We start from the raw sequence: 57,671 nt of genomic DNA on the forward strand, positions 1-57,671 counted from the left end.
ATGAAAAAAATTTGCTTGATTATTTATTTTGTTTTCGCTATAATCACATGAACTCATTTAAATGAGATACGATATTATTTATAAAGTAGTGTATCTCCCATTGATGAGTTAATCAACCTCACATTTTCTTTTATAAAGGTGCACATTATGGCTATAGATATTTTCTTAAAAATCGATGGCGTGAATGGCGAATCCAAGGATGCAGGACACAAGGATTGGATTGATGTTCATAACTTTACATGGGGTGCCAGTCAGCCTGCCACTCTAACCACAGGTGGTGGTGGTGGTGCGGGCAAGGTTAATTTCCAAGACCTAAAAGTAACAGCCGCTATTGATAAGGCAGCTCCTACCGTTCTCAAACACAGTGCCATTGGTCGGCACATCCCCAAAGTGGAAATCTCAGTTTGCAAGGCAGGTGGCGAACAGATTGAGTACTCTAGAATCACACTAGAAGACGTCATGGTAACTGGCGTTGAGTTCGTCGGTTCCAAGGACAATGAAGTTCTTTATGTGAATTACTCATTCCAAGCCGTCAAAATCAAAAACCAATACTGGGAACAAACCGAGCGTGGCGGTCGTGGTGCCGAAACTCAAATGGGTTACGACATCAAACAAAACAAAGCCATCGGCTAATCAGCCATTTCACCTTTTTAAAACACAACCTTATATTAATATTAGGTTGTGTTTTTATATCAGTATAGGTCACCTTATGATTATTGATAACATCACTCACCATATAGAGACACTCATTAGCCAGCTTAAAAAAGATCCCATGAACCTAAATGCCAGACTGGCACTCATTCAATGTTATTGCCTAGAGGCGGATTGGCAAAAAGCCTTGAACACCACCGATAATTTTCTAAAAATCCATAACGACCCACACGTCAAATCCCTACTTAAACAAAACATTCTTTGCGAGATACAGCGAGATGAAGTGTTTAAAAACACCAAAGCACCGCTTGCTTACCCTGATACAGCTTTTCATGACAATCAGACCCTGTTATTACAAGCCTTCTATGGCGATAACGATAATATAGTGGATATTTTCAGCCAGCTCATTGATGAGTGCGACTTTTGGGCAACCATCGCCACATATGACGAACAGAACTATCAAGATTCATGGATTGACAGTGATTTTAGATTGTCTAGTGTCTTTGAGATATTTGTGGATGCTCATTACTACTGGTTACCCGCCAATAACATCCGATCCATTCATTTTTGGCGACACGAAGTACTCACAGATATTTTGTGGCGACGTGCCAAAATAACCTTACAAAACCAACAGGAAATCTCAGCCTTTATACCTGCCAGATATCCTATTTTAACCGAGGTATCAGAAGACATCAAACAAAACAAGCGCACCCAATGGGAACAAATATCTAAATTATCATGGGCAAACGGTCAGAAGACATTGACATCAGGCGATGTGGATATCCCCCTGCTTGATATTGATGTCATCACAAGAGGGTAACTAATGGCAAACAATACCGCAAGTATCTATGACAGGCTCATGCAGTACACCTCTGGTGCTAGCATCTCTCACAGTCAGTTAAGAGAGTTTGTGATTCGGGATTTGCTCTCTTTATTAAATACCGCAAGTTACTACACAGACAATCACGCCTATTTTAGCCAAAACGAAACCTATCACTGCGTCATGAATTATGGCATACACCCCTTATCAGGTAAAAGAGCCTCAGAGATCAACTGGCTTGATGTAGAGAGCAACATCACCGCATCCATCAGAGCCTTTGAAAGTCGGATACTGCCAGAAAGCTTGGAGGTAAAATGCCTAACAAAGCACGCCGATGACATCCTACACAATCAAGTAAGCATACAAATCACAGGGCTAATACGCTCAAGCCCACATCCCGAGCGATTTGTATTAACCACCAAACTAGACTTAGAAACAGGCAGTTTTAACCCAACATAATATCTAGGAGCATGTCATGAACCGCAACTTTTTGGAAAAATACCATCAAGAACTAAAAAATTTTCGTGAAGCCAGTAAAGAATTTGCCAAAGAGCATCCTGCTGTGGCTGGACATCTTGGATTATTAGCACCAGAGATAGAAGACCCTTATGTTGAAAGATTGATTGAAGCAGTGAGCTTCTTAACTGCTCGCATCAATCTAAAAATCGATGAGCAATACCCCAAATTTCTAGAACACATCTTTCAAGTCATCCAACCAAGTTTTAATAAGGTCATACCCAGCTGTGCCATCGTCTCTTGTTACACCAATGAGAACACCCCCTTTATCATTCCTGCTCAGAGCTCCGTATTCACGCATGCCAAAAAAAAGAATACAGCTACCTGCAACTTTTCCACCTGTCATCCGCTACAAATCACTCCTTTTCACATCCAAAAAGTCAATTACATCAAGACCTTTAAAAACAATTACCTCTCCCAAGAACGCCAAAAAGCCAAATTAGACATCATTTTTAGCTTTCCAAAAACACTGTCCATTAAGGACATTGACTTTTCTTGTATCCATTTTTACATCAAAAATACCGACCATTATACCGCCACAGAGCTATTATATCACCTATCAACCAAAGCCACTTCTCTTAGTGTCGGTCAAAAAGACCATAAAAACATCTACTCCCCCAAAATTAAGCTTACTGGCATGGATTTTAATCTTGACATATCCAACGATAGAAAAATCAGCCATTTAAAAGATGTGGTGGAATACAGCATACTGCCTGAAAAGACCTTGTTCTTTACCATAAACGATTTACAGGCTATCATAATAGATTGCCTAAAACGACATAAAAAAACCTCCTCTGATGACATGGTGGAGTTTACTTTATCGTTTGGCTTAAGTGACTTTTCTGATAATATCGAAAAATATCTCACCCATGATTGTCTAGACCTAAACAGCATGATTATTAGCAATCATTTTATCAAAAAAACACGTTTTGTCATCAACCAAAATACCAACGAACAACACATCGTCATGGACAAAATCAGAGCCAAAGATTTTGAAATTATCTCCATAAAATCCATGGAAGGATTTAATTCAGTCAATACCAAAATAAAATCTTTTGAACCCATCTACAAAGTCGATGGTTATCACACCTTGGAGAGCACCCAAGATGTTGGATTTTATACTGACACCTATCGCTCAAACCAACTAGCCTCTACAAACAACTCCTACAAGGGTAATGAATGCTATGTTACCATCACTAATCAATATCAACACATCACTCAGCACGACCTAAATCAACTATCGGTTGAAGCTTGGTGTAGCAACCGAAGTCTGGTCAGAGACATCAGCTGGACGCTTGATGAAGATTTGCAACTTGATGACCGATTCAAGATTACCAAAATCGTTAGGCAGTGTCGTTTCACCGAACCTTTGGACTCACCCTCTCACACTGTCGCCCAGTGGCGACTGATGAATCTGATCGCCTCTAATTTCATCATTGATGATTTGAATAATGTAGAATCACTAACCAACCATATCAAAGACAGTCTGCTGACCATTCATGAAATGTCAAAAAATCAATCTTTTAAAGCACAGATTGATGCAATCATTAGCATTACAGCCTGCAAAACTCACGAAAGCCACAAACGCAATCGCAAGCTCATCCCCTTAAATGGCTTACATTTTGAAATCATCATAGATGAGGCAGTCATGAGTCATGCCCATCCTTATATTTGGGGCTGTGTTTTGCTCAGTCATCTAAAAGGGTATTCGCCCATCAATCATTTTACCAAACTAACATTACGCAATAAAAAGAATGAGATTATTGCCACATTGAGTTCTTTGGAGTAGTTATGTCATCTGATATCCCAGTTCAAGCAACCCCTTTAAACACCGATGACATGCAACTGTTTGCTCTACTTAGATATTTACATCTGCACGCCAATCTTACTAGAAACATCGGAGACGAGGTACAACTAACAGAGCACAACGTGCGATTTGGACAGCTCGCCAAACTATCATTTCAGGAGCGACAAGTACACCAAATCACCTCACAGGGTAAATTTCTCAAAGTCAAGATAAAAGGCTTTGGCATGCTAGGGGCAAACGGTGCCCTACCCTTGCACCTATCCGAGACGATTTATGAGAAGAATCTACACGAAAAAGATCATACCTTTAACGATTTTTTAGACATCTTTCATCATCGTCTAATCAGCCTATTTTATAAAGCGTGGCTTAGTTCAGAACCTGCGGTCATGCTTGACAATAAGAGCAATCCTCTATTTAGTGAGCACATCGCTGGCTTTGTTGGCAACCAGCCTTTGGCTGATGAAGGCATGGAGGGACTGTTAAAATACAGCCAGTTTTACTATTCTAGCTTATTACTCAATCAAAATATGCCCACACACAATCTCATTGAGATACTCAGTGGCTACTTTGATACACCCATACAGATAGAAGAAAATATTGGCGAATGGATTCCTGCCGAAGCACACACAACCACCCTTTCCTCTCAGCTTTTAGAGCCTTTAGGTTCAGGGCTTTTGATTGGCACACATTATTTTGATGCCACTCAAAAATTTCGAGTCATCATCGGGCCTGTGAGCACTGCTAAATATTTGGATTTTTTAAAAGGAGGACATCTATTTGATAAGCTCATCAGGTGGGTCGTCCGATACACCAAGCACAGCTATCAATTTGACATCAAAATCATTGTCGATAAAGACGACATCCGCCCCAGTCGCCTAGACACTTTGCACCCACTAGGGCGTAACAGTTGGCTTGGGCAACCCAAAGAAAACCCCCATGTCATCATAGATATTGATTAGGGCGTACTATGACTTTTATCATCGCCATACAAGCCAAAGACAGCATCGTGGTCGTCAGTGACACATCAAGTTTCTACATCACTGATGACGGTCGTATAAAGCCACACTCTCACAAGCGACTGCCCAAACATCTTATTAAAACCCAATTTATCAGAAATAGGAAAATTAAAGTTGACACCAAACCAACTAACAGCCAGTTTAGGTATTTTGGGTTGTATTGAAAAACAGGGTGGATTTTCTGAATGCGGGGAATTATTTATTGACAACATTAAAATCCAAGAATTTTGGCTGTCACTTGATAATAAAATTTATTACATACCACCAAAGAATATTGCAAACTCAAAGACAATAACTATAGATGGTATTGATTATAAGATTGAAAATGAGTTAACGATTGTTGGAAGTATGGCTGATACTTCGCATTCGTTATCCCAGCAATTTGAGAATCTAAATCAATTAAAGAAAGACTATGTCACAAGATTTGGTCAGGATAATGCCAATGTGATACTTATGAATGGGTTAAATAGATATTTGATTGTTTTGGAGCATATTCATACCTTAAAATGGAAACAGTCAGAATTTGCAGAATTTTATCAAAAGATTTCTGAGTCTCAATTAAATTTTAAGGATTCTGTCTAATGAGCAAAATTGACTATGTATTTTTTAAAGAGACGGGCGTACATAAAGTGATTTTAAAAGGAAAAAGGTTAGAATGACACCCATTTTGCAATATGGCATATATTTACCCGACCCTTTTAGTAGCACGGTTCACCGAGCATCTTTAGAAAAAATGGGAGATTTTGATGTGTGTATTAATGGGCAATGGTATGGCTATAACATTGGTACAAATGCCAATCAAGGACTGTCCATTCTTGCCAATGATGAGATTTATGGTATGCCCTCACCTGGTCTTTGGAGCATCTCTCAAACCCTTGATTATCAATGGATAGTAAAAGAAGGAGACCCAACAACACAGCATCATACAGGGATAGGGGGACTGTGTCCTTTAATTATTAATAGTCTGCTTTATGGAGAAAAAAATGTGTATACCAAAAGTGATTTAAAAGATATTATATTATATGGAGAGCCTAAACCAGAGCATAAAAAATATCTGTTGCAAAGAAGCTCTAAGAAATTTCATGATTTAAATCTGGCTTCAAGATCGGGACAAGTGGGCTTTGGTATCAAATCCAATGGTAATGTGGTGATATTTTTAGAGGAAGATAAAACCGCAAAAATGAGTTATTATGCATTTAGAGACTTATTTGAAGGTGAGGGCTGTATTCATGCCTTTGCTTGTGATGGCAGTGATTCTGTGTTTTTATATTTAAATAAAAAATGGAAAGTTAGAGCGGCTCTTCATAAAGACAATACCCAAACTTCTGGTATAGGATTTAGAATTGATGATTGATATTAAAATTTTATCACACGCCATTCTTATAGCTGCTTGGATTATTACCAATTTTTATTGGGTTAGTGTACTTCATACTCGTTCTTTATATGAATTTATTTGGGTTTGGTGCTCTAAATCAATATCTAATTTTTTTGAATTTTATTATCTTGGATTTTTATTAAATCTGATGGTTTTAACTCCTGTTGTTTATTTATTGTTGATTTTAAATAAAAAAGTAAAATTATTTTTATTAAAAAGATTTAAAATAATACTTTTTTCTCTTTGTTTTCTTGTGGTTTTATACAATGGAGACTTTATTATTTTTGATGTTAAATTTTATCCATTTAACCCCCATATTAATGAAACTGTCTATTGTGAGTATTTTAATTATTTTTCTGATAACTATTTACAATCTGGCGGTTGTGATGTTCCTGATTAATACTTAAGGTTATTTAACGTACAAGTGATGTTAAACTCTGACGCCATAAATACAAAAACCGTATTTATGAACACAATACAAACCACCACCGCCACCAATGCACAAAATCCCAATCACAATAAACAAACAGCAATCTGTCCTCACAATCAAGATGGAGCGATAGAAGTAGCGAAATATATTGTCGGCGAGATTAAGAGAAACGTAAAATCCTTGGTTGCTCAAAAAATTCGTTATCATAATACCGGAGAGATAGGAGCAGAATTACAAAGAGAGTTTGATAAGTCAAATGAGAGAATTGGCAAAATTAAAGACCCATTTGAATTCGGACAACCCATTCGTAACCCAGAAATCCAAAGAAACCCCATAATATCGCTTAAATTATGGCATGACATGGTTGATACGAATAAGCCTTGGGATCATAAGTGGCAGATAGTAACAGATGAAAAATTACTAAAAGTAACAGTACATAGACTAACTCCTAGAGGGGCATGTTCTCACAGCCATTATCATAAATATAAAAAATTTGATTATTTCTATGATATATGGTCAAATATTCACTATGGCTATGTTGGGCTTAGTGTTGGGTTTTCCGAGCAGGCCTTGCTGTCAGGATCTTGGGTGCAACAAGTTGGGAGTGATATTATATCTGCATTCAAAGAAAGAAGATTGCCAAGAGCAGATACCTTAGATGACAATACTGCAATGAAAATTGGCTTTGAGCTTTATAAAAAACGTGGTAAATTTGCTGACAAATTAACCCCTGAAGACATGTTGTATATTTTCAACACACCACAAAACCAACTACCAAACTCAAAACAAATCCATTGGTGCAACAATCCAAGCAACCCAAATAGGATTAAAAAATGAAAAAATTAAATTTAGTAAAATTAATAAAGAAATATAAAAAAACTTCTTTTTTTGTATTTTTAATATTTTTATTTTCAATATACAGTGAGTTTTCTTTATTTTATTATGATACAACTTTCAAGATATATAATAAAAGCAATCATCTAATTAAATATACAAAAGCAGAGATTCCCAATGTTATAGACCCTATGTTTAGTGACGAAGAATTATCAACCTTGAAATCTTACTATGATTTAACAAAACAGAAATCAATAACACTAGTATCTAATAGCAAATATTGGAGAAAAGAAAAAAGACGTTTGACTCTTAATTTCTACACTACGGATTTCATAGAGATGAATCACGCTAGCTTTATAGATGAACCCACATACCCCAACCAAAAACCTTCTTGCTCTTTTAAAATAGAAGTTGATCCTGATAAAACTGTGGTAACACCAACCTATAAGCGGTTTTGTAAAAAGCCGATGTATAACTATGAGAATTTTAATCCTTACAATCCAAAACACCAATCACAATCTTATTAACCCCATAACAGTCTGTTAGGCATTGTAGATAACATACCACAAAACCAACTACCAAACTCAAAACAAATCCATTGGTGCAACAATCCAAGCAATCCAAATAGGATTAAAAAATGAAAAAATTAAATTTAGTCAAATTGATAAAGAAATATAAAAAAACTTCTTTTTTTATTTTTTGCGTCACAACAATGTATTTATACGTACAATTATCTATATTTTTTTACGATACAGTATTTGAAATACACAATAAAACAGGCAAACAAATTTCTTTCTCAAATTTTCAATACAAACATAAAAATGAAGATAGTTTTGATTTTGAAGATGAGGATGAATATAAAAGTTTTAAATATTATTATGACATAAAAAGGAATGGAAAATCAAAATATTTCTTAAATCCAAAGTATCACCATGAACAAAATCAGGTTTACGTTTCTATTGAAATAAGATATGGCGGAAAATATTTAACTAACAATAATATTTATCAACGTTTTCATGTAAATTTTTCTACAAAACCAATAGAAAATCATCAAAAACCCTCCTGCTCTTTTAAAATAGAAGTCTATTCTGACAGAACTGTGGTAACACCAACCTATAAGCGGTTTTGTAAAAAGCCGATGTATAACTATGAGAATTTTAATCTTTATGATATTTAGGTGTGATATTTAGTATAATAGACCTCTTGCGAGATTAAGATTTTATCGAGCTTGTCAAAATTCTAAATCCAATAAATCAAGGTTTGCAAGCCAAAATTTTTGAATTTCGCAATAACTCTAATACAAAACAGCCATAGCTCATATAGACAAACTGAGCAACTCTGTAATAACCATCTTCAATCAAAATTCACTCCCCTATATTCCTTAAGTCTCAAACAACAAAAAAGCCCAAACCTTTCGATTTGGGCTTTTTAAAATTTGGAGCGGGAAACGAGATTCGAACTCGCGACCCCAACCTTGGCAAGGTTGTGCTCTACCAACTGAGCTATTCCCGCATATCAGCATTCGCTGTATGGGTGCGTATTATATAGCATTTTTGGCAGACGTCAAGCACTTTTTTAAAATTTTTTTTAAAAAGCACCCAAATTAGTAACAACTGATAAACTCACGAAACACCCAACCGATGTATCTATCAGTTCTGGCATTAAATACCAATGCCCATGGACGTCCTTTATCATCATAATCATACTCTGAGACATAGACAGTCGTACCATTTTTGACTTGCCCGATAACTTTACCGTTAGGCGTGGCACGGGCATTAAGCGGAGTGCCTGTCGGGTCGGTAACTTTGCAAGTTTGGGCAAATGCAGTGGTTGGCATGGCAAGTGCCATACTAAGTCCGATGGCGGTTAGGGTGGGAGCTAATAAAGATTTGATTTTCATAACAATGCTCAAAAAATAACTCAAAAAGACGTTTATTAATCTTTAAATTTACAACAAAACAGGGTATTTGTCAGCATAACACAAATACCCTGTCATTAACAACCAATTTAGCAAATAAACAACCGATTAATTATTCGCCATCACTTCCGCCACACGAATGACCTGCGTGCTGTATCCCATTTCGTTGTCATACCACACATACAAGGTTGCACGGTTGTCGGTGGCGATGGTTGCCTTAGCATCAAAAATCGCCACTTTTTCAGAACCAACAAAGTCGGTAGATACCGCCTCTGGGCTGTCTGAGTAGTCAATTTGCTCTTGCCACTGCTCGCTTTGTGATTTTTCTTTGATAAAGGCGTTTAGCTCATCAGCAGAACCGACTGCTTTGTCAAAGTTAAGGTTTAAAATCGCAAGCGAGACGTTTGGCGTTGGCACACGAATGGCGTTGCCTGTGAGTTTGCCTTTTAACTCAGGAATGGCTTTGGATACAGCAGAGGCAGCTCCCGTTGAAGTCATGACCATATTTAAGGGAGCGGCACGACCACGGCGGTCGGATTTGTGGTGGTTGTCTACCAAGTTTTGGTCGTTGGTAAAGGCGTGGACGGTTTCCATATGTCCGTTTACGATACCATAGGTGTCGTGTAGCACTTTTAGCGTTGGCGTGATGGCGTTGGTGGTGCAAGACGCTGCCGATACGATGGTGTCGCCCCCGATGGTGTCATGGTTTACGCCATAGACCACGTTTTTGATGTCGCCTTTGGCAGGGGCGGTGAGTAGTACTTTTTTCACGCCTTTGCTTGCTAGGTGCTTGCCAAGCCCTGCTTCGTCTTTCCATTTACCTGTATTGTCAATCACGATAGCATTATCAATGCCGTGGGCGGTGTAGTCAATCTCGCTGGGGTCAGAGGCGTAGATGAATTTGATAAAGCGACCGTTCACGATGATACCGCTATTGGCGTTGTCAATCTCCACCGAGCCGTCAAACCAGCCATGCACACTATCACGCTCCAATAGCGAACCACGCTTATCAAGGTCGCCGTCTCCTGCGGGGCGTACCACGATGGCTTTTAGTTGTAAGCCCTTATCAGAGGCAGGACGGCTCATAAGTAGACGTGCCAAGATACGCCCGATACGCCCAAAGCCATAGAGTACCACGTCCGTGGCAGGGATTTCGGTGCCATTGGCAAAATCGCTTGCTTTTTTACCTTCTTTGACCGCTTGTCCCAAATCGGCGGTGATATTGGTAGCGGTGATGTCTTTGGCAAGGGCAAGGGTGTCCGCCACGTCAAGTCCTGCCTTGGCGTGCTTGGCCAGAATGTCCGATACCGACAACGCCACGCGCTCACCAAAAAACAGAACATTGACGTTTTGGGTAGACAATTTGGCAAGGGCAACAAGCAGTTCTGTTGCTTGGGTTTCTTGGGTTTGGCGTTTGGTTAGGTGGTCTTGATAAATGCTCATATGCTGTCCTATCATGAATGAATGGAATGGATAATATAACAAAACACCCAAATTTTAAAGGAATTTGGGTGTTTTGACAAGGGTTATTTATTTTAAAAATAGGGGTATTTTTTAATTTACATACTATCCAACCACATCAAAATCTGCTGATTTGCTTGCGGAAACCGTTCATCACTTTGTAATAAAGTCATTTTATCAAGCCATAATAAAGCCTGATTATCCAAGCCAAATTTTTTGTCTTTAAAATCAAGATATTGGCTATCACTCAAAATAATATCATACACATATAGTCTAACTGCTTTATCTTCATAATCGTGATAAACTTGCCCAAGCTCACTCATCGCATTATTACTAATATCCAAGCCAAGCTCTTCACTCACTTCACGGATTAGGGCGGTTTGGGGTGTTTCATCTGGCTCAATCTTACCGCCAACAAATTCCAATTTACCGCCTTGATGTTGATGAGCATGACGGGTCGCCAGTAAAAATTCATCGCCATATCGCAATACCGCTACCGCCACAGGGGTGATTTTTGGAGAATTTTTGCCTTTGGTAGTCATATTTATACCTTTTATCAGAAAAATGGTCAAATTTATCAAATTTTGCAATTTATATTTGCAATCTTAGAAAAATTTGATATTATATCAACAAATGATAACTTTTATTGTTTGTAAAAATTTAGTGTTTAGATAAAATTATCATTTTAAGCTAATAGTTATTATCAGCCAGACGGCTCGGAAAAATATCCGCAACCCGTCCAATCATAAGGAAACTTGTCATGACCATGACCATCGCTCGTTATTTTAGCAACCGTGAATCCACTCGTCTGCCCACCCTGCATTCACAAAACTTATTCGCTTTGACCAAGGAAGTGCGGATTGAACATCAGGGCGAAGAATATCGCTTGCGTCTGACACGCAATAACCGCTTGATTTTAACCAAATAATTTATCAAAATTTTCATAAACTCCAAACCAAAAAGTACGCCCCTAATCGTGGTGTGCTTTTTGGTTTTTAGCAAATAGGTAAGGATAAATTATACCCCATTCCCAACTTTGTATAAGTGATTGACTTTTCAAGGGCGAATGTAATTCGCCCCTACAACTCTAAAAATAATCATTGAAAAATCAACAAGTTACCATTTTAAGTTGAGAATGAAGTAAATTATACTTATCCCATTATCCAACCTAAAACTTCCAACGATAAATCACATCAACCATGTTTTCAGCGGCAGATGTCGCCTGTACATAGACACGGCGGGTCAGCTGATATCGCATGGACAGTTCAGTCTCGGCATTAAATACGCCCACACCATAGCGGATATATAGGTCAGGCGTGATGTAGCCTGTAACATTAACATGCGTGTCGCTTGAATTACCTGACGCGTCCACCGTCAAGCTCTCAAAACCCAACGCACTGCCGATTTGGTTGGTAAGTCCACGTGTGCCTGACAAACCAAGGTTTAACCCTGCCGCCGCTAAGTTATTGGTGACCTGCGAGCGAAAACCTTGTTCGGAGATTTGACTGTCTGCCGATGGTGACAGTCGCCCTGTGATGATGGCGTTCATCGCTTGTTGTTCGGACAGCCCTGCGTTATTAAACACGCTAATATCTGGAGCATTTGCCGTGCCTTTGATGCGTACACCCACCGTTTGTCCTTCTATCTCTTTTTCAGCTTCGATAGATAGACGGGGGTTTAGCATATCGCCATTAAAGCGAATTTGGGCATAGTTGAGTTCGAGATTTTGCCCAATACCATCAATCTTGGTGCGTTCAGACACCTGTATCACGCCCCGGGCTTGGGTTTTTCCCTGTCCGCTTTGGGTCAGGTGCAACGCCCCTGCCAGTGGGAGTTTAGCACCAAAACCACGGAATGTCACATCATCGCCCAAATCCAGTCCGATGTCAGCATTGATACTCCATGGGGCTGACACTGCCAACACCTGTGCGACATTGCCCGACAGGCGACGGTCAAGCACCGACACATCAGGCGACTGAACCACGACATCGCCCTGTGCTTCGGGCGGGCGAATGGTCGCTGATGGTATGACCACCACGCCTTTGATGTCCACATAGCGAGATAAGGGCTTGACCACCACTTCAAGGTCGGGACTGACCTGTGCCACGACCATGGGGGGCGAGCTGATGGTCAAATCATCGGCGGAGAGATTTACTTTGGCTTGGAGTTCCTGTTGCCAATCTACCTGCCCCGTCAGCACGCCCTGCCCCTGCCCACCAACAAAATCACCTGTCAGTGTCGCTTGCGTGCCTGATACCTGAGCTGATAGGTTGATGTTTGTCAAATCCAAAGGCACATCCATGACCGCCAAATGCCCATCCGTCAGCTCAGCATTACCATAGAACAAGGGGCGAGACAGCGTACCGCCCACACCACCTTGGAGCGTAACGTTGCCCGATAGGGCTTTTAGGCTTGGCAAAAATGGACGCACCACCGCCAAATTAATGTCATTAACCACCACCGCCCCCGAGATGGGCTTGTCATCGGCGAATGGATTCATCAGCACATCAGCATAGCCTTCGCCTATCGTCCCTGCCACATCGGTGCGTAGTTTTAGCCCTGTGGGCGTACTTTGGGCGATGACCGAGATACGCTCATAGGGCATTTCCACATAGCCTGTATCATCGCCATACAGTCCCAGTCGTCCATTATCCGAATATAGTACAGCATTAATTTGGGGGTTGGCATTGCCTTTTTTATGACTGATTTTGGCTTTGCCATTTAACTTAGAATGCCAAAAGATATCACTGGGCATGGCAGGCGAGAGTACGGACGTATCAAGGTCTTGGATGACCAAATCCGCTTTGATTTCATTGGGGGTATAGACCAGCGTGTCTTGTAGGCACAGCGACCCTGTACCGCCTGCACGGGTTTTACTTGTCTGCCAGCAGTGCGGGGCGATTTGTAAGCTCTTATCTAGTCCTATCTTAAACTCGGTCGGCTGTCTTTGTGATAACAGCCCAAAGCGGGTCTCCATCCGCCCTTCGCCCAGTACGCCTTGGTAAGTCTTGGTTTGACTGTTAAAACCGCCCACCACTTTGGCACGTGCCTCCACCTGAGCATTTTTGGTCGTCAGTGCCAACTCGTGCTTATCCTGCGTGCCTTTAAAATCAAGCCGTGCCGACTTCACTACCCGTCCCATGGCGATGATGTCTGACACCTCAACTAATAGCTGACTGGGGGCATTGCCCAGATTGACAATCTTACCCACCAAGCTCGCCTTTTGGACAATGACATCCGCTGTACGCACGTCATTGGCATTTAAATCCACATAAATGGTCGGTAACTCGGTGCGATTATCCACCAAAATCACACCGCCTTTTATCGCCCCCCGAGCACTCGGAGTGAGCTGACTTAGGTCGGTAAGATTAAGTGCTGTGGTGAGATTTTGCTCATTGCCATGCATGCTTGCGACATTATCGCCCATGCGAACTTGGACTTTCTCGGCATTTAGCTTACGGATGATTTGGCGGGTTTGTCTGGTGTTTTGTTCCAACTGACGCTGAAAATCGGTAATGCTTTGCAAGTCAAAACTCTCAGGACTGGTTTTTAGACTGCCAATATATCCACCCAAATCATCAGGCAAATCAAACTCCCCCGACAGCGACCCTGTGGCAGTCACATCCTGCCCTCGCATGACACCTGTCAGAGCCAAGCCATCAATGGCGATACGCTGAATGTCCTTACCCCACCGCCCTGTCGTGGTAAAGCCCCCTGTCAGCTCGCTGTCCATGTCACGCACAAAGCGACCGATGTTCAAGGCATTCATTTTCGCCGTCAAATCCCACGCCATCTGCCCGATATCCACCGTCCCTGACGCTGACAGCTCACCTGCCCCCCCTGTATGCTCCAAGCGATGTACCACAAAGCGGTCATTCGCTCCGCTAACATCTACCATCAGCTGACCGTCTGGCACGTCATCATGAGCGACTTGACCGTCAAATTTGGCGGTAAGTTTGCCCAGTTTACCATCTTGATAACTGCCTGTGCTACTCATGTCGCCTGTGATGACAGCAAGCAAGCTCGTATTATCCACCACAGTAGACGTGTCTATCTCATCAAGTCGAGCCTTGATGTCCCAACCAATGCCTTGGGCGAGCGTCAACACCCCCGAACCTGACAGCCCGCCTTTGGGCGTGCGATAGTCTAGGGTGTTGATGTTCATCTTATCTAAGTTGCCATAAACCCCAAGCACAATATCGCCCGTGCCAACCTTGGGCAGTAGACTCTGACCAAATCTGCCCTTAAAATCGGCGGTAAAATGACTAACGTCCGCACCTGCCATCTGCACCAACGCCTTGCCCTCGCCTGATAGAGTCATGGTGCTGTCATCAGCAAGGGTCGCTGTCAAGTCCGAGCGAATGATGTTAATCTCATGCGACTGTCTTGTATGATTTGGCTCTTTGGGCGAGCTTGTGGTATTTGTCTTTGCCTTGGTATTTTGCCCATCTTCACGCATTCGCCCTGTGGCTAGGATGGTGCCTTTGATGAGTGAAAATGGGGTCTTATCAGGGATGTCAAAATACGCATTGGGCATAAAGCCATCGGTCGCCAAATCAAACTGCCAAGCCAACGGCGTGCTGGTTGTAGCAAGGTCAATCCGCCCTGTCCCCGTCAAGCCCCCAAGCTCGCCTTGATAATGAAAGTCCATCAGATGAATCCGCTCGCCCTTTTCGATATTGGCACGAATGTCATAATCCCCCACAGGGGCAACCGATAACGCCTTGACGTTTGCCTTGCCCTCAATGTAGGTTCGCCCCTCTTCTAGGCGAATGCTTGCCGTGCCGTGTGGGCTATTGATGTTATCAATGTTTGGCACGCCTGTTCGCACCAAGTTTTGCCAATCGGCATGAATCCGCCACGGGGCGTTAGGGCTGTCTTGGCTTTGGGCGAGCGTTGCCTGCACTCGCTCGCCATCTTTTTGGGCTAGGTCAAATGCCAAGCGAGTCTCATTGGTCGCCTTGTCCAGATAAAAATATTGAAAACTCAAAGCCCCATCTAGCACCATCGGCAGATACGCCTGATAGTCGGTGTATTCAACAGGCATGAACTCACGCACTCGCACGCCATCGCCACGCACCGTCACATCCATCATGAACTCATCTGACCACTCCATGTTGCCATCAGCATGGAGCTGTCCGCTCGGGGTGTCTGCCGTCAGTGTCTCGATGTCCATGCCACCATCACGCACCACGCCCCGACCATAATACCGACCGGTTGGTATGTCTCTACCTGTCAAGTCGGCATTCATGCGTAGCTCAATGCGTTCAACCACGCCATCAGCGGTAATTATCCCATCTTTTATCGTGATGTTCTGCTCCTCGGCATAGGGCAGAACGGCATGATTGACGTACAGTTTGGCACTAAATGGCGAGCCGTCATCTAGCCCTTGGGCGACGAACTCACCATGAATGTCGTGTTTGTTGTATTTACTGGTGACTTTGCCGTGCGTGCGTTTGAGCGTGCCTTTGGCGGTGGCGTGTAGCGTGTCAAAATACGCCTTATCCAAGGCGGACACCTTAACATCCGCCGTGGCGGAGAGCGGATAGTCGCCTGTCAGACGAATCTCGCCATTGACATTACTCACGCTCACGTCATGATTAAAGTCAAGACTCCCGCCTTTGATATGCACATCCGTCCCTACCCATTTGCCATCTGTCAAAGCAATGTCGTACAGATAAATGGCGTCTTTATAACCGCCCGTGCCATCACTTTGGATATAACTGACTGTGCTTGCGGTCGTGTTTTGTAGGCGTAGGCTAACGGGCAAATCAATGGTCGCATAATCAAACGGCTCGCCTGTGGGCGGTTTGTGGTTGATGATGTCAAGCTTATCAATGCTCGCTTCTGCCAAATGTACTTGACGGGCAAAGACCGCTCGCCAGCCCAATTTAACATAGGCTTGATTGACCTTTATTTCCATGTCTTCGCCTTGGGCGATGATGACATCATTCACCCACACACCCCCACGCAAACTGCCTTTGCCATAGGACAGCTTGGTGCCAGTCTCGGTTGCGATTTTTTCTAAAACAAATTTGGTGCCAGTCTCGGTGCTAATGGCATAAAACAGCAATGCAAAAATCAGCATAAGCACGATGACAATGGCGACAAACAGCCGAATGAGATACACCTGCCATTTGGGTTTTGGCGGTGTGTGTGATGGGTCTGTACCCAACTGATGAGGCAAATCCGTCCCTGCCTTATCATCAGGCGTGGCATTTTTAGGGTCGGTGGGCTTGTGGTCAGTCATGGCAAACAGTGGTCGTTAGGCGATAAAAATTATCATAAAAAATGATGCATTAAACCATAATTTGAGCAATTTTTCAATAAATCTCTTTCCAAACTAAAAATAAACCTTTATAAGTATTGGGGTTGAAGTTTTTAAAAATCCACAAAAATCGGGGTTTGGAAAGAAGTCTAATGTAAAATCAACGTAAAATCAATCATCATAACAAATAAGAATATATGCCAAATTTGAACATACAATAAAAAATTGCTCACTTAAAAATCAATACTTTACAGCTTTATATGGGACAAATTGCAATTTGCCCTTACAAATCCATCCAAAGACATCATCCATTTACAATACTCACGAATATTTCAAATGCAAATTTGAACGGACTTATCATTTAAATTTTTAAAAAGGAGCCCCGATAAAGAAGTGCAATTTCACCGATTTATCTTTTTCTCCCACGCCCGTTGCCACATCCAGTCGCACCTGTCCTACCGGGGAGGCATAACGCACACCCACGCCTGCTCCAACTTTGGTGTCATTTTTAAAATCCTTATCATAGGCATTGCCCACATCGGCAAATACACCCAATCTTAGCCCTTCTAGGACTTCATAGTTATACTCACCGCTTGCTACGGCTAAGGCTTGACCTCCTGTCAGATAACCTTTATCAGATAAAGGTGACAAGCTGTCATAGTTGTAGCCACGAATGCTTTGGTCGCCACCTGCAAAAAAGCGTAATTTATACGGTACAGCATTAAAGTCATCTGCCCACAAATAGCCCAAATTAAGACTGCCAATCAGCTGGTGCTGACGGTCTTTTCCATGGCTGTTATCACCAAAGCTATACACGCCACTTACCCCCGCTCTTAGTATTGCCATATCGGTATCGGTTAATAAGCCCTGTTTGCCAAGCTCTAATGAGTAGTGCTGACGATAACCTTTCATGGGATTTGCCAAATTATCCGCCACCATCTTATTCATGGCATAACCTAGCAGTAGTGCTTGTTGGGTAGGTTTACCATGTTCAAATTGCACTGGCAGATCCTGCCATGTCTCCCGTGGGGCGTTGGTTTTAAGCTCATCTAAACGATATTTTAGCGAATAGGTGCGATTCCAACCATTGTCTTTGACAAGATTACGGCTTAATCCTGTCTCTAAGGTTCTGCTGGACAAATCAAAATTCCCCACACCTTGATTAATTCTCTCCTCGTTATAGCCCAGTGATGCTTTGGCTTTATCATTTAAGGGGTGACCGATGGGGCGAGTAATGTAAGTATCTACACCTTTTTTGTTTTGTGATATCCGTACATCCGCTCCTGCTTGCATGCCATCACGGTTGAGTAAATTATGCTCAATCCTTGTGATAAATCTTGTGCCACTGTCTGACCCCCAACCCACACCGATTTGGGCATCTCGGGGCTTGTCCGACATCACAAAGACATACAGTGGCACTTTTTTGTCTTCATAGACATCCTGCCCACCTTTTCGCCCTGCCAGTACAGGCGATTCTACACCTTCGGGTAGCTCTGGCAGGACATCGCTGGACTCATCGGGCAGTATCATCTTAGCCACGCTACTGACCGCATCCGAGATACGCCCTAGGATACTGCGTGACTGCTTACTGCTGTCGGTGACAAGCAGGCGGTCATCAGGGGCGTTATAGAGTCGCTCGGCTTTTTGTTTGACCAACGCCAGTTTGTCGCTGATAATCTCACTTGTGGTAAAGTCAATCGGGTCGATGGTCGCCGTCACGCCATCACCCAAATCCACCGTCTGGCTACCATCATCCGTCTCGGCTCGGGCAGTGGTATTTTCAAAATTAATCCCCGTCTCTGGGGTCTGACTGGGTAGGACTATCTCGGTATTGACCGCATTAAAATAACCCGTGGCAAGTAAGTTATTGCTTAGGTTGCGTGTGGCGGTGCGATTATAGGCATCACCCATCTCAAAGGTGACCAGTTTGCGTAGCACTTCGGGCTTGACGGGCAGTTTGTCAGGGTCGGTCGTCAGCTGACCTGTGTTCTTATCCACGGTAAAAAACACCACATCATCAAAGCGGTATTGCTCGCCTGTATCATAGACCAAGTTCACGTCCGCCACATTATCAGGCAGTATCACGTCCGCAGAGTTGCTAAGCCATCTACCATCAAAATAACCATGCTCGCCACTGACTTCATCAATGATTGCCTTATTGTCTTCATATTTGCCATGATGAAAGACATCGCCCTGTTTGAGCGGAGCGTTGTCTTGGGCTTGGACATAGGCAGGGTCATCCGCCCCCAGACCACGCACATCCAGTACCGCATTATCCACAACGACAGGCTCGCCCAAATCATGCATGACCAGATTTATCTCGCCTGCCCCTGCCCGCTCTATGCTAAAATTTAAATCATAATAACCCACCGCTTGACCTGCGGTGATGACCGTCTGCCTAAGGCGTGCCACCGACGCCCCAAAGTCTGCCACACTCTCAGCACTAATCTCTTCTAAGGCGGTCACGATGTTGGCAAATGGTTCGGATTTTAGGGTTTTACGGGCGACTTTGTCGGCATTGTCGGTGGCTTTGGCGTTATTCATACGTCTTGCCATCATCTTGGCTCGCAGGGCTTCAAAGTCATCCAAACTCTCCACCGCCGTATTCCAGCCCACACGCTCGCCCCCGTGATAGACATTGACTTTTAGGCGAGTGACCGCTTCTACGCCGTCATTGAACAGGCGGCTGTACAGGCGTTTGATGAGATTTGGCGGTTTAATCTCATCAACGACGGCATCAGGACGTGGGGGCGGTGTGTTCGCTTCGTATTCGTACTCAGGCAAATAAGCGGTCGGGTCAAGCTCGCTTTGTGTCTCATCCTGCCCTGCGGTCACACTCTCATAAGTGGGCAATTTGGTAATGGCACTCTCGTCCAGCCCGATGGACGTCTTATCCGTGCCAAGCGTGGCAATGTCGCCATCTTCAATCTTGGCAAAACCATCTTCATGGCGGGTGTCGGCATGACTGACATCTGCTGTCTCATAAAAGCGGTTGTCCGTACTGGCATCTTGTAATTTTTTCTCAATCTCTGCCGTGGTCAGCATTTGACTGGCGGACATGTCTCCAAAAAACACATCATCAGGCAGACCATTCGCCAACATCTCTGTATCGCTCAGCTTGCCATTATTCATTCCATCATTATCTGTCTTGCTTGGCTCGCTATTGTTGGTCTCGCCTGCCATCTCAGACATGGACGCATCAGGGCTGACTGCGGGCGGTAAGGTCGGCAACTGACCAGCACTCGCAGGCAATGCCCCAACCCCCATCAGGGCATGCAAGCACAAGAGCAGGTGTGTTTTTTTGTGTACAGATACAACTTTTTTCATGATAAATTTTAAAAATTTTAAAAATCTCTGCTATTATAAACAACAACATTTCTATTATCAACACAAAGCATCATGGCATCCCAATTCTCTTTATTTAAAACTCGTCGTTTTAGTTCAATGTTTGCCACTCAGTTTTTAGGGGCATTTAATGACAACATATTCAAACAAGCACTCATCTTGGTGCTTACCTACACCGCCGCCGCCAAAATGGGGGTTGCGGTCAGCTTGCTTAACAACCTTGCCGCCTTGCTATTTATCCTGCCTTACTTTTTGTTTTCGGCATTGGCAGGGCAAATCGCCGATAAATACGAAAAATCACAACTCACCCAAAAACTTAAAGTATTAGAAATCATCATCATGACTTTGGCGGCGGTCGGGTTTGTCTTTGAGTTATATCCCTTGCTGTTTGTGGCGTTATTTTTGATGGGCACGCATTCTACCTTTTTTGGTCCTGTCAAATATGCCTATCTGCCCGAAGTCATGCACAAAGATGAGCTGGTCGGGGCAAATGGGCTGTTTCAGACGGGTACCAGTCTTGCCATCTTAACAGGCATGATGTTGGCAGGGGTCTTAACCCAGCTTGATAACTCGCTTGTGTGGATATCAGCAACCACCTTATTTATCGCCGTTTTGGGTTTTATTGCATCTGGCTTTGTGCCTGCTATTGCACCCCACGAACCCAACTTAGATATTGATTATCATATTTTTCGCACCAGTTTTGGGGTCATCAAATATTTATACAGTTTGCCGTTATTATTTTTTATCATTTTGGGCAATAGCTGGTTTTGGTTTTATGGGGCGACTTTTTTAACCCAAACCCCTGAGTTTAGTAAAGTGATTTTGCATGGTAATGAATCTGTGGTGATTTTATTATTGACCCTATTTTCTGTTGGTACTGCCATTGGGTCGTTATTATGTAAAACACTCACCAAAAACCAAATCAGCCTAAAACTTTTGCCCATTGGCATCATCGGACTTAGCTTATTTGCTGTGGATTTGTATTTGTCACTAAGTGGCATACATATCATCGCACCTGCCCATGGTACTTATACCATCAGTGAGATATTAAATCTAAATGGCACAATTCGGGTGTTTGCTGATTTGTTTTTATTGGGTCTATCAGGGGGTATTTATATCGTGCCATTATATGCCTTTATGCAGGCTTATGCCCCCATCAGTCATCGTTCACGTATTATTGGGGCAAATAATATCTTTAATGCGATATTTATGGTCGGCTCTGCCATCTTCTCTATCATCATTCTAACAGCATTAAAACTCTCCATTGCCCAACTGTTTTTAATCACAGGTATGATTAATGTCGTCTTTGGCATATTTTTATATTTAAAATTAACCCATCATAAAGACAGCATGGCAATGGCAAAAGACGGTGGTAGGATTTAAAACAGCGAAAATCTCATCAGCCCCCACTCATCATCATCGCCATATCAATGGCACGCCTAAGACTACTGCTGCTCGCCTGCCCTGTCCCTGCCAGCGTCAATGCCGTGCCATGATCAACAGAGGTACGCACATAGGGCAGACCCAAAGTAATATTGACCGTATCGCCAAAACCGTGCGATTTTAAGGGAGCAAGCCCTTGGTCATGATACATGGCAATCACCACATCCGCCGCCGCCAAATTCCGCTCGGTAAAGAGTGTATCGGCAGGCATGGCAAGACTGACATCCATGCCTTGTTTGGCAAATGTCTGCAAAACAGGGTTAATCACGGTCAGCTCTTCATCACCCAGATGTCCGTCTTCGCCTGCATGGGGGTTTAGTCCACAAACTAGGATTTTGGGGCGAGTTATGCCAAATTTATACACCATTTCATCGTGCGTGATTTGCACCGTTTGGCGAATCTCTTGGGGTGTGATGGCACTGGGTACGTCTTTTAGGGGGATATGCGTGGTTACTAGGGCAACCTTCATCTTGGCATTGGCAAGCATCATCACGACCTTATCCACGCCTGCTTTGTGCATAAAATACTCGGTATGACCGCTAAATTTATCGCCATTATCTAGGCACACCCCACCATCTATCATCACCGATTTTTGTAGGGGGGCAGTGATGATGGCACGAACTTGGCGAGTGGTGGCGAGCGTGTGGGCGATGTCAAGTTGAACCTTGACCATGCGGGCGTTATCGACATTTAGCACGCCTGCGACCACAGGGGCAGGGCAAGGCACATGGAGCAGATAGATAGAGCGTGGGGCAGATAGGTCAATCTCACCGATGTCATCTATCACTGCCATATCCGCCAGTATGTCCGTCTGTGCCTTGCTGTGTCTTTGTAGCTGTGCCACTCGCTCAGCAAAGGCGTGTTTGTCCGCACAGATAATCAGGGGCGTAGGCAAGGCGTGGGCGTGATGGGTCAGCGTATCGATGACGATGTCCATGCCAATGCCGGCAGGTTCGCCTGTGGTAATGAGTAGGGGTTTGGGGGGCGTGGTCTGCATATTGATGTCGTATGTGGATAAATGAGTCGTCTATTTTACCGATTAATCAATATTTTAAAAAGCACATTTTTGGGCTTTGTGGTAAAATTTACCACCATTTTTAAAAATAATCACCATGACCGAAGTTAGCACCCCAAAAGACACCAAAACCACCAATGATGACCTACTGACCCTGCAACCGCCACACAACATGGACATTGAGCGGGCGTTACTGGCGTCACTCATGAGTATTGATGATTCCTTTGAGAAAATCGATGGCATTGTCAAGGCAGAAGATTTTTATGGCGAGCGTCATCGGCAAATTTTTAATGCCATCAATCATTTATCACGGGTCAATCAACCTTATGATACGCTGATGGTGCATGACTTTTTGAGTCAGCAAAATCTACTTGCCATGGCAGGCGGGGAAGAATATCTTATGCAAATCAACCAAAGCCCTGCCACGCTCTTTAACCTAATCCCCTATGCCGAGCGGGTGCGTGAGTTCTCGGTCTATCGTCAGCTCATCAAATCCGCCAATACCATGCTCAATCTGGCGTATCATCCCAAAAAACAGACCGTGAGCGAGATTTTGGACGTGGTTGAAGCAGATATTTTTCGCATCAATGAAGACTACTCTCGTGGCACGGGCAAGCAAGGGGTTCGGCGAGTCGAAGACATCTTGCAAAGCGTGACTGACCAACTTGTTGAGATTAAAAGCCGTCAAGGCGGACTCATCGGACTGCGTACACCCTTTGAAGAGCTCAATAATAAAACCCAAGGCTTACAGCGGGGCGACCTGATTATTTTGGCGGCACGTCCGTCCATGGGTAAGACCACCTTTGCCATGAATCTCGCCCAAGAAGTGCTGGTGCAGGAGCTACCCGTGGTCATGTTCTCCATGGAAATGCCTGCCGAATCCATTCTCATGCGGATGATGTCAGGGTTTAGTAGCATTAACCAAAGCAACCTACGCTCAGCACAGATGAGCGAAGATGAGTGGGTGCGTCTGTCGCAGGCGATGACCTTTTTTCAAAACACTCATCTGTACATTGACGACCGTAACAACCTACCGCCATCCGAAGTCCGCTCCACCTGCCGACGTATCGCCAAGAACCACCCCGAAGGCTTGGGCATGATTGTCGTGGATTATTTACAGCTTATGAAAGTGCCGGGCATGGAGAACAACCGTGTCCAAGAGATTGGCGAGATTAGCCGAAGCCTAAAAGCCCTAGCCCGTGAGATGAACTGCCCTGTCATCGCCTTATCTCAGCTCAACCGTAGCCTAGAACAGCGTACCGACAAACGCCCGATGATGGCGGATTTGCGTGAATCGGGGGCGATTGAGCAGGATGCTGATCTCATTATGTTCATCTATCGTGATGAAGTGTATTATAAGGACAAGGCGGACAACAAAGGCTTTGCCGAGATTATCATTGGCAAACAGCGTAACGGCCCTATCGGCAAACTACCCCTTAGGTTTGTGGGTGAATACACCCGCTTTGATAATCTCATCGTTGGCGACAGACCCGATGATTATGAAGAAGAATGACAAATAAAATGACAAATAAACAGGACAACCCATGCGACACACCCACATCACCATAAGCCAAACCGCCCTAGCCCATAACTTGGGCGTAATCAAACGCCACACCCCCCATGCACACGTCATGGCAATGGTCAAGGCGAATGCCTATGGGCATGGGGTCGCCCACTGCCTACCTGCTCTCATGCAAGCAGATGCTTTTGGCGTGGCAAGTTTTGATGAAGCCCTGACGATTCATGAGCTTTGTGGGCAGTTACCCAAACGTATCATTCTCATCGAAGGCGTGTTTAGCCAAGATGAGTGGCTTACCGCCCAAACACACGGTTTTGAATGCGTGGTGCATTGTCAAGCCCAACTAGACTGGGCGTTATCGCACACGCCTGCCACAGACAACCCCACACGCACCATTTGGCTCAAATACAACACCGGCATGAATCGCTTAGGCTTTGGGCGTGATGACGTACTAGCCTGTGCCAAACTTTTACACGATAAGGGATATCGGCTGATTCTTACCAGTCATTTTGCCTGTGCTGATGACAAAGACCACCCTGCCAACGCCCTACAAATCCAGCGATTTGATGATGTGCTAACCACCCTAAAATCCTTATATGGCGATGTACAAGGCTCGCTGTGCAACTCAGCAGGAATCATCAACTTCCCCCACGCTCATCATGACTGGGTGCGTGCAGGCATTGCCTTATATGGGGCAAGCCCTGTGGCGGACAGCTCTGCCGATGAGCTCGGCTTATCCCCTGTGATGAATTTTACCGCCCAAATCTTTGCCACGCATGAGCTAAATATAGGTGAGCAGGTCGGCTATGGTGGGCTATGGAGTGCGGACAAACCCACTCGCATTGGCGTGCTAAGTGTCGGCTATGGCGACGGCTACCCCCGTGTGGTTACTGATGCTAAGGTGTCTATCGTCAAAGACACTCAAACCTATCTTGCCGACATTGTCGGGCGGGTCGCCATGGACATGATGATGATAGACATCACAGGCTTGCCTGTGGGCGTGGGCGATACGGTCATGCTGTGGGGCGATGATTTGCCTGCCGATAGTGTGGCACATTGGGCGAATACCATTAGTTATGAGCTGTTTTGTAAAACCACCAACCGCCCATATCGGGGTGTTGTGGCATAAGTTTATTTACCAATAAAATCGGTTAAGGCATTGCATTTTTATAAAAAGATTTGTTATACTCATGCCTTTATTTTTCCATGATTAAAACAAGGAGTTGGCATGAGCGTTCGCCATTTTTTAACATTACTTGACTTATCCAAAGAAGAACTTCGCACCGTTATCAGTCGTGCCAGTGAACTTCGCCAAATGCAACACAAAGGCGAGATTTATCGCCCCTTTGTCGGTCGCACGCTTGCCATGATTTTTGAAAAATCCAGCACTCGCACCCGTGTGTCCTTTGAGACAGGCATGGGGCAGTTTGGCGGTCAAGCTCTGTTTTTATCGCCCAATGATACCCAGCTTGGGCGTGGCGAACCGATAGAAGATTCGGCGCGTGTTATTAGCTCGATGACCGATATCGTGATGATTCGTACATTCGCCCATGAGCGTGTAGAGACCTTTGCCAAACACTCGTCCGTGCCTGTCATCAACGCCTTGAGCGATGATTATCACCCCTGCCAACTACTTGCTGATATGCAGACCTTTTTTGAACACAAAGGCGACATCAAAGGCAAGACGGTAACATGGGTCGGCGACGGCAACAATATGTGCAACTCATACATCTTAGCGTCCGAGCAGTTTGATTTTCATCTGAACATCGCCACGCCAAAAGGCTATGAGCCAAACAGTGAACTGGTCGCCAAATACGCTCACCGCTTGACTTTGACAAATAGCGTTGCCGATGCGGTCAAAGACTCACACCTTGTCGTTACAGACGTATGGGCGAGCATGGGGCAAGAAGCCGAGCAGAAAAAACGTGAAGCTGACTTTGCAGGTTTTCAAATCACGCCCAAGCTACTAGACACCGCTGATAAAGACGTGCTGTTTATGCACTGCTTGCCTGCTCATCGTGGCGAAGAGATCAGCCATGACCTGCTAGATGACCCCCGCTCGGTGGTGTGGGACGAAGCAGAGAATCGTTTGCACGCCCAAAAGGCACTGATGGAGTTTTTGTTAAAAGATAAAATTAAATTGGCTTAATACTGATTGTCCGCCATCAAGGGGTGTGCCTAGCATGCCCCTACATCTATATATCATTGAATTTACCGTAATTTTAAGTTTTTGGGCATATTTATCCTACCCCATGCCCTTTTTAAAACCCATCGTTATATTAGGCATAAATAATTTGGATTATGTTAAATAAAATTTCCCTTAAAAATTTCCCTTAAAAATTTCCCTTAAAAATTTCCCTTAAAAATTTCCCTTAAAAATTTCCCTTAAAAATTTCCCTTAAAAATTTCCCTTAAAAATTTCCCTTAAAAATTTCTCAACTTAAACATCTCAAAAATCAAACAAGCCCTATACTCAGCGAGCTTTTGATGGTAGAATAAGCCATTTTAAAATGCGTTATCTGCCATGAGTATCTTTTCCAAGCTAAAAAATTCCAAACTCAAAAGCCTAGCCTGTGCCATCGATGATGATTTGAGTGCGGTGCTAGAACGTGACCCTGCCGCTCGCACCAAGATTGAGATCGCCCTGACTTATCCGGGCATTCATGCTCGCACCTTGCACCGTGCGTCTCACACCCTATGGCAGGCTGACCACAAATTTTTGGCAAGGGGTTTGTCGCACTTGACACGCATGGCAACAGGCATTGAGATTCATCCTGCCGCCAAGATTGGCAAACGTCTGTTCATTGACCATGGCATGGGGGTCGTCATCGGTGAGACAGCCGAGATTGGCGATGACGTGACTTTATATCATGGTGTCACGCTTGGCGGGGTGTCATGGGAGAAAGGCACAAAACGCCACCCCACACTTGGCGATAATGTCGTGGTCGGCGCAGGGGCGAAAATCTTGGGTGGTTTTAGCGTGGGCGACAACGCCAAAATCGGTTCAAATGCCGTGGTTGTCAAGCCTGTCCCTGCAGGGGCGACCATGGTCGGTTCGGCAGCTCGCATGATTGACAAAAACATCAAAAACACCGAAACAAGCGATGACATCAAAAGCGACACACCCAAGCCTAGCACCCCCGATAAGGGTATCCGCCTAGAATCTACCAATGACGCCAGTTTCAACGCCTATGGGCTAAGCCCAAACAGTGCCGACCCTGTGGCAACGAGTATCGCCAAACTACTCGCTCACATCCAAGCCCAAGATAAGCACATTGAAGCATTGCAAAATGCCATCTGTCGTCTTGACCCTGAGTTCTGCAAATCCAATATTGACAACCTTTGCAAAGACGATTTGGCAATCTTAACCGATGATGACGGCAAATAACCATCAAACCCAAACCCTACTTTTATCCACTTATTATTTACCAATCCAGTCTAATTTGACACACCAACATCACAGGAAACTCTCATGGCATGGCAACAAATTCACCTACAACTGACCAAAGAGCAAGTTGAACTTGCCGAAGCACTGTTCTATGAAGCCGAAGCGGTCTCCATCCTACTAGAAGACGCAGGCGATGAACCGCTGTTTGAGCCCATGCCCGGTGAAGAGCCATTATGGGGCGAGGTGGTGCTGACCGCCATTTTTGACACCAACACCGATGGGCGATTTGACGGCACCAACTTTGAGAGCCTTGCCCATGACATCGCCGCCGAAGTCAGGGCAAGCCGTGTGTGGCTATCAGTGCTTGATGATAAGGACTGGACACGTGAGTGGATGACCCATTACAAGCCCATCCAATGTGTTGGTAATCTGTGGATAGTCCCCGAATGGCTAGACGCTCCCGACCCAGACGCTACCAACCTTATCCTAGACCCCGGTCTTGCCTTTGGTACGGGCTATCACGCCACCACTCGGCTGTGCCTTGACTGGCTGACCACGCAGGATTTGACCGATAAAGTCGTCATTGACTATGGCTGTGGCTCGGGGATTTTGGGCGTGGGAGCGTTACTGCTTGGGGCTAAGCAAGTATTGGCGGTGGATATTGACCCCCAAGCGGCGCTTGCTACCCACCAAAACGCCAAACTAAATGGCGTCGAAGATAAGATGTTGGTATTTTTGCCCGATGAATTTAAGGCTTATCAACAAACGCATGATGTACAAGCGGACACGATTACCGCCAATATCCTAGCCAAGCCACTCATTCACTTTGCTCCATTGTTTGCCACCTTGTTAAAGGATAAAGGCAATATTGTCTTGGCAGGGCTTATTGAAAACCAAGTCAATGATGTTATGATGGCATACCAACCCTATTTTGACCTTGACACGCCCTATCATTATGACAACAGCGAAGACCATCATTGGTATCGTTTATCCGCTATTAAGCACAGCTGAGCGGATTAAAATTGTCAAATTCGTAACAATTTAGTAGCATAAAGAAAAATAGTGTATACGATGTTGATGATATAAAAATCATCATCCAACCTTTGTCTAAATTGGATTTAACAAAAACATGAGCAACCAAACTAAGTGCCCCCATTGCCAAACGACCTACCCCATGCCGACCGCCAAACTTGGCGACCCCAATGCTCGTGCCAAATGCGGTAAGTGTCAGCAAGTGTTTTTTCTAAATGCCAATCTGGTCAGTAGCTCGCCTGCTGCTCAAGCTCAAAGACAGACAAATCCCACCCCACAACCCCAAGCTCAGACAGCCCAAACAGTGGCACGCTCTGCCCCAACCACCTCACAAGAGCCATCCACCCCCAAACGTACCAAGCGTGTCAAACCTGTACCCACCGAAGGCATGATTCATGACGAGATGGATGGCATTGAAGAGAACAAAACCAAAGCTGTCTCTGGCGTGAGTTTTTCTGATGATGAGTTGGACAGCTTTTTAAAAGACAACATCAGCTTTGCTCCGACAGTCGCCAAAAGCACCAAGGATGAGATGGCGGATAACGAAGGGGAAGAATCTTGGGCTGATGATTTACTCAAAGACACCAAGCCTGTCAACATCACCCAAACCACTAATACCAGCTCTGCCATAAACAACGTCGATTTGGATGCCATCATCCCTGTCGCCACACCCAAACCCAAAAAACCAACCAACATCAAAGAAATCCAATCAAACAAGCCCACCGCTCAACAACTTGCTACCAAAAAATCCTTAGGGTCACAGTTACTATGGCTTGTCGGGTGTTTGTTGCTCGTTGGGCTACTGGCAGTACAATATGCCCTGTTTAATGTAGATAAACTTGCCAAAAACCCCGAAACCGCCAGCCTTGCTCATACCGTCTGCGGGGTCGTTCCTTGCAACATTCCATCAGCAGATTTAAATGGCTTGGAAGTCACATCATCCCTAGAAAATCAAAAAGACGTCATCATTGACATCACCAACAAAACCAATTTCGAACAACTGTTTCCTTACTTACTGGTGCAGTTTAAAGACAGTAGTGGTGTGGTCGTGGGGGACTTTGTGGCGGACACCAAAGACTACCTTGGCGAATCTCAGACCACCTTACTTGCCAATCAGCACAAGCGGATCATGCTTTCAGTGAACCCTACCCCCAAAGCAAGCTCGGTAACAGTTACGCCATTTTATCAACAACCCTAAGTCACCTAGCACCAAGCTAACTTGCTCTGTTAGATAAAGATTCATCCCATCATTTTGACGGATAAATGACCACTTTGTAATTATTTATTAACACAAATTAACAACAGGATAATACAGCTTAACATTAAAAACATCTCATGACTTGCCAAATTACGGCAATTATTTTACAATAATTCTAGGAAATACGCCTTCTACTAACAGGTGATTGATAGATATTGACTAGGACGTGTTAAACTTTTGTATTTGTAATGAAAAATAGGGGAAATCGCCCGTTTTTCAAGGAAAAAACTTGAGACTGATAGCCATTCTATCAAGCAAGTTTTTGACGATGAAAAACCAGATTTTAGCCATTTTTCATGCAAAAATGCACCTTTATTTCTAAAATATTTCTATATTTTAAATTGTGTTATAAAGGGCAGGCACGCCCTAGCCTACCACTCGCAAGAACAAGGTTAAGTGAGACACAGGAGCTGTTATGATGACCCCCACGCCCCCCATCCAAGAAACCACCCCGCTACATGATGAAGTTAAAAAAGCGGTGGAGAGTTACTTGATGCACCTAAATGGCGAGAACACCACCAACATGTATGAGATTTTTTTACATGAGCTTGAAAGACCCCTGTTGGTAACGGTCATGAGACACACACGCAACAACCAATCCAAGGCCGCCCAAATGCTTGGGCTAAATCGTGGCACACTCCGCACCAAGCTAAAAACGCATGGCTTATTATAATTTTTCCATGTTTTGTACCCGTCATTTTTGGCGGGTTTTCGTTTTGTTTTAATCCCACTTTTAATCCCATTTTATCCACCCTTGTAACCCAAAAAGGTATTTTTATGAAAAAATTTGCCCTACTCTCCGTCTCTGACAAGGCAGGCATTGTAGAGTTTGCCCAAGAATTATCCGCCTTAGGCTTTGGTATTTTGTCCACTGGTGGCACCTTCAAACTCTTGACCGACAATGGTGTCCATGCCACAGAAGTCTCCGCCCACACCGGTTTTGCCGAAATGATGGACGGACGAGTCAAAACCTTACACCCCAAGATTCATGGCGGTATCTTAGGTCGCCGTGAGATAGATGGCGACATCATGGCAAAGCATGGTATCAATGCCATTGATATCGTGGCGGTGAACCTATACCCCTTTGCCCAGACGGTTGCCAAAGATGACGTTACCATGAGCGATGCCATTGAAAATATTGACATTGGTGGCCCTGCCATGGTACGCTCATCTGCCAAAAACCACAAATATGTGGGCATCATCACAAGCCCTGCCGACTACGCCACCGTCATCAACGAGCTAAAAGCAGACGGCAAATTATCAGACAGCACTCGCTTTGATTTGGCGGTTAAAGCCTTTGAACATACCGCCAGTTATGACGGCATGATAGCGAGCTTTTTGGGGGCAAGACTGCTAGACAAAGGCGAGCCATTAAGCGATGATGCCACCGCCAAAACCCAATTTCCACGCACCTTTAACATTCAGCTTAACAAAGTCCAAGAACTCCGCTATGGCGAAAACCCCCACCAAACTGCCAGTTTTTATGTAGAAAGTGGGACAACAGAAGCATCTATCGCCACCGCCAAACAGTTGCAAGGCAAAGAATTATCCTACAATAACATTGCCGACACCGATGCCGCCTTAGAATGTGTCAAATCCTTTGCCAAGCCTGCCTGCGTAATTGTCAAACACGCCAACCCTTGCGGTGTGGCGGTATCGCTTGACGGCATTTTAGACGCTTATAACCTAGCCTATGCCACCGACCCTGAATCTGCCTTTGGCGGGATTATCGCCTTTAACCGTGAGCTAGATGTGGATACTGCCAAAGCCATCATCGACCGTCAATTTGTCGAAGTCATCATCGCCCCAAGCGTGGCAGACGGTGTGCTTGACATCACGTCCACCAAGAAAAACGTGCGTGTACTGACTTGTGGCGAATTGCCAAACATTGACGAACGCACGCCACAGCTTGATTATAAGCGTGTGAATGGCGGTCTGCTTGTCCAAGAGCAGGATTTGGGTATGATTGACAAATCCGACCTAAAAGTCGTTACCAAGGCACAGCCCACCGAACAAGAGCTTGATGATTTGATTTTTGCATGGAAAGTTGCCAAATACGTCAAATCCAACGCCATCGTCTATGCCAAAAACCGCCAAACCATCGGTATCGGTGCAGGGCAGATGAGCCGTGTGAACTCCGCTCGCATTGCCGTCATTAAAGCCGAACACGCAGGACTGCCTGTTGAAGGAGCGGTTATGGCATCGGACGCCTTTTTCCCATTTAGAGACGGCATTGATAACGCCGCCAACGCTGGCATCAAATGTATTATCCAACCGGGGGGTTCGATGCGTGATGAAGAAGTCATCGCCGCCGCCGATGAGCATGGCATTGCCATGGTGTTTACCGGCATGAGACATTTTAGACACTAAAAATTAGGACATATCCCAACCAACAATAAACCCCTATCTTGGGGTTTATTTTTTGCTTATATAATCACCAAAGGGCGTGTTCAACACACCCCTACAAAGGCATTTTTCAAGATTTGACATTGGTGCAAATTGGGGTTAATTTGTTGTATCTTACACCATACGAATGCTTGGCAAATGCCAATCATACCGCACCGCCAGCATTCGCACACCAAACACCACCATCAGCATGGCAAGCTCGCACAGCCACGCCACCACACCCAGTCGTCCCAGCCCCAGATAGGTCAGCGACCCCAAGATACTGGCGGTAATATAAATCTCCTTTTGCAGTACCATCGGCAACTCTTGGCAAATCATGTCTCGCATGATACCGCCTGCGATACTCGTCATCACCGCCATCATCACGGCAATCAGCGGTGTCGCCCCCATCGATAACGCCACCGTCAGCCCAATCACACTAAATGCCGACAGCCCAATGGCGTCAAACAACTTTAACACGCCGTTCATGCGTGCCGTCGGACGAAAAAACATCTGACATAGGATTGATGTTATCGTAATGGCGAACACATAATTTAAATCTATCGTCCAAAAGAGCGGATGTCGGTCAAGCATGACATCACGAATCGTCCCACCGCCAATGGCATTGACCATAGACACCAAGATACAGCCAAACAAATCAAAACCCTTACTAATGGCAAGCATGGTGCCTGCCACCGCACAGGCAATAACTCCAACAAAATCAAGTACATAAATCAAACTTGCCGTATTAATCGGCTGAGCTAACTCTATCATAATCATTCTATCATCAAAAAATCGGGTAAGATACCCGATTTTTATTTATAATCTTAAAATAGTTTATATAAATCAATGGTTTATTATTACAACCCAATCTCACCGATGAATGGCAAATGGCGGTATTTTTGTTCATAATCCAAGCCATAACCCACGATAAAGCGGTCTTCGACTTCAAAACCCAAAAACTTCACGTCCATGTCTATCTCACGGCGAGACGGCTTACTGACCAGCGTGCATAGCTCAATGGAGTTTGGCTCACGGGTTTTTAAAATATCCACGACCTTAGACAAGGTACGCCCAGAGTCAATAATATCTTCGACAATCAGCACATCTTTACCACGAATGTCGCCGTCCAAATCTTTTAAAATCTTAACATCGCCACTAGATACCGTGCCTTTGGCGTAGCTGGATGCGGTCATAAAATCAAACTCATGCGGTTTGTCAATCGCTCGGCACAAATCCGCCATAAAAATTACCGAACCACGAAGTAGCCCGATTAAAATCAGCTCTTTGTCGCTGTTGGCATAATGGGCGGTGATTTGTTTGCCAAGCTCGCTCACTTTTTGGGCGATTTCTTCGCTACTAATCATCACGTTTAGATTTGGTATGGTCATAAAACTACCTTTTGGTTTTGTTAAAATTGATTTAAATTTGATATTATTTGGTGCGTACACACCCTACCACTCTTGATATTAAAAAGTGGAATTAAATGGAAGCCATCATCGCTGGCGAATATATCGCCCAAACAAAAGCTAGGGCGATTAAAAAAGACAGCACAAGCACCAATAGCCCAATATGCCATTCTTTTTTAATGATTGCCACACTGCCAATGATTAAATTAAGTTTTGGGATTAGCCAAATGGCTTTTGCTTGGGTGATTGACAGCATAAAAGCCGTATAAGGCACAATCTCAACGCCAAAACCCTCCCACATTCTAAGCAATTTATTTAACTCGTGTGGATTATAACCGCCAAGCAGATAGATAAACACACCTTGAACACCTACGCATATCAGCAGTAATAGGATAAAAAGTGCTTTTATTATCATATTTGACTCACAATCAATCCAACACAGGATTTATCGTTGGGATTTTGTTGCTAAATTTTGGGTTAAAGGTCTGCACTTGTGGGGCGGTTGGCAAGCCAATATCGGCAAGTTTTTCACTCACGCCCACTTGGATATTATCGCCTTCAAAGAGCCGTTCATCGTCCGTCCGCTCGGTTTTTAGACTTTCAAAATCAAACAATTCACGGTCGGCAAGCTGACTTGGGGCGACATTTTGCAAGGCTTTAAACATACTGGCTAGGCGTTTTGGGTGAGCGTTATCCCATTCCCGAAGCATATCATTTATCATCGCCCGTTGCAGGTTTTCTTGTGAGCCACACAGCCCACAAGGAATAATGGGAAACTGCTTATAATTGGCATATTTAATAATATCCTTTTCGGCAACATAGGCAAGCGGACGGATGAGCACGTTTTGTTTGTCATCGGATAACAGCTTAGGGGGCATGGCTTTTAGACTTCCGCCATGAAACAAATTCAAAAAGAAAGTCGCCAAAATATCATCACGATGATGACCAAGTGCAATCTTGGTCGCCCCAATCTGCTTGGCAAAGCCGTACAACGAGCCACGTCTTAGGCGAGAGCAAGCCGAGCAGTAAGTTTTGCCTTCTGGCACGACTGATTTTACGATACTATACGTGTCCTTTTCTAGGATATAATGCGGAATGCCTTGTTTGGATAGGTATTCGGGCAGGACGTGTTCGGGGAAATTGGGCTGTTTTTGGTCAAGATTGACCGCCACAACATCAAAGTTAATCGGAGCAATGCGTTTTAAAAACAGCAAAATATCAAGCAAGGTAAAGCTGTCCTTACCGCCTGAGATACACACCATGACGACATCGCCGTCTTCAATCATGTTAAAATCACGAATCGCCCACGACACTTCTTTACGCAGTTTCTTTTGTAGTTTCTTGAAACGGGCGGATTTGATGCCGTCATCAAAGTCATGCTCATCATCGCCGTCCGTGTCCGTCTCTCGCTCGCTGTCGGCAGATAGGGCGTGAATGATTTCAGAATGGCTTTCTACATCGTTTAGAATTTCTTGGTTTGAAATGTCATCGTTCAAGGTTTGGCTGTCGGTCATGGCTGTTTCTCAAATTTATATTTGGTTTAATATTGGGCGAATTGCAATTCGCCCCTACATTCCAATAAAAAACGGTTATTTGGTGTGTGGTACGCACCTACCATTTTTAAATCTATTTTTAAATCATGATTTTGGTTTTACCGTATATTTTTTGGGTTTGCCCGATTGATTGGTTTGGGTGTTGTCAATGGGTATGGCAACCAATTTACCGTCAATCTTTTCATAGCGTACTTTTGGCTTATCTGATTTAGCAGGTTCATTATCATAAAATCTGTCTTTACCTGTTTGTCTTTTATCAAATGGTTTATCAGATTTATCAAATTTTTTATTAAAAGATTTGTCTTTATCAAATGACTTTTTGCCATTATCTCTAAAACCACCTTTAAAATTATCTTTTTTAAAGTTGTCTTTTTTGTCATCTTTTTTAAATCGTGGATTGTCTGATTTATCAAATTTTTTATCAAACGATTTTTCAAAAGATTTATCAAAAGACTTTTTAAATTCTCGCCCTTTTGAATGTTTTATCTCGCCTTTTTTATCATTGTTTTTGTCATGACTATAATTATCATGATAAGCCGTTATTTCATCTTGCCAATCGTCATTCACCGTATCAAATGCACTTTCAAATTCATAAACTTTCATCATTTGATTTTTGTGCGTGATTTTAAAACTTTGATGAATGGGTTTTTTAAGATTAAAATCCACGCCAATGGTTTTATCGGTGATTGGCGTTACGTCATAGCGGGCTTTGACTTCATCGTCCAACACAAATTTGGTAAAGTTATTACTAAAATACAGTACGCCATTTGGGGCAAGGCGGTTCATGGCACGGCTAATCAAGGCAACATGGTCTCTTTGTACGTCAAATGTTCCCTTAAACTTTTTGGAATTGGAAAAAGTGGGTGGGTCAATGAATATCACGTCAAATTGTTCGGTGTTATTTTTTAGCCAGTCAAATACATCGGTGGCGATGAATTGATATTTTGGTGTATCGTCTAAGGTTTTGGCGGTCAAATCAAGCCCATTTAGAGCAAAATTTTGTTTGCCCCAATTTAAATAATTGGCGGATAAATCCACACTCGTTACCGATTTTGCTCCGCCCATTGCCGAATGCACGCTGGCGGTACAAGTATAGGCAAATAGATTTAAGACATTTTTGCCACGACTGGCATTTTTTATCATTTCACGGATATTGCGGTGGTCAATAAATAGCCCCGTATCCAAATAATCAGTAAAATTCACATACAAATACGCCCCATGCTCATGAGCGACATACATTTTTTTAGACTTTTGATTATCGTCTTTGGTGTTTTTGGTATATTGGTCATTGCCCGATTGTCGCATACGGGTTTTTATAAAAATGCTTTCACGGTGAACATTAAAAATATCCCGAATGGCAGACAAAACCAAATTAAAACGGGCTTTGGCAATATCGGTGGGAATTTGTTTTGGCGGGGCGTATTCTTGGACATGAATTTTATCGCCATAAATATCAATCGCCACATTATAATTGGGCAAATCAGCGTCATAAATTCGCATATTGCTGATATTGTTTTTTTGGGCGTGTTTTTTTAGGCTTGTGATATTTTTTTGTAAACGGTTGATAAATTCTTGGCTGTCAGGATTATCAATTTCTTTTTTATTAAAATTGACAATCAATTCATGTGCCAAACGGTCGGTTTTGGCAAATTCTACCGCCCCATGACGAAAATAGACAGTCAATGCCCCGTTGTGGCATTTTAGGGTGTTTGGTTCGCTAATCGGCAAGGTGTCAGCGTGTTCAATGTGGCTTGCCAGCACCGCCATGTCTGCACGCCCCACATGGCGTAAACCGTCCGCCACGATAAGCCCCAAGCCGTGATACAAAGGCTTGATAAAATCGCTCTCGCCCAGCCGTTCGCCATAAGGGGGGTTGGTGATGACAAGCGGATAGGCGGTGGCAAGCTCGCTCAGCACGGCTTTGGCGGTGGCAAGCGATCGCTGTTCTAGGCGGACGTACTCGGCAATGGGGGCAAGGGCGGACGCTATCAGGTTCTTGTGACAGGCACGCACGGCATGAGCGTCAGCGTCTAGGGCAAGGGCGGTAAAGTCGCCTTTGATAATCTCTTTTTCTAGGCTTGCAAGGTTGGCATGAAAGTCGTCCAAGGCTTTACTAGCAAGGGTTTGCCACAGCTCGTCATCGTGGTGTTGCCAATGATAAAAGCCAAAATCGCTTGCTTTTTTGTCAATGCCCACAGGGTAGGCAGTTTTCATGAGTAAGGCTTCGGTAATGAGCGTGCCAGAGCCACACATGGGGTCAATAATGGCGGTATGCTCGCCCTTGTGCCAGTTGCATTCATAAAGCAACGCACTTGCCAAATTTTCTTTTAAAGGAGCGTCCGTGTTCGCCACACGATAGCCACGGCGGTGCAGGCTCGTGCCTGATAGGTCAAGATACAGCTCGGCAAGCTCACCTGTGGCGTGGGCGTAAATATGAAAATCAGGGGATTTGTCCACGTTTGGTCGCTCGCCTAATTTTTTGTTAAAGCAGTCAGCGACAGCGTCTTTGATACGCAAGGTGGCAAATTGTTGGTTTACCGACAGGCGTTTGTCGGTGGATAGGCGTATGGCAAAGGTGTTATCCACGCCAAACACGCCAGTCCAATCATAGCGACTGGCGAACTCATACAAGGCGGTGGGTACGTCTTCGTCAATGACTTTGGTCTCTACCGTGCGGGTGGTTTTTTTACCGCCACTTTCACGCACTTGGTTTATGGTTTGGGTTTTTTGGCGAAAATAATACTCGCCAATGGGTAATAACACACGGCTTGCCACTCGGCTATATAGGCAAATTTTGTAAAAGTCGGCAAGCGACACGCCCACACGCACCCGCCCCGTCCGCACAATCTGCCCTGCCAGCCCAAATAGATCAAGCTCTATCAATAAGGCATTTTCAAGACTGTCCGCACAGGTGATGACAACATCAAAGGCGGTGGGGGTAAAATCGGCAAAGGGTAGTTTTGGCATGGTGTGGGCTTATTTGATAAGAATTTTTGATAAGAATTTTGGTAAGGGGTTTGGGTAAACCAAGTATTATAGCATAATTTGGGACGGGTATGGTAGTGGCAATTGTTGTTTTTGGGGTGATGTTTAGCAGGGTAAATGGGCGGGGCAAAATGATGTTAGTGCCATTGTCAAGATGATTGCTTGTTATTATCAATTTAAATTACAAATAATTGTATAAATAACACCAGTTTATTTAATTAATTGTTACTGCTTTTTATGGCAATCTCTACATCTTCTTCTTTGTCATTGATATTTTTATCCAATGCTTGATGAATCATTGCCAAGCGTTTTTCTTTATCATCTGAGCGGTTAAATAATATCTCTTGATAAGGATAAGGGGTTTCAAATCCTGCTTCGTCTAAGGCTCGTTTAATACGCTCATTGATGTTTTCTTTGATAATCGGAATACGGGCAACCGATAATGGGGCAACCCAAAAACGCACAATAAAATAAATGGCATATTCGCCCACTTCACTGACGGTCGCCATAGGGGCTGGGTGTTTTAAAATCACTTCATCTTTACTTAATGTTTTGATGATGATTTCTTTGGCGTGGGCGACATCATCATATAAACCAATTCTTGCTTTGACATCAAATCTTATCATCTTTTTGGACGTTAGGTTAATCACTTCCGATGATGACATGGTCGAATTAGGAATGATGATAATGATGTTATCACGGTCAAGAATTTGCGTGGCTCGCAGGGAGATTTTGACCACTCGCCCTTCTTTATCACCCAACCGAATCCAGTCGCCCACTTGAAACGACTGTTCTATCAAAATGGTAATGCCCGCAATGAAGTTGGCAAGCGTGCTTTGGGCGGCAAAACCCACTGCCAAACCCACAATACCCAAACCTGCCACTAAGGAGACAATATCAAAACCGAACTGGGCGAGTACGCTTGCCAAAGCAAAAACGATAATCAGCACCAAAATCAAGTTTTTAAGCAGTTGTTCAATGGACGCATTGAGTTCATAGTAACGTAACACTCTGGCGACCATTTGCCCACTGGTCGCCCACAGCACATAATAAAACCCCGCCCAAGTCGCCGCTTTTGCCGTTGCCTTAATGGTCTCTGCCTGCGTGCCAATCTGCGTCATCACCGCAAGCAAGCTCGCCACAAACCATGTATAGCGTAGCACCGCCCGAGCAATCCAAACATGACGCTGTGATAGGTGTAGCGGACGGCGACAATGCTTTAATAAATAGACCAACAGCCAATAAAAAAAGCCAATAATAACCAATAAAATCAATATCTTAATACTGATACTGGCAAAAGCCATGCCCCGCTCTGTCCAGTTTAGGGTCTCATCTTCGAGCGAACCGCCAAGCGACACATACACGCTTTGGTACAAATCATTTAGGATTTTTTCAAAAAAATGGGGTAGGTTCATGAGCTGACGAATGGACGATGATAAAATGGGCGATAGCAACCGACAAATAAACCACATCAGCAAAGATGTGGTAGAATGAATAGGGTTTGTGAATTATAACATAAAGCCTATGATATTAAAAAGAGTTTTAGCCAAATATTGACCGAAAAGCGTTTTATTGGGTATAATCATCATACCAATGATTAACAACACTTTATTAAACGTTTGACATAGGAGCATGCCATGATTTTAGACATTCCCCCAATTATAGAACAAAATATTGCCATTCAAGCTCAAAAACAGGGCATGAGTGCCAATGAATGGGCAATTTCGATTTTACAAAAAGCCAGTAATCCTGATGAAATGCTATTGGCAGATTTTATCAAGAATAAACAATTAAACAGTTTTCAAGGCAATCCTACGGACATTCAAAAGGCAATGCGTGATGAATGGCAATAATTACCTGCTAGATACTTGTTTTATTTTAGGGATTTATAATGGCGATGAACACGCCCTATCTTTAATGCAAAACATTAGCTTAAAGCAATGCTCGGTTAGTGTGATTACTTATATGGAATTACTTGGCTATCATGGCATTAGCCCACAAGATGAAAAAGAACTAACTCAATTTTTAAGCTTAGTTAAATGCATTGATATCAGCCAAGATATTAAACACACCACCATTCAACTTAGAAAACGCCATAAAATAAAACTTCCTGACTGCATTGTATTGGCAACGGCTCTTGTTGATGATTTACAATTATTAACCGTAGATAATGGATTAAAGAATAAATTTTTAAAAGAGACGAATAACTTCTAATAATTTTATTTTTTGATCATGTTAATTAATGATAATATTAAACAGATTTTACAGAGAGTGAATTACATAGCCAATTAACCCCGATTTGCACCAATGCTAAGTTTTAAAAAATTTATTTATCTGATAGCAGGGTGTGTAATACGCATCTCACTGTAATTAGTGTATTTTGAAGTTAAATGATTATAACCCCTTACCCTACCAATTTTACCTACCAAAAATTCAACTAGGATTATGTTAAATAAATTTTGATAAACATAAAAAAGAGCGAATATTTTCGCCCTTTTTATCAAGTCCAATTACCACGCCTGCGACAATGCCGACAATACGCCTTTTAGCATGGCAGAGACGGTACTGCTACACACGCCAAAAACAGACATACCCCAAACCACACAAAAATAAACCCAGCTTATCACTAAGCTGGGTGTGGGTAAGATTAAAATGAATTTTCCTTGCCATTCCTAACGGCGATTTAGTTCCTATTATCCTGGTTTTTTTCTTGATTTTATCATCGATTTTATCACCATATTTTTGTGTATTATAAAAATTCTGCCCATCGCTGACCATTGGTAAAATGCCTAAAATTTTGTAAGCGATTGCCGACATTTGTGTGAAAACTTATCAGTTTTACTGATGTTTACTGGAAAATTTATGAAATTTAACAAAAACACTTGCTTTTTTTGCCCAAAAAAGGCATAGTTATGGGTTACAACTTTTTAATAAATTTAAGGTGTTAATTATGGCAGATAAATTAACTGTCGGTCTTGTGGGCTGGCGTGGCATGGTTGGTTCGGTACTCATGAACCGCATGATTGAAGAAAATGATTTTGAGCATATCACTCCTGTGTTTTTTTCAACCAGTAATGCAGGTGGCAACGCCCCTGATTTTGGTGGCAAAATCAAGAGCGATAGCACATTAAAAGACGCAAACGACATCAATGAGCTTGCCAAATGTGATGCCATCATCACCTGTCAAGGGGGCGACTACACCAAAGCAGTACACCCTGCCTTGCGTGAAAGCGGTTGGAATGGTTACTGGATTGATGCGGCAAGCTCACTGCGTATGGACGACAACGCCATCATCATCTTAGACCCAGTTAACCGCAACGTCATCGATGATGCTCTAGCCAATGGCAAAAAAGACTTTATCGGTGGTAACTGCACCGTAAGCCTTATGCTCATGGCAATCGGCGAGCTGTTCCGTCGTGATTGGGTAGAGTGGGTGTCTGCCATGACTTATCAAGCAGCAAGCGGTGCAGGAGCCAACAACATGCGTGAGCTTATCTCTGGTATGGGTGTACTGCGTGATAGCGTGGCAGACAAACTTGCCGACCCTGCATCTGCCATTTTGGAGATTGACCGCACCATCGCTGACACTCAGCGTTCGGATGAGTTTCCCAAACAGCATTTTGGGGCGGTGCTTGCAGGTAGCCTAATCCCTTATATTGACAGTCAACTTGATAACGGTCAATCCCGTGAAGAGTGGAAAGGTCAAGCCGAAACCAACAAAATCCTAGGTAAAGCCGACAGCGAACTTATCAATATTGACGGTATTTGTGTGCGTATCGGGGCAATGCGTTGCCATAGCCAAGCCTTGACCATCAAACTCAAAAAAGACATTGCCCTTGACGAGATTGAACAAGCTCTGATTGATGCAAAAAGCCCTTGGCTTGACGTTGTCCCCAACAACAAACCCGACAGCATGGCACGCCTAACCCCTGTGGCGGTAACGGGTACGCTAAATGTGGCGGTCGGTCGTCTGCGTAAGATGAACATGGGTGGCGAGTATTTGACTGCCTTTACCGTGGGCGACCAACTACTGTGGGGGGCTGCCGAACCACTTCGCCGTATGCTTGCCATCATTCAAGGGCGTATTTAACCCTTAAACCTGCTTAGCCTACCCAAGCAGAATGTTGTTAGGTTGAGCGGTTTTGGTTTTTGCAGATATTGTAAAGTTTTGCAAAAATCTTACCGCTTGCCTACATTTTAATACCATATATTTGCAAATTATCAAAATAAGCTAGCATTTTTTGCCATATTTTGTTATAAATGCACCATAAAACCGTTTATTTGACGGTCTCTTTTTATTCATTATTGACAACCCTTTAAAGGATAACTATGTCTTGGCATAAAACTCACCGCACTACTTTTATTTATCAAGCAGTGCTTGCTTCGTTGTTTGGTATGGTAAGCCTAAATGCTTCTGCCATGAATCTAGGTCAAGCCAACATCACATCGGCACAACATGAGCCTTTATCTGCCACGATAAATGTTACCAATATTGATGCGGCAAACTTCCATGCATCTGTCGCCAGTAACGACATCTATCGCCAGATGGGTCTTAGCCCCGATGCTCAGATTTCGGTGAGTTTTACACCCACATCAAACAACGCAGGTCAAATCACCCTAACTTCCAACCAACCCATCAGCACACCCTTTGCTGATGTCGTACTAAACTTAAATAACAACGGCGAGCAAATCATTGAGCCACAGACCTTGCTCATGCCTTTGCCTGCCACCAATGCTTTCACCCTACCTGAAGACAAAGTAACGCAGGTAGTGACCGCTGAGACCCGACCCAACCTACCCGAAACCAGTCCCATCACCGAAACACCTGATGACTTCATGCAGTTTGACGAACCAATAACACAGGTCATTACTCAAGGCACCCCTGTGCTTGAACCCGTACCCACTGCCATAGGCACCAGTGAAGGCAACATCATCTCCAAAGAAGAAGCGGTATTATCACAAATCACCCCTGAAGGCACCAACAGACAAGTTGATATCCTAACCGAAGAGATAGTGCGTCGTGTATACCCTGCTGGGCAAGTACCGCCGATGCCTACCGCTCCAACGTTTGATGAGCCATTCATCGCCCAAGACACCATGGCAGAACAACCCGCATCACAACCTGAGCAAACCCAAACAACAGCACCTACCGAATCCCAGTCAGGTCAAGCGACTTATGTTGTGCAACAAGGCGATAGCTTGTGGAGTATTGCGAACGTCATTGCACAAGCAAACAACATGAGTGTTAATGAAGTGATGACTGCCATCCATGAAACCAATCCTGACGCTTTTAGCAAAGGCAACATCAACCAACTCAAAACAAGTGCCAACTTAAACCTACCCAGCTATCAAGTTGTGCCATCACAAAAAGCGATTGCCGAAGCGATTGAAGCCAGACGTGCCAGCAGAGAGCGGGCCGTTACCGCAAGACAATCAGCAAGCAGAAGTAGCACAGCAAGACAAACCAGAAATGACACGCCAAGACGTGGCAGTCAAGTGACCGCCAAGCCCGCTCAAAAAGCACTACCAAGAGCTCAAATGACCTTGGTAACACCTACTCAACAAGGCAGTGCCACAGGCACCAACAGCAAACCTACATCTAACACAACAGCAGGTGGTGGTAACTTGGCAGGCACCCTTAAAAATACACGTCAGCAAACTGCCAATAACGCCAAACGTGTCAATAGCCTAAACGAAGAGCTCTCATCAGCTGCCAGAAAAGTTCAGTTGCAAAACCAAAGGCTTGCCGAACTTGAAAATCGTCTAAAAAATCTCAAAGAGAAACAATAATTAACAAGGGTAATACCCACCAAGCCTGTTCAAGCAGGCTTGTCAAATTGGAGTTATTATGGAAACCATTATTATTGCCATTGGTGCTGTTGTTGTAATTGGTATTGTGGCATTTTTTGTATTAAAAAAACTACAAGCCCAAAAATCAGAACTACCTGCCAGCCCACAAGCCCACTTGCCCACTCAGCAAGCTCCTGTGGCACCTGCACCCACACCCACCGCTACTGATGAGCTTGCCACGGCTGATGCACACATTCGCAACCAAAATTATCAAGAAGCCATAGCTGAGCTCAAACGCGTGTTGATGACCAATCCGCGTCATAACGGTGCCATGCTAAAACTACTACAAACTTATGGTGTTACTAAACAGTTTGCCGCCTTTAATCAACTTCATCAAAAAATTCACGAGATTGCCGATGGCGAGACCATTCGTGAAGCTGATTTTTGCAAATCTCTACTAGAAGAAGAGATGACTGGTGCGACAGTTCAAACACCTGCACCAATGCCACAGCCGACACCTGCCCAAACTGCAGCTGTGGTTGCTCCTGCTGCTGCAACAGTCGCTACACACAACCAGACATCCACCGCCTTTGACAGCGGTCTTGACTTTGAATTTGAGACACCTGAGCCTGCCCCCATGGCACCAGCTCCCACCCCTGCCGTCTCTAATGATAATGTTCATGGACTTGATTTTGATTTTGATACATTACAAGATCCAGCACCATCAACCAAACCTGCTGTTACTGACAATGATTTTGACCTAAGTTTTGACGTTCCGTCCCAAGAGCCACAGTCTACCGCAAAGCCTGCCTTGGAAGAGCCTACCTTAGATTTTGATGATTTCTCTTTTGACGAACCATCAAGCACACCACCAGTCAGCGAGCCGACCCTTGATTTTGATACGCTAGATGATGGTTTCAACCAAGACTTGGGTAGCGATTTAGACACCGGTTTGGATGGTGGATTAGCTGGCGACTTATCAGCTGACTTTGACACCACGTCAGCACCAAGTACAGTTGCTCAAACAGCTCCAGCCCCAAGCTCCGATGAGTTAGATGCGTTTGATTTTAACTTTGACGCTCCTACTCCTGCTCCTGCACCAACTCCAAGTGCCAGTTCCGACAGCTCTGACGACTTAGGTTTTGACTTTGATTTGGCACCCGAGCCAGTTGCAACCCCAGTTACCACTGCACCTGTTAATGATTTGGCATTTGACGACTTTGATTTTGATGCCGACTTGTCATCCACTCCTGCACAACCTACCATACCAGCTCCTGCCCCAGCACCCCAAGCTGACGTATCAGACTTTGGCGACTTTGACTTGTCATTTGACACCCAAACCACCCCAACAGCACCTACGCCACAAACGAGTGCTAATGACGGATTGGATTTTGACGGTCTGGATGCTGACTTTGGCTTGGTTGGTGAGCCTGAGCCTGCCGTCAAACCAGCACCCACACCTGCTACCCCCAGTGCTGACTTTGCTGATTTTGACCTAGGTTTGGATAATACGCCAACACCCGAGCCCACCCCTGCCAATACTAATGATGGCTTGGATTTCGGTAGTTTTGACCTAGGTTTGGACACGCAAACAACCCAACCTGCACCATCAAAACCAGTTGCACCAGTACAAGATGCCACACTGGCATTTGATGCCAACGAGCTGGTGTTTGATACAACACCTGCACCTGCCACCGAGACGAGCGACCTTGATTTTGGCGGTTTTGATTTTGCTGAAACACCAGCAGCCACCGCTCCAACAGCCACCCCAAGAGCCACACCACCTGCTCAGCCAGTAGCCACCGAATCCCCTGTGGCAAAACAACCCGCCCAAACAGCAGGGGTGCCATCTGAGCTGAGCTTTGTTGATAATCTTGATAATACAGGGGTAACACTCAATCTTGCCAAACAATATCTTGATCTTGGCGAGTACGACAGTGCCAAACGTCTGCTTGATGAAGTGATACAAACAGGCAGTGCCGCTCAGCAACAAAACGCTCGTGAATTACTGGCTCAGTTAGCATAAATCACGACTTGACAACACAATTAAAGGCATGTCTTACGATGTGCCTTTTTTGCTTTTTTATAAAAACCATGCTATGATTTGCCCAATCATTTTACACTTAGCTTATCATGCTCTATCAATCAGACGACATTCATCTTATTTATGCTGGCGGTACTTTTGGCAGTCATGGCACGCCTTTATCGCCCTTGCCTGCCCATGAGTTTTTACCTGTTTTACAAAATTTATTAAACAGCCGATTAGACAGCAGACAAGTCATTTTGGATAATGACTGCATTAAAGACAGTAGCACCTTAACCCCTGCTGACTTTACCCATTTTTATGAACTCATCCGCACCGCCCATCAGCAAGGTGCCAGACGATTTGTACTGATAACAGGCACGGATACCCTAAGTTTTTTGGCAAGTTTTTTATTTCACGCCTTTGCCGACAGCGACCTATCCTTGGTGATTACAGGGAGCATGAATCCACTACTTGTGGCAGATAATCCTGCTTATCACATAGATGATACCAGCGATGCTTGGCACAATCTATCAGATGCCATCAATGTCAGCCAAACCCATCAAGGTGTGTTTGTGCAGTTTTGCCACCAAACCTTTTGGGCGGACAACACTCAAAAAATAGACAGTCTCAATCCTAATGCCTTTTATGGCACACACGTTAGTCATCCAAGCCTGACATTACCCACAGTCCGCCCCGAGCCTTTTGACATCATCAAACATCACACCAATACCGCCAACATCAAAAGCGTTTTTTTATTGCCTAATGACACAAGCCACATCGCCCAAGAGCTAGCCAATATCGATGACAACACCACCGCTGTCATCCTTATCGCCTATGGGGCAGGCAACCTACCCAAAAGTGATGCTATTATCGCCGAGCTTGACCGACTGCATGAGCAAAACATCCCTGTGATATGCACCACCATGTGTCCTTTTCATGGAGTGAGCACCACTTATGCCGCAGGGTCTTGGCAATATGCTCATCATGTGTGGTCAGGGGGCAAATTGAGCATTCCTGCCATCTATGGGCGACTTTTATGGCTGGCGGTAAATAACGCCTTATGTTCTGATAACTGGTGATTGGTGATGAGCATGATAATCCACGCCATTGGCATTGAGTTCATTGGCACGCATTATAAAGGCTGGCAACGTCAGCAAGAAGTGGACAGCATTCAAGCTCGCCTTGAATACGCCATCTCCAAGGTCGCCAACGAGCCTGTGGAAGTCATTGCCGCAGGTCGCACTGATGCAGGGGTGCATGCAGGTAATATGGTCGCTCATTTTGCCACCACCGCCCATCGCACGCCCCACCAGTGGCTTCGTGGCGTAAACACCCTACTGCCCGACGACATCGCCTTAACGTGGGTCACGCCCATGCCTGATGACTTTCACGCACGCTTTGGTGCCATCGCTCGCCGTTATCGTTACATCACCCTAAACCAACCCTATCGCCCTGCCATCTTACGCCATCAAGTCACTCATTTTTATGAACCCCTTGATGTCAATGTCATGGTACAAGCCAGCCAGCTTCTGCTTGGCACACATGATTTTAGCAGTTTTCGCTCATCCATGTGCCAATCCAACAAACCTGTCCGAGACGTTCATCATATCCATCTATTTAAACATGGGGCGTATCTTGTGTTAGACATTCAGGCGGACGGTTTTTTGCACCACATGGTGCGTAACATCATGGGCACGCTTTTTGCGGTTGGCACAGGCAGGCTCCACATTGATGCTTTGCCTGCACTCATCGACACCAAAGACCGCTCACTACTGCCACCCACGGCAGATGCGGACGGGCTGTATTTTATCAACGCTTATTATCCTGATAAATTTCAACAGCTACTGCCAAAACAGCTTTTGACCCCGTTGTGGCTTGGTTTATTAGAGTAATCCATTGCTATTTTATGCAATTTCTACTATAATACCGCTTTCATTTTTAACTTATTTGACTTATGGCAAAAAAAGACGACATCATCGAGTTTGAAGGCGAAGTCATTGACACGCTACCGAACACCCTATTTAAAGTCCGCCTTGACAACGGACACGAAATCATCGCTCACATCTCAGGCAAGATGCGTAAACACTATATCCGCATTCTGACAGGCGATAAAGTCAAGGTTGAGATGACCCCTTACGATTTATCCAAAGGTCGCATTACTTATCGTGGCAAATAAACCCACCACGCTCGTCTTACATGGTTTACACCAAACCAGTTTGATTGTTTATCCGCTTGCCAGATACATTCGGCGAGCGGGTTTTGTCGTGCATACACCCACCTATCACAGTCTACGTCAAGACGTCTCGGCACACGCCAAACGCCTAAATGACTATCTGCTCACTCATCACAACCCCGACAAGCCCATCAATCTCGTGGCTCACAGTCTGGGCGGATTGGTGATTCGGCAGTTCTTGCATGACTATCCCGCATGGCAGGTTCATCGCTGTGTCTCCCTTGGCACGCCCCATCAAGGCAGTGTCTGTGCCACTTATGTCAAACGCATGCTGTCGCCCCTAGTGGGACAGTCCTATATCGGAGCGTTGGACGGCACTTGTCCGAGTGTACCTAATGACGTGGAATTTGGCGTGATTGCAGGGGATAAGTCCCAAGGCTTGGGTTTGCTGTTTTTAAATTATCACAACCGCCACTACCGCACCCAACATGCCCATGACGGCACGGTATTTGTCCATGAGACAGAACTGCCTTCTGCCACTGACAGTCTGATTTTGCCTGTCACTCACACGGGCATGCTAACCAGCTCTGCTGTTGCCAACCAAGTGGTGCATTTTTTGGAATACGGTAAATTTAGACGGGCTTAGCCTATCTAGGGTGTGCTTTTGGCTTTTTAGCTTACCTTTATCGGTTGCAATTTTAAAAGCTGAGCCACGCCACGCCCCACCGCCTGCCCTGTGGCAAAACATGCCGTCAAAAGATAACCACCCGTCGGAGCATCAAAATCTAACATCTCACCACAGACAAAGACGGCAGGATTGGATTTGAGTTGCAATTCATCCGTTAATGCCGTCCGCTTGACGCCGCCACCTGTACTAATGGCTTCATCCATCGGACGAAAACCATCGAACGCCATCGGCAAGCATTTGACAAAACCTGCCATGCGTTCGTGATTTGCCCAGTCTGCTTTATGGGTGCATTCACGAATTAGGGCGATTTTGATGTCATCCAAGCCGATTTTTCGTAAAATGTTATTCAAAGACTGCTTTTTATTTTTGGTAAATGTCTTGGCGATGTCATCTGGTGATTTGTCAGGCAATAAATCCAAATACACCCTTATCCCATCATGACACGCACGCATGGCTTTGTTGTATTTATAAATCAGCCCGCTCTCCACGCCATAATGAGTGATGATGATGTCGCCTTGGGAGACAGGCTCGCCATCTGTCCACAGACCCACCCTTTTTAACGGCTTACCAAAAAATTTATCCATATAAGGCGACCACGACCGCACCACCCCGACATTACTGGCATACAGTGGGGTCAGTTCATCATCAGACAGCCACGCCTGCCATGTGCCTGTCGCCCCCAATCGCCGATACGAACCACCACCACACGCCAGCACGATGACATCAAATGTCTGCTCAAACTCCGCCCCATCATGAGCAAATCGCACGGCATTACCATCGATACCCAAGCACTCGTAGCGATAAAAAATCTGCACGCCCCTTGCCATCAAGCGACGCAACCACGCCCTTAGAAATGCCGATGCTTTCATCTGCACAGGAAAAATCCGCCCACTTGACCCGACATAGGTCTCAATGCCCAGCCCAGCGAGCCAATCCACGACCCACGCATTATCACAGACTTGCAAAAAAGGTGTCAACCAGTCAGACGGGGTGTAACGCCCCACAAAAGCCGTCATCGGCTCGGCATGACTGACATTTAGCCCTGTCTTGCCTGCCCATAGGATTTTGCGACCTGCACTTGGCATTTGCTCATAGACACAAATGTCCACATCATAAGCGGACAAATGCTCTGCAACCATAAGACCACTCGCCCCTGCCCCAATGATGGCAACCTTAAGCTTCATCGCTTGGCGACCATGATAAATGTAGGGGCAATGTCTCATCAAAACGGGTGCGATAACCGCTCGGCTTGGTAATGATAAGCTCTTGGCAACGCTCGCCCCGTGCCAAATATTTAATCTCAAAATGCGTGCGTGCCGACGTCGGCTCTATCTGCCTTTTGGTATAAGGCAGTTGCCACACATCAGTAAGCAGTCGCTCAGCTTCATCGATATAGTCGCCAATGTTACTTGCCAAAATAATCTGCCCGCCATCTGCCATCTTTGACAATAACAGCTCAAAGAATGGCATGTTCAAAAAACGCTGGTTTTTGTTTTTGGGTTCGGGATTGGGGTATAAAATAAAGCAGGTTTGGAGCTGCTTGGGATACACCGCAAAGGCTGTCCACGCAATGGCGTCAGCGTGAATGGCGGTGAGATTGGGCGGATTTGCCATGCCTGCTTGCTTGTCAAACGCCCCAAACTTTATGGCGGTACGTTCTATGGCATACAGGTGCTTATCAGGATTTTGGCTGGCAAATAGCAAGGCATGTTTACCCTTGCCCGCTCCGATTTCAAGGCAAATGGGTGTGTCAGCAATGGGGTAAAAATCCCTAGGCGGACGTAAACTGGCTAAATGAAATATTCGGGAAAAATGATGAGATAATGGACTAGATGACATAAAAATGATGGATAAAAATGATGGAAAATGACAGTTTTTGTAGCAATACTGTTTTAAAGATAAGATAATGATTTTACAAAAATATATTTTATCTCATTATGCTCTCTTTAAAGTAACCAATAGCGGAAATTCGGCTTCTTCGGCATACTCTTGTACGATGGCGATTTTCATCTCACCAATCTCTTTGGGCAGGGTCGCCACAATCGCCTGCCCCGTCTGATGAATGTCCATCATCAAAGATACGGCTTTATCCATGCCATGAGCAAACACTTCAACAAGCACAAACACCACAAAATCCATCGTGGTAAAGTCATCATTGTGCATGACCACATGAAATAACGGTACTTCTGCCTGTTCTGGTGCTTGTTCTGGCACGTGTTGTGGCTTAGTCACCACATCACTTTGATTGTCAATATCAGATTCATGTTGGCTCATACCACACCTTTGCTTTTACCGTTATTCGCCTGTGCCGATGGGTCGCTCACTCACGCCCCTGTCTTCTTTTTGTGCGATAAATTCGCCCACCTGCCAGTTGTAGAGCTGTTCAACACGCTCGCCACCTGTATTGATTTCAAATTTGATTTGCCTGGGAGCAAAACCGTCAGGCATGACAAACCGCCCACGAATCCGTTCCACGTCTTTAATCTCATAAATGGCAGGTTTTAGGGGGATTTGCACCATGCTGGTGGCATTTAGCAATGTCATCTTGGGGGTCATGCTCATCGGCGAGCCTGTTGATGACACCATCGCCACATCAAAACGATACTCGTAGGTATTATCCGCCAAAGCAACAATCTCACCGCCCAGCACTTCAAGGGGGATGCCACCATCTTTGGCAAGTTTGCTTTTGAACAGCTCATTAACCTGTGTCAGTTGTAGGTTTTTTGTGGTCAGCTCTTCATTTTTTTCACGCAAGCTCTCTAAATTAGAAAGGCTAATATCACGTTCTTTGACCGCCGAGTCAAGCTGTTGTTTTAGCGTGGCTTCATTGACCGTCATGCCTTGGAGCAGAGCATCCCCGCCTTGCTGAGCTTGCAAAGTCGCCCCTTTTCTAAGCCCTTGTTTGTGTCCGATTTTGTAGCCAAAAACCGCCATGACCATCGCCACCAACGCCAAAGCGATGACGAACAACACCAAAATCTGCTGTGCTGAACCACGCTGATGAGAAATGCTCTGCCTAGATGAGCGATAAGGCATATTTTTAAAAAAAGTCATGATGGGACAAAACCACACAAAGTCAAAGATAAGAACTTTAAACGCATAAAGTGCATTATTATAGCAAAAATCAAACAAGAGTTGCCCTAAAATTTTTAAAATTTTATGCTTTAAAAAATAAAAAGTATTTATTAATAAAATAAATTACAAAAATCAATCAACTACCCAAAATGGTGCATTGACGTTTTTGTCGGTTTGCGGTATTGTAAGCGTCGGTAAATTTTGGTTAGTTTTTTAAAATGCCATTATTTATTAACTTTATTTATTATGCAATAAATTATTCTGATAAAGCAATCTTAGGAGATTGTTTATGTTGTGGTTTTTCTTTTGTGTCGCCGTGTTGGTGGCAGGCTATTTTGTATATGGCAAGATGATTGAAAAAATCTTTGTCATCAATCCCAACAAAAACACCCCTGCCTACACCATGACAGACGGCGTGGACTACATCCCCATGTCCAAAAAACGCATTTGGCTCATCCAACTGCTTAACATCGCAGGCACAGGCCCAATTTTTGGTCCAATCTTGGGGGCGTTGTATGGTCCTGTGGCAATGCTATGGATTGTGTTTGGCTGTATCTTTGCAGGGGCGGTACACGACTACATGTGTGGTATGCTCTCGGTGCGAAATGGCGGGGCAAGTATGCCGTATCTGACGGGCAAATATCTGGGGCAACCTGTCAAGCATTTTATTAACTTACTTGCCGTTGTCCTGCTCGTGCTTGTTGGTGTGGTCTTTGTGGCAAGTCCTGCCCAACTTCTTAGCTCCATCACCATGGATACTTTTGGCACCGCTGCCACAGGGGCGATTAATGTCAATAATGCCGAGAGCGTTGCTGTTGCCACCGAAACGGTCAAAAATACCGTGTTTGGCATGGAAAAAAGCACCATCGTGGTGTTGTGGACAGCCCTGATTTTTATTTATTAAACTTCTTTCCAAACCCTGATTTTTGTAGATTTTTAAAAACTTCAACCCCAATACTTACAAGGGTTTATTTTTAGTTTGGAAAGAGATTTATTATATCATCGCCACATTACTACCCATTGACAAAATCATCGGTCGGGTTTATCCATTTTTTGGTGGATTATTGCTATTCATGTCGCTTGGCATGACTTATGGTTTGCTAAAAAGTGAATTTAGTAGTGGTGGCGGTTATTTCTTTAATAGCATGGGCGGTTTGACGGTTGAGAGTTTCTTTATGAACTTACAACCCAAAGGCGACTTGCCCATTTGGCCCTTGCTATTTTTGACCATTACCTGTGGTGCATTGTCAGGCTTTCACGCCACCCAGACCCCGCTCATGGCTCGCTGTGCCGAGAACGAGTCCGAAGGTCGCTTTATCTTTTATGGAGCAATGATTACCGAAGGGATTATTGCTCTCATCTGGTGTGCGGTCGGCATGTCATTCTATCCTGATTTGGTAAGCCTACAAGGTGCCATTGCTGACGGTTCGCCTTCCAAGGTCGTCTATGACAGCTCCATTGCCTATCTTGGCACCATCGGCGGCATCTTTGCAGTGCTTGGCGTGGTCATCCTACCCATCACATCAGGTGATACAGCGTTTCGTGCAGCACGGCTTATCATTGCCGAGTTTCTAACCATGGAACAACGCACGCTCATGAAACGCTTGTGGATTGCCATTCCACTATTTGTCATCGGCTTTATCGTCTCAAAAGTGGACTTTCAAATCCTATGGCGGTATTTTAGCTGGGCAAACCAAACGGTGGCGGTCGTCATGCTGTGGACGGCGGCAGGTTATCTGTACCGTTATCGTAAGTTCCACTGGGTTTGCACATTGCCTGCCATCTTTATGAGTGCGGCGTGTTATACGTTTTTGGCGTACAACAAAATCGGCTTTGGGCTTGATTATACGCTGTCGGTGTGGATTGGCATTGGGCTTACGGCACTGACCACAGGGGCGTTCTTTATGTTTGTCAAACGTGAAAGCGTGGCAGGCGACCCCGATGCGGTGGTGGTAGAAGAAAAAATCACTTCCACAGCGATAAAGATTTGATTTAACACATAAAAACCACGTCCTAGGGCGTGGTTTTTATTTTAACAAAAATTAAATACAATAGATTTCTTGCGATACTAGGCTTTCCGTTCACCCTGAGCCTGTCGAAGGGTAACGAAAACCGTTATGGGCAGGCATAGCTCACCACGAACGGTTTTCTTTAATTCGGGGTTTCGCAAGAAGTCTAATTTGTACTACAAAGGCAGGTACGCCTTAATTTAACACTCTTTGCTCTGTCACCACCTTTAACCGCTCGCCTTCAAATAACTCCATCTCAGGGGCGAGTGTCACCATAAATCTATCAAAATACAACAGCTGTTTGGTTAATAACGCGAAATCCCTAGGAAAATGCACGCCATAACGCTTACCAATCTCCACAAGTTCTAGCATGAGCAGATTAAGGTTATCCGTCTCTTGGGGCGAGCCATGCACCTTGTCCATCATCGCTTTTAGGTCGTCTGCCAATTGCCCTACTTTGATTTTGTCATGGCTGTGGGTCATGCCAATATCAACCATCGCCTGTGCCATGCCATGATAATCGTTAAGCTGTAAAGACTGCACCAGTGAGAAACACGCCTGCAAACTGCTCGGTTTAATCTGCCCCATCAGCCCAAAATCCAAAAAGGCAATCCGTCCATCGGTTAGATACATGAGATTGCCCGCGTGCAAATCGGCATGGAACTCACCCGTCATCATCAGCGACAAAAACCACGTATCTAGCACGTCCGCCATCACTTTTTGGGGCGTGGTGCGGTTGCTTTGAGCGATGTCGCTAAGCAAGCTCTCATCAACAAGCGACTTACCAACCAGTAAATCCATGACCAACACACGCTTGGTTGATAGGTTGTGATGGACTTTGGGGGCGGTGATGTGCTGACTGTCTGTTTTATCTAAAAATTCACGAAACTTATCAATATGGCAAGCTTCCGCCAAAAAATCAGTCTCAGCAGTCATGCGAGTGCGAATCTCATCGATAATGGGGGCGAGATTGGCAGTTTTCATCATTGGCAAGACCCGCTCCATCGCCCAAAACGCCCCATGTAACACCCCTAAGTCGGTCTGCATAATCGCCCCAACATCAGGCTTTTGGATTTTTAAGGCGACCTGCCGTCCATCTTTTAGGGTTGCCTTATGCACCTGTGCGATACTCGCTGACGCCAGTGGCACAGGGTCAATGGACGCAAAAATATCATCAAGCCCACGCCCATCATCGGTCAGCTCCTCGGTCAGCACTGCTTGCATTTTGGCAAATGGCACAGGCGGTGTGGCATCCAAACAGTCAGCAAAAGCAAGCACATACTCACGGGGAAACAGTGATGGGGTGCTGGCGATGAACTGTCCAAGCTTGATATAAGTCACGCCCATCTGCATAAAGGCATCTTTTAATAGATAAGCGTCCATCTGCTCGCCCTTGGCAACACGCAAGGCAGATAGCCCTGCCACGCTGGCACTTTTATGTAGGCGACCTAGGACATTCGCCCCTGTATTTAGGGATTTTTTGGCAAATTGCAATGGTGATGTTTTCATGGTTTTATCGTCTAAGAGTGGTACGGCTAGGCGTGGCACAGTGGGCAGTGTTTATTGGTGGCAAATCGCATTTTTTGTAAAGTCATGGTTCTGCCCTGCCATAATAACAGCTCGTGAGCGATGGGGTTATGCCCCCGTCCGAGATAATCTAGAGCAATCTGTGCCGACATCGAGCCGATGATACTCACGGTACTAGACAAGACCCCTGATGTGGCACAGTTTTGGGTGATACTACTGTTACTGTCTTTGTCCTGCCCAAACAAACACTCATAACAGCCCGTCTGTTTATCAAACAACGCAATCTGCCCCACTTCGCCAATGGCGGAGTTGGATAACAAGGACAAACCGAGCGTTCGGCAGGTTTGGTTAATCAAATAACGACTGGTAAAATTATCCGTGCAATCAATCACCAAATCCGCACCACTATCCCCAATTATCGCTGTAATGTTATCTTCATTTAGCTGCACGTCCTGATGGGTAATGTTAATAAACTCATTATGCATCGCCAATGCACGGCTTGCCACCGCTACCTTGGGCTGACCGATGTCCAACTCTCTAAACAACGTTTGGCGTTGCAAATTACTACGGCTCACCACATCAAAATCAATCAAATGCATACTCCCTACGCCTGCCCGTGCCAAAATCTGCGAGACAGGACAGCCCAGACCGCCCACGCCCACAATCAGCACACGGCTATTTTTTAGGCGTAGCTGTGCATCCATGTCCCAGTCATTTAGCAAAATCTGACGAGCATACCGCATAAGTTCATTGTCACTAAGCTCGTTGGCAGTTATTTTTTTATCATTATCACTCATCACAAACCCCCATCGTGATTCTGTCATTGCCACCATAGTCTTTGACGGTGCGAACGTCTTTAAAACCTGCTTTGGCAAAAAGTTCCTGCACGCTCGCCCCTTGGTCGTAGCCATGTTCTAAGGCTAATACGCCACTAGGCATGAGATACGCCGCACTACCCTTAATGATTTTTTCAATATCGGATAAGCCGTGATTGTCCGCCACCAATGCCGTGATAGGCTCCGCCTCCAACTGTGCCAAATGCTCATCGGTGCGTGCGATATAGGGCGGATTGGAGACGATGACGTCAAAGCTCTGTGCGAGGATATTTTCATACCAATTTGATTGGATGAATTGGCAATTTAACACTTGCAAATCTTGTGCATTTCGCCGAGCAACGTCTAAGGCATGATGGAAATAATCCACCGCCAGCACCGCACTAGACGGCAACGCCTTTGCTATGCTCAGAGCAATGCACCCTGAGCCTGTCCCCAAATCCAATATCCGAGCCTGCCCCAAATCCTTATCGGTCGCCACATCAAGCACCGCCTGCACCAGCATCTCTGTATCGGGGCGTGGGATAAGCGTGTGTTCATTAACCACAAACTCATGCCCAAAAAAGCCTTGCCTGCCGATGACATACGCAAGCGGTACGCCCGAGCATAGCTTTGCCATACCACCTTCAAGCCTATCATATTCATCAGCGGTCAGCAGATAATCATCATGGGTGATTAAAAAGGCTTTGTCTTTGTTTAGCACAAATAACAGCAACGACTCAAACCAATGATAAGGCAGATGTGCGTGCGATAGCTTGCGAAATTGGGCTTTTAAGGCATTGATGGTGTGCATGTCATTCTTTGTCAAGTACAGACTCGTCCAGCGAGATGTGTTTATTTACCAAATGAATCAAATATAAAATCGGCAGTCCAATCACAAATGTAATGGCAAAAAACGTGGGATAATCGGTCGCATCCACAATCGCCCCCGAATAACCGCCCAAGATTTTTGGCGATAGGGTCATGAGTGATGAAAACAGGGCATACTGCACCGCCGTGAAGCGAATGGATGTCAGTGCCGACAAAAAGGCGATGAATACCGCACTTGCCAAGCCTGCCGCTAGGTTATCGGTAATCACCGCAAAATACATGACCAGAATGGTTGGTATATTGGCAAGGATG

General features: G+C 44.6%; 53 protein-coding genes and 1 tRNA gene (1 of these 54 running past the window's edge). 33 read left to right on the top strand and 21 right to left on the bottom strand.

Annotated elements, in window-relative coordinates; genetic code table 11:
• The first annotated feature begins 147 nt into the window (after positions 1-147).
• The 12 genes from IM753_RS00005 to IM753_RS00060 all read left to right on the top strand — a co-directional run bounded on the left by IM753_RS00005 (position 148) and on the right by IM753_RS00060 (position 8,626).
• A complete protein-coding gene (locus IM753_RS00005; RefSeq protein ID WP_062500990.1) occupies positions 148-633 on the top strand; it encodes a type VI secretion system tube protein Hcp in 486 nt (161 codons plus the stop codon).
• A gap of 76 nt (positions 634-709) precedes the next feature.
• A complete protein-coding gene (locus IM753_RS00010; protein WP_065255549.1) occupies positions 710-1,471 on the top strand; it encodes a type VI secretion system accessory protein TagJ in 762 nt (253 codons plus the stop codon).
• Between the two features lie 3 nt (positions 1,472-1,474).
• Positions 1,475-1,930: a type VI secretion system baseplate subunit TssE gene (locus IM753_RS00015; RefSeq protein ID WP_062500995.1), complete on the top strand. Its 456-nt coding sequence runs from the start codon at positions 1,475-1,477 to the stop codon at positions 1,928-1,930.
• Between the two features lie 16 nt (positions 1,931-1,946).
• Positions 1,947-3,776, top strand: coding sequence for a type VI secretion system baseplate subunit TssF (gene tssF / locus IM753_RS00020; RefSeq protein WP_194108357.1), 1,830 nt, complete (start codon positions 1,947-1,949; stop codon positions 3,774-3,776).
• A 2-nt stretch (positions 3,777-3,778) separates the two neighbouring features.
• Positions 3,779-4,753, top strand: coding sequence for a type VI secretion system baseplate subunit TssG (tssG, locus tag IM753_RS00025; RefSeq protein WP_194108358.1), 975 nt, complete (start codon positions 3,779-3,781; stop codon positions 4,751-4,753).
• A gap of 8 nt (positions 4,754-4,761) precedes the next feature.
• Positions 4,762-4,974, top strand: a complete 213-nt coding sequence (locus tag IM753_RS00030) for a hypothetical protein (protein ID WP_065255552.1) — start codon at positions 4,762-4,764, stop codon at positions 4,972-4,974.
• Positions 4,925-5,392, top strand: coding sequence for a hypothetical protein (locus IM753_RS00035; RefSeq protein WP_156065041.1), 468 nt, complete (start codon positions 4,925-4,927; stop codon positions 5,390-5,392). The genes IM753_RS00030 and IM753_RS00035 overlap by 50 nt, the downstream gene beginning before the upstream one ends.
• A 73-nt stretch (positions 5,393-5,465) precedes the next feature.
• Positions 5,466-6,164, top strand: a complete 699-nt coding sequence (locus IM753_RS00040) for a hypothetical protein (RefSeq protein ID WP_194108359.1) — start codon at positions 5,466-5,468, stop codon at positions 6,162-6,164.
• Entirely contained in the window at positions 6,157-6,585 is a 429-nt protein-coding gene (locus tag IM753_RS00045) for a hypothetical protein (RefSeq protein ID WP_194108360.1), read from the top strand. Before IM753_RS00040 ends, IM753_RS00045 begins: the two co-directional genes overlap by 8 nt.
• A 27-nt stretch (positions 6,586-6,612) precedes the next feature.
• Positions 6,613-7,452 (top strand): polymorphic toxin type 44 domain-containing protein, encoded by an 840-nt coding sequence (locus IM753_RS00050; protein ID WP_083108361.1) that lies wholly within the window; start codon positions 6,613-6,615, stop codon positions 7,450-7,452.
• Positions 7,449-7,976: a hypothetical protein gene (locus tag IM753_RS00055; protein WP_065255557.1), complete on the top strand. Its 528-nt coding sequence runs from the start codon at positions 7,449-7,451 to the stop codon at positions 7,974-7,976. Before IM753_RS00050 ends, IM753_RS00055 begins: the two co-directional genes overlap by 4 nt.
• A 110-nt stretch (positions 7,977-8,086) precedes the next feature.
• Entirely contained in the window at positions 8,087-8,626 is a 540-nt protein-coding gene (locus IM753_RS00060) for a hypothetical protein (protein ID WP_194108361.1), read from the top strand.
• Positions 8,627-8,885: 259 nt separating this feature from the next.
• Here the strand turns inward: IM753_RS00060 and IM753_RS00065 are convergent.
• The 4 genes from IM753_RS00065 to IM753_RS00080 all read right to left on the bottom strand — a co-directional run bounded on the left by IM753_RS00065 (position 8,886) and on the right by IM753_RS00080 (position 11,370).
• Positions 8,886-8,961 (bottom strand) — tRNA-Gly (locus IM753_RS00065).
• 91 nt (positions 8,962-9,052) lie between these two features.
• On the bottom strand, positions 9,053-9,349 hold the full coding sequence (locus tag IM753_RS00070) for an SH3 domain-containing protein (RefSeq protein ID WP_065255559.1): 297 nt from the start codon (positions 9,347-9,349) through the stop codon (positions 9,053-9,055).
• 126 nt (positions 9,350-9,475) lie between these two features.
• A complete protein-coding gene (locus IM753_RS00075) occupies positions 9,476-10,810 on the bottom strand; it encodes a glyceraldehyde-3-phosphate dehydrogenase (protein ID WP_065255560.1) in 1,335 nt (444 codons plus the stop codon).
• 116 nt (positions 10,811-10,926) lie between these two features.
• On the bottom strand, positions 10,927-11,370 hold the full coding sequence (locus tag IM753_RS00080) for a (deoxy)nucleoside triphosphate pyrophosphohydrolase (protein WP_062500229.1): 444 nt from the start codon (positions 11,368-11,370) through the stop codon (positions 10,927-10,929).
• Positions 11,371-11,594: 224 nt separating this feature from the next.
• Here IM753_RS00080 and hemP point away from each other — a divergent pair, with 224 nt between their 5' ends.
• On the top strand, positions 11,595-11,756 hold the full coding sequence (gene hemP, locus IM753_RS00085) for a hemin uptake protein HemP (protein ID WP_227514671.1): 162 nt from the start codon (positions 11,595-11,597) through the stop codon (positions 11,754-11,756).
• Positions 11,757-11,996: 240 nt separating this feature from the next.
• Here hemP and IM753_RS00090 read toward each other — a convergent pair whose 3' ends face one another.
• Positions 11,997-17,078 (bottom strand): translocation/assembly module TamB domain-containing protein, encoded by a 5,082-nt coding sequence (locus IM753_RS00090; RefSeq protein WP_065255561.1) that lies wholly within the window; start codon positions 17,076-17,078, stop codon positions 11,997-11,999.
• 387 nt (positions 17,079-17,465) lie between these two features.
• Entirely contained in the window at positions 17,466-20,423 is a 2,958-nt protein-coding gene (locus IM753_RS00095; RefSeq protein ID WP_227713027.1) for an autotransporter assembly complex family protein, read from the bottom strand.
• A 72-nt stretch (positions 20,424-20,495) separates the two neighbouring features.
• Here IM753_RS00095 and IM753_RS00100 point away from each other — a divergent pair, with 72 nt between their 5' ends.
• Entirely contained in the window at positions 20,496-21,824 is a 1,329-nt protein-coding gene (locus IM753_RS00100) for an MFS transporter (RefSeq protein ID WP_194108362.1), read from the top strand.
• A gap of 16 nt (positions 21,825-21,840) precedes the next feature.
• Here IM753_RS00100 and pdxA read toward each other — a convergent pair whose 3' ends face one another.
• Entirely contained in the window at positions 21,841-22,881 is a 1,041-nt protein-coding gene (gene pdxA / locus IM753_RS00105; protein ID WP_194108363.1) for a 4-hydroxythreonine-4-phosphate dehydrogenase PdxA, read from the bottom strand.
• Between the two features lie 115 nt (positions 22,882-22,996).
• On the opposite strand from pdxA, the gene dnaB reads away from it, so the two are divergent.
• The 8 genes from dnaB (at position 22,997) to purH (ending at position 32,466) form a co-directional block, all read left to right on the top strand.
• Positions 22,997-24,412: a replicative DNA helicase gene (gene dnaB, locus IM753_RS00110; RefSeq protein ID WP_062500053.1), complete on the top strand. Its 1,416-nt coding sequence runs from the start codon at positions 22,997-22,999 to the stop codon at positions 24,410-24,412.
• Between the two features lie 31 nt (positions 24,413-24,443).
• Complete coding sequence (gene alr, locus IM753_RS00115; protein ID WP_065255565.1) at positions 24,444-25,547, top strand: alanine racemase; 1,104 nt, start codon at positions 24,444-24,446, stop codon at positions 25,545-25,547.
• A 99-nt stretch (positions 25,548-25,646) separates the two neighbouring features.
• Positions 25,647-26,567: an ornithine carbamoyltransferase gene (argF, locus tag IM753_RS00120; RefSeq protein WP_065255566.1), complete on the top strand. Its 921-nt coding sequence runs from the start codon at positions 25,647-25,649 to the stop codon at positions 26,565-26,567.
• A 375-nt stretch (positions 26,568-26,942) separates the two neighbouring features.
• On the top strand, positions 26,943-27,806 hold the full coding sequence (cysE, locus tag IM753_RS00125) for a serine O-acetyltransferase (RefSeq protein ID WP_065255567.1): 864 nt from the start codon (positions 26,943-26,945) through the stop codon (positions 27,804-27,806).
• An 84-nt stretch (positions 27,807-27,890) separates the two neighbouring features.
• Positions 27,891-28,817 (top strand): 50S ribosomal protein L11 methyltransferase, encoded by a 927-nt coding sequence (gene prmA / locus IM753_RS00130; protein ID WP_065255568.1) that lies wholly within the window; start codon positions 27,891-27,893, stop codon positions 28,815-28,817.
• A 118-nt stretch (positions 28,818-28,935) separates the two neighbouring features.
• On the top strand, positions 28,936-30,036 hold the full coding sequence (locus tag IM753_RS00135) for a DUF3426 domain-containing protein (RefSeq protein ID WP_194108364.1): 1,101 nt from the start codon (positions 28,936-28,938) through the stop codon (positions 30,034-30,036).
• Between the two features lie 475 nt (positions 30,037-30,511).
• Entirely contained in the window at positions 30,512-30,769 is a 258-nt protein-coding gene (gene fis, locus IM753_RS00140; RefSeq protein WP_065255570.1) for a DNA-binding transcriptional regulator Fis, read from the top strand.
• 104 nt (positions 30,770-30,873) lie between these two features.
• Entirely contained in the window at positions 30,874-32,466 is a 1,593-nt protein-coding gene (purH, locus tag IM753_RS00145; RefSeq protein ID WP_065255571.1) for a bifunctional phosphoribosylaminoimidazolecarboxamide formyltransferase/IMP cyclohydrolase, read from the top strand.
• A 150-nt stretch (positions 32,467-32,616) separates the two neighbouring features.
• Here purH and IM753_RS00150 read toward each other — a convergent pair whose 3' ends face one another.
• The 6 genes from IM753_RS00150 to IM753_RS00175 form a co-directional block, all read right to left on the bottom strand.
• Positions 32,617-33,252 (bottom strand): trimeric intracellular cation channel family protein, encoded by a 636-nt coding sequence (locus tag IM753_RS00150; protein WP_370582547.1) that lies wholly within the window; start codon positions 33,250-33,252, stop codon positions 32,617-32,619.
• 89 nt (positions 33,253-33,341) lie between these two features.
• Positions 33,342-33,872, bottom strand: coding sequence for a hypoxanthine phosphoribosyltransferase (gene hpt, locus IM753_RS00155; protein ID WP_065255573.1), 531 nt, complete (start codon positions 33,870-33,872; stop codon positions 33,342-33,344).
• A gap of 91 nt (positions 33,873-33,963) precedes the next feature.
• On the bottom strand, positions 33,964-34,305 hold the full coding sequence (locus IM753_RS00160; protein ID WP_156065045.1) for a hypothetical protein: 342 nt from the start codon (positions 34,303-34,305) through the stop codon (positions 33,964-33,966).
• Between the two features lie 13 nt (positions 34,306-34,318).
• Positions 34,319-35,404, bottom strand: a complete 1,086-nt coding sequence (ttcA, locus tag IM753_RS00165; RefSeq protein WP_065255575.1) for a tRNA 2-thiocytidine(32) synthetase TtcA — start codon at positions 35,402-35,404, stop codon at positions 34,319-34,321.
• 123 nt (positions 35,405-35,527) lie between these two features.
• The gene (rlmKL, locus tag IM753_RS00170; protein WP_194108365.1) at positions 35,528-38,410 is read right to left on the bottom strand and encodes a bifunctional 23S rRNA (guanine(2069)-N(7))-methyltransferase RlmK/23S rRNA (guanine(2445)-N(2))-methyltransferase RlmL; all 2,883 of its coding nucleotides are present in this window, start codon (positions 38,408-38,410) and stop codon (positions 35,528-35,530) included.
• Positions 38,411-38,646: 236 nt separating this feature from the next.
• Positions 38,647-39,843, bottom strand: coding sequence for a mechanosensitive ion channel family protein (locus IM753_RS00175; RefSeq protein WP_194108392.1), 1,197 nt, complete (start codon positions 39,841-39,843; stop codon positions 38,647-38,649).
• Positions 39,844-40,065: 222 nt separating this feature from the next.
• Between IM753_RS00175 and IM753_RS00180 the strand changes: the two genes are divergently transcribed.
• The 9 genes from IM753_RS00180 to IM753_RS00220 all read left to right on the top strand — a co-directional run bounded on the left by IM753_RS00180 (position 40,066) and on the right by IM753_RS00220 (position 49,063).
• Positions 40,066-40,281 carry a hypothetical protein gene (locus IM753_RS00180; protein ID WP_065255578.1) on the top strand — a complete coding sequence of 72 codons (216 nt, stop codon included), beginning with the start codon at positions 40,066-40,068 and terminating at the stop codon, positions 40,279-40,281.
• On the top strand, positions 40,268-40,642 hold the full coding sequence (locus tag IM753_RS00185; RefSeq protein ID WP_065255579.1) for a PIN domain-containing protein: 375 nt from the start codon (positions 40,268-40,270) through the stop codon (positions 40,640-40,642). The genes IM753_RS00180 and IM753_RS00185 overlap by 14 nt, the downstream gene beginning before the upstream one ends.
• A gap of 736 nt (positions 40,643-41,378) precedes the next feature.
• On the top strand, positions 41,379-42,518 hold the full coding sequence (gene asd / locus IM753_RS00190; RefSeq protein ID WP_065255581.1) for an aspartate-semialdehyde dehydrogenase: 1,140 nt from the start codon (positions 41,379-41,381) through the stop codon (positions 42,516-42,518).
• Between the two features lie 239 nt (positions 42,519-42,757).
• Positions 42,758-44,218 (top strand): FimV family protein, encoded by a 1,461-nt coding sequence (locus IM753_RS00195; RefSeq protein WP_194108366.1) that lies wholly within the window; start codon positions 42,758-42,760, stop codon positions 44,216-44,218.
• A gap of 58 nt (positions 44,219-44,276) precedes the next feature.
• Positions 44,277-46,244 carry a FimV/HubP family polar landmark protein gene (locus IM753_RS00200; protein ID WP_065255583.1) on the top strand — a complete coding sequence of 656 codons (1,968 nt, stop codon included), beginning with the start codon at positions 44,277-44,279 and terminating at the stop codon, positions 46,242-46,244.
• 107 nt (positions 46,245-46,351) lie between these two features.
• Positions 46,352-47,323, top strand: a complete 972-nt coding sequence (locus IM753_RS00205) for an asparaginase domain-containing protein (protein WP_194108367.1) — start codon at positions 46,352-46,354, stop codon at positions 47,321-47,323.
• Positions 47,324-47,329: 6 nt separating this feature from the next.
• Entirely contained in the window at positions 47,330-48,136 is an 807-nt protein-coding gene (gene truA / locus IM753_RS00210) for a tRNA pseudouridine(38-40) synthase TruA (RefSeq protein WP_065255585.1), read from the top strand.
• 62 nt (positions 48,137-48,198) lie between these two features.
• On the top strand, positions 48,199-48,420 hold the full coding sequence (gene infA, locus IM753_RS00215) for a translation initiation factor IF-1 (RefSeq protein ID WP_029102801.1): 222 nt from the start codon (positions 48,199-48,201) through the stop codon (positions 48,418-48,420).
• On the top strand, positions 48,410-49,063 hold the full coding sequence (locus tag IM753_RS00220) for a triacylglycerol lipase (RefSeq protein ID WP_065255586.1): 654 nt from the start codon (positions 48,410-48,412) through the stop codon (positions 49,061-49,063). The genes infA and IM753_RS00220 overlap by 11 nt, the downstream gene beginning before the upstream one ends.
• A gap of 26 nt (positions 49,064-49,089) precedes the next feature.
• On the opposite strand, the gene IM753_RS00225 is transcribed toward IM753_RS00220, so the two are convergent.
• The 4 genes from IM753_RS00225 to IM753_RS00240 all read right to left on the bottom strand — a co-directional run bounded on the left by IM753_RS00225 (position 49,090) and on the right by IM753_RS00240 (position 52,159).
• Positions 49,090-50,289 carry a TIGR03862 family flavoprotein gene (locus tag IM753_RS00225; protein WP_065255587.1) on the bottom strand — a complete coding sequence of 400 codons (1,200 nt, stop codon included), beginning with the start codon at positions 50,287-50,289 and terminating at the stop codon, positions 49,090-49,092.
• Entirely contained in the window at positions 50,279-50,944 is a 666-nt protein-coding gene (locus IM753_RS00230; protein WP_065255588.1) for an SAM-dependent methyltransferase, read from the bottom strand. The genes IM753_RS00225 and IM753_RS00230 overlap by 11 nt, the downstream gene beginning before the upstream one ends.
• A gap of 96 nt (positions 50,945-51,040) precedes the next feature.
• Complete coding sequence (locus IM753_RS00235) at positions 51,041-51,379, bottom strand: ATP-dependent Clp protease adaptor ClpS (protein WP_065255589.1); 339 nt, start codon at positions 51,377-51,379, stop codon at positions 51,041-51,043.
• A gap of 21 nt (positions 51,380-51,400) precedes the next feature.
• Positions 51,401-52,159 (bottom strand): hypothetical protein, encoded by a 759-nt coding sequence (locus IM753_RS00240; protein ID WP_156065049.1) that lies wholly within the window; start codon positions 52,157-52,159, stop codon positions 51,401-51,403.
• A 310-nt stretch (positions 52,160-52,469) separates the two neighbouring features.
• Here IM753_RS00240 and IM753_RS13135 point away from each other — a divergent pair, with 310 nt between their 5' ends.
• Entirely contained in the window at positions 52,470-53,084 is a 615-nt protein-coding gene (locus tag IM753_RS13135; protein WP_255518609.1) for a carbon starvation CstA family protein, read from the top strand.
• A gap of 181 nt (positions 53,085-53,265) precedes the next feature.
• Entirely contained in the window at positions 53,266-54,171 is a 906-nt protein-coding gene (locus IM753_RS13145; protein ID WP_345894482.1) for a carbon starvation CstA 5TM domain-containing protein, read from the top strand.
• A 213-nt stretch (positions 54,172-54,384) separates the two neighbouring features.
• On the opposite strand, the gene IM753_RS00250 is transcribed toward IM753_RS13145, so the two are convergent.
• The 4 genes in view from IM753_RS00250 to IM753_RS00265 are tightly spaced (at most 26 nt apart) and all read right to left on the bottom strand, a layout consistent with a single transcriptional unit that may run on beyond the window.
• Complete coding sequence (locus IM753_RS00250) at positions 54,385-55,698, bottom strand: AarF/ABC1/UbiB kinase family protein (protein WP_062499090.1); 1,314 nt, start codon at positions 55,696-55,698, stop codon at positions 54,385-54,387.
• 26 nt (positions 55,699-55,724) lie between these two features.
• A complete protein-coding gene (locus IM753_RS00255) occupies positions 55,725-56,540 on the bottom strand; it encodes a ThiF family adenylyltransferase (protein WP_370582790.1) in 816 nt (271 codons plus the stop codon).
• Positions 56,506-57,342 (bottom strand): peptide chain release factor N(5)-glutamine methyltransferase, encoded by an 837-nt coding sequence (gene prmC / locus IM753_RS00260; RefSeq protein WP_194108369.1) that lies wholly within the window; start codon positions 57,340-57,342, stop codon positions 56,506-56,508. The genes IM753_RS00255 and prmC overlap by 35 nt, the downstream gene beginning before the upstream one ends.
• A 1-nt stretch (position 57,343) precedes the next feature.
• Positions 57,344-57,671 carry the final stretch of an MFS transporter gene (locus IM753_RS00265; RefSeq protein WP_194108370.1) on the bottom strand. Its footprint extends 1,193 nt past the window's final position, so the window shows 328 of its 1,521 coding nt (coding positions 1,194-1,521); its start codon lies beyond the right edge, outside the window; the stop codon is at positions 57,344-57,346.

This window comes from Moraxella sp. K127 (assembly GCF_015223095.1).
In the GTDB taxonomy this organism is placed as follows: Bacteria; Pseudomonadota; Gammaproteobacteria; order Pseudomonadales; family Moraxellaceae; genus Moraxella.

Excerpts from the sequence above, each read along its gene's own strand:
- IM753_RS00005 (WP_062500990.1), top strand. The coding sequence starts at position 148 with ATGGCTATAGATATTTTCTTAAAAATCGATGGCGTGAATGGCGAATCC.
- IM753_RS00010 (WP_065255549.1), top strand. The coding sequence starts at position 710 with ATGATTATTGATAACATCACTCACCATATAGAGACACTCATTAGCCAG.
- IM753_RS00015 (WP_062500995.1), top strand. The coding sequence starts at position 1,475 with ATGGCAAACAATACCGCAAGTATCTATGACAGGCTCATGCAGTACACC.
- tssF (WP_194108357.1), top strand. The coding sequence starts at position 1,947 with ATGAACCGCAACTTTTTGGAAAAATACCATCAAGAACTAAAAAATTTT.
- tssG (WP_194108358.1), top strand. The coding sequence starts at position 3,779 with ATGTCATCTGATATCCCAGTTCAAGCAACCCCTTTAAACACCGATGAC.
- IM753_RS00030 (WP_065255552.1), top strand. The coding sequence starts at position 4,762 with ATGACTTTTATCATCGCCATACAAGCCAAAGACAGCATCGTGGTCGTC.
- IM753_RS00040 (WP_194108359.1), top strand. The coding sequence starts at position 5,466 with ATGACACCCATTTTGCAATATGGCATATATTTACCCGACCCTTTTAGT.
- IM753_RS00045 (WP_194108360.1), top strand. The coding sequence starts at position 6,157 with ATGATTGATATTAAAATTTTATCACACGCCATTCTTATAGCTGCTTGG.
- IM753_RS00050 (WP_083108361.1), top strand. The coding sequence starts at position 6,613 with ATGTTAAACTCTGACGCCATAAATACAAAAACCGTATTTATGAACACA.
- IM753_RS00055 (WP_065255557.1), top strand. The coding sequence starts at position 7,449 with ATGAAAAAATTAAATTTAGTAAAATTAATAAAGAAATATAAAAAAACT.
- IM753_RS00060 (WP_194108361.1), top strand. The coding sequence starts at position 8,087 with ATGAAAAAATTAAATTTAGTCAAATTGATAAAGAAATATAAAAAAACT.
- IM753_RS00070 (WP_065255559.1), bottom strand. The coding sequence starts at position 9,349 with ATGAAAATCAAATCTTTATTAGCTCCCACCCTAACCGCCATCGGACTT.
- IM753_RS00075 (WP_065255560.1), bottom strand. The coding sequence starts at position 10,810 with ATGAGCATTTATCAAGACCACCTAACCAAACGCCAAACCCAAGAAACC.
- IM753_RS00080 (WP_062500229.1), bottom strand. The coding sequence starts at position 11,370 with ATGACTACCAAAGGCAAAAATTCTCCAAAAATCACCCCTGTGGCGGTA.
- hemP (WP_227514671.1), top strand. The coding sequence starts at position 11,595 with ATGACCATCGCTCGTTATTTTAGCAACCGTGAATCCACTCGTCTGCCC.
- IM753_RS00090 (WP_065255561.1), bottom strand. The coding sequence starts at position 17,078 with ATGACTGACCACAAGCCCACCGACCCTAAAAATGCCACGCCTGATGAT.
- IM753_RS00095 (WP_227713027.1), bottom strand. The coding sequence starts at position 20,423 with ATGAAAAAAGTTGTATCTGTACACAAAAAAACACACCTGCTCTTGTGC.
- IM753_RS00100 (WP_194108362.1), top strand. The coding sequence starts at position 20,496 with ATGGCATCCCAATTCTCTTTATTTAAAACTCGTCGTTTTAGTTCAATG.
- pdxA (WP_194108363.1), bottom strand. The coding sequence starts at position 22,881 with ATGCAGACCACGCCCCCCAAACCCCTACTCATTACCACAGGCGAACCT.
- dnaB (WP_062500053.1), top strand. The coding sequence starts at position 22,997 with ATGACCGAAGTTAGCACCCCAAAAGACACCAAAACCACCAATGATGAC.
- alr (WP_065255565.1), top strand. The coding sequence starts at position 24,444 with ATGCGACACACCCACATCACCATAAGCCAAACCGCCCTAGCCCATAAC.
- argF (WP_065255566.1), top strand. The coding sequence starts at position 25,647 with ATGAGCGTTCGCCATTTTTTAACATTACTTGACTTATCCAAAGAAGAA.
- cysE (WP_065255567.1), top strand. The coding sequence starts at position 26,943 with ATGAGTATCTTTTCCAAGCTAAAAAATTCCAAACTCAAAAGCCTAGCC.
- prmA (WP_065255568.1), top strand. The coding sequence starts at position 27,891 with ATGGCATGGCAACAAATTCACCTACAACTGACCAAAGAGCAAGTTGAA.
- IM753_RS00135 (WP_194108364.1), top strand. The coding sequence starts at position 28,936 with ATGAGCAACCAAACTAAGTGCCCCCATTGCCAAACGACCTACCCCATG.
- fis (WP_065255570.1), top strand. The coding sequence starts at position 30,512 with ATGATGACCCCCACGCCCCCCATCCAAGAAACCACCCCGCTACATGAT.
- purH (WP_065255571.1), top strand. The coding sequence starts at position 30,874 with ATGAAAAAATTTGCCCTACTCTCCGTCTCTGACAAGGCAGGCATTGTA.
- hpt (WP_065255573.1), bottom strand. The coding sequence starts at position 33,872 with ATGACCATACCAAATCTAAACGTGATGATTAGTAGCGAAGAAATCGCC.
- IM753_RS00160 (WP_156065045.1), bottom strand. The coding sequence starts at position 34,305 with ATGATAATAAAAGCACTTTTTATCCTATTACTGCTGATATGCGTAGGT.
- ttcA (WP_065255575.1), bottom strand. The coding sequence starts at position 35,404 with ATGACCGACAGCCAAACCTTGAACGATGACATTTCAAACCAAGAAATT.
- rlmKL (WP_194108365.1), bottom strand. The coding sequence starts at position 38,410 with ATGCCAAAACTACCCTTTGCCGATTTTACCCCCACCGCCTTTGATGTT.
- IM753_RS00175 (WP_194108392.1), bottom strand. The coding sequence starts at position 39,843 with ATGAACCTACCCCATTTTTTTGAAAAAATCCTAAATGATTTGTACCAA.
- IM753_RS00180 (WP_065255578.1), top strand. The coding sequence starts at position 40,066 with ATGATTTTAGACATTCCCCCAATTATAGAACAAAATATTGCCATTCAA.
- IM753_RS00185 (WP_065255579.1), top strand. The coding sequence starts at position 40,268 with ATGAATGGCAATAATTACCTGCTAGATACTTGTTTTATTTTAGGGATT.
- asd (WP_065255581.1), top strand. The coding sequence starts at position 41,379 with ATGGCAGATAAATTAACTGTCGGTCTTGTGGGCTGGCGTGGCATGGTT.
- IM753_RS00195 (WP_194108366.1), top strand. The coding sequence starts at position 42,758 with ATGTCTTGGCATAAAACTCACCGCACTACTTTTATTTATCAAGCAGTG.
- IM753_RS00200 (WP_065255583.1), top strand. The coding sequence starts at position 44,277 with ATGGAAACCATTATTATTGCCATTGGTGCTGTTGTTGTAATTGGTATT.
- IM753_RS00205 (WP_194108367.1), top strand. The coding sequence starts at position 46,352 with ATGCTCTATCAATCAGACGACATTCATCTTATTTATGCTGGCGGTACT.
- truA (WP_065255585.1), top strand. The coding sequence starts at position 47,330 with ATGAGCATGATAATCCACGCCATTGGCATTGAGTTCATTGGCACGCAT.
- infA (WP_029102801.1), top strand. The coding sequence starts at position 48,199 with ATGGCAAAAAAAGACGACATCATCGAGTTTGAAGGCGAAGTCATTGAC.
- IM753_RS00225 (WP_065255587.1), bottom strand. The coding sequence starts at position 50,289 with ATGAAGCTTAAGGTTGCCATCATTGGGGCAGGGGCGAGTGGTCTTATG.
- IM753_RS00230 (WP_065255588.1), bottom strand. The coding sequence starts at position 50,944 with ATGTCATCTAGTCCATTATCTCATCATTTTTCCCGAATATTTCATTTA.
- IM753_RS00235 (WP_065255589.1), bottom strand. The coding sequence starts at position 51,379 with ATGAGCCAACATGAATCTGATATTGACAATCAAAGTGATGTGGTGACT.
- IM753_RS00240 (WP_156065049.1), bottom strand. The coding sequence starts at position 52,159 with ATGACTTTTTTTAAAAATATGCCTTATCGCTCATCTAGGCAGAGCATT.
- IM753_RS13135 (WP_255518609.1), top strand. The coding sequence starts at position 52,470 with ATGTTGTGGTTTTTCTTTTGTGTCGCCGTGTTGGTGGCAGGCTATTTT.
- IM753_RS13145 (WP_345894482.1), top strand. The coding sequence starts at position 53,266 with ATGACTTATGGTTTGCTAAAAAGTGAATTTAGTAGTGGTGGCGGTTAT.
- IM753_RS00250 (WP_062499090.1), bottom strand. The coding sequence starts at position 55,698 with ATGAAAACATCACCATTGCAATTTGCCAAAAAATCCCTAAATACAGGG.
- IM753_RS00255 (WP_370582790.1), bottom strand. The coding sequence starts at position 56,540 with ATGACAGAATCACGATGGGGGTTTGTGATGAGTGATAATGATAAAAAA.
- prmC (WP_194108369.1), bottom strand. The coding sequence starts at position 57,342 with ATGCACACCATCAATGCCTTAAAAGCCCAATTTCGCAAGCTATCGCAC.